The sequence below is a fragment of the Nocardia sp. NPDC003345 genome (assembly GCF_053589395.1).
The window spans coordinates 1-56470 of record NZ_JBSFRU010000006.1 but is presented as its reverse complement, the minus strand read 5'-3'; the positions used below and the strand labels follow the sequence as shown (position 1 = coordinate 56470).

Sequence of the window (56470 nt, the reverse complement as noted above, 5' to 3'; positions counted from 1 at the left end):
GCCGGATCGGCGCGGGCGCCTGGTCGGACCGGGTCGGCAGCCGGATGGGCCCGCTGCGCCAGGTCGCGATCGCCGCGGTCACCACCATGTTCCTGCTGGCGCTGACCGCATGGACCGAATGGTGGTGGGCGGCCGTCCCACTGCTGGTGATCGCGTCGGTGGTCACCGTTTCCGATAACGGCCTGGCGTTCACCGCCATCGCCGAACGCGCCGGGCCGTTCTGGAGCGGCCGCGGGCTCGGTGTCCAGAACACCGGCCAGAACCTCGCGATCGCGGCGGTACCCCCGGTATTCGGCGCCCTGATCACCGCCACCGGCTTCCCCGCCGCCTACCTCGCCGCCGCGGCCCTGGCGGCCGCGGCGATCCCCCTGGTTCCGGTCGACTCGGAGAAACCCCTGGAATAATCCGCGGCCGGGTACCGAGTGCGGGCCGCCCATTCGTAATCGGCACCCGCCCGTTCCACACGCGGGCGGGTGAGTCGATCGCCGGGTCCGGCGATGCGATCCTTCCGCCCGAGTCGCGCTCGACACCATACCGGTGGGTCGACGGCATTCAAGAGCTGCCGGTTCCGACTACTCGGAACAGATGATCGTCAGATATCGATGAGTACGGCGGGATCGAACGCCACCGAGATCGGGGTATCGGCATCGATCTCAGCGATGAACTCCCCGCCACCTGCAATCGGCCGCTCCCACTCGTACACCGAGCCGGTCAGGGCGCCCCGGTGGATCCGGATCCTCGGCCGATGCTCGACGATCCAGTACTGCGGGATGCCCAGCGCAGCGTATTCGCGCACCTTACGCACTCGGTCGGTGCGTTCGCTGCCGCTTCTCGGGGACACCACCTCGACCACCAATTGCACATCGGTACCGGGAATGAGCTTCGGCGACTCATCAACGATCGCCGCGCGTGCGATCGCCATGGGAATCACGAAGACATCGGGTTTCCGGACACCGGACGGGGTACTGACCTCCCATCCGCCGCCGTCGCAGACGAATACGTCCGCGCCCTCACCGGCCGAGCGAATCCGGTGGGCCAGCGACCGGCCGATGTAATTGTGCCGGGCTCCCGCGGCCACCTCGACCAGCCATCCGTCCTCGAGTTCGAAACCCTTGCCGTCGTCGGGCAGGTCGTACAGGTCGAGCACCGTGTAAGGGCCGAAGCCGACTTCACGGGTCGCGCGCCACGTGGCCACGCTGCCTCCGAATCCTCGAAACGTCGGGGGTGCCGGCCCCGGAACCCCCGACGTTATCGGAATCGGCCACCCGCGAACTTCGAATGACCTCCGATTCCGCCGGACTCAGACCGCGGCGGCGATCCGGTCGCCGACCTCGACGGTCGAAGCCGCGCCGGAGCGGGCGGACAGATCCTTGGCGACCGCTTCCTGGATGCGGGTGGCGGCCTCGGTTTCGCCCTTGTGCTCGAGCAGCAGGGAGACCGAGAGGATCGCGGCGGTCGGGTCGGCCTTGGACTGCCCGGCGATATCGGGGGCGCTGCCGTGCACCGGCTCGAACATGCTGGGGTTGGTGCCGGTGGCGTCGATATTTCCGGAGGCGGCCAGGCCGATACCGCCGCTGACGGCAGCGGCGAGATCGGTGATGATATCGCCGAACAGGTTGTCGGTGACGATCACGTCGAAACGGCCCGGATCGTTGACCATATGGATGGTGGCGGCGTCGATGTGCTGGTAGGCGACCTCGACGTCGGGGAATTCGGCGCCGACCGCGTCCACCGTCCGCTGCCACAGCGAACCGGCGAAGGCCAGCACATTGGTCTTGTGCACCAGGGTGAGGTGCTTGCGGCGGGTCCGCGCCTTGGCGAAGGCATAGCGGACCACGCGCTCCACCCCGAACCGGGTGTTGGTGCTGACCTCGGTGGCGACCTCATGCGGCGTATCCACCCGGATCGCCCCGCCGGTACCCGTGTAGGGGCCCTCGGTGCCCTCGCGCACCACGACGAAATCGATATCCGGCGTACCGGCCAGCGGGCTGCCGACCCCGGGATACAGCTTGGACGGGCGCAGGTTCACGTGGTGGTCCAGGGCGAACCGGGTGCGCAGCAGCAGTCCGCGTTCGAGCAGACCGCTGGGCACCGACGGATCGCCGATCGCACCGAGCAGGATGGCGTCGTGCTGCTTCAGTTCGGGCAGCACCGAATCCGGGAGCACCTCGCCGGTGGCGTGGTAGCGCTTGGCGCCGAGGTCGTACTCGGTCCGCTCGACACCGGGTAGCACCACGTCGAGCACCTTGAGGGCCTCGGCGATGACCTCGGGGCCGATACCGTCACCGGGGATCACGGCGAGCTTCATGACTACCACGCTTTCTACGTACGACGGGCCGCGAACCGGGCGGACGCGGCCATCGGGCCGGGACCACGGCACGACGACGCGATCCGGGCGGGTCCGGGCCGCACAGACCCGGACCCGCCCGTTTCCGCCTCCGCGGTGCCCCGGCCCCGGGCGGGCACCGCGCTCGGCTACATCAGAACAGGTCGACCAGCGCGACCTTGGCGGCACCCACGGTATCGGCGATCTCGGAGCGCACCGCGGCGGGCACCTCCTTGTTGACGCGGAACACCACGGTGGCGCCTTCCTTGTTGGCGTCCTGGGTGAGCTGCGCGGCGAGGATATCGATCTCGGCGTTGCCCAGCGCGGTGCCGACCTTGCCGAGCGCGCCCGGCCGGTCCTCGTAGTTGAGCACGGCCAGGTTGATGCCCTCGGCGCGCATATCGTAGTTGCGGCCGTTGATGTTGACGATCTTCTCGACCTGCTGCGGTTCGGTCAGCGCACCGGCCACGTTGATGGTCCGGCCGTCGCCGAACACCGCGCGCAGATCGACGAGGCTGCGGTGGCTCGGGCTCTCGGTGACCGTGGTGACCTCGGCGGTGATCCCGCGCTCCTGCGCCAGCGCCGGCGCGTTCACGAAGGTGACCTGATCGTCGACATGAGCGGAGAACACTCCGCGCAGCGCGGCCAGCTGCAGCACCTCGACCTGCGACGCGGCGAGTTCGCCACGCACCTGGACCTCGACGCTCACCGGCAGTTCGTCGGCGAGGGCACCGAGCAGCGCGCCCTGTTTGCGCACCAGATCCAGCCAGGGCGCCACCTCTTCGCCCACCACACCGCCGGTGACGTTCACCGCGCCGGGCACGAACTCGCCGGCCAGCGCCAGCAGTACGGATTTGGCCACATCGGTACCGGCCCGGTCCTGCGCTTCACTGGTGGAGGCGCCCAGATGCGGGGTCACCACGACCTGCGGCAGTTCGAACAGCGGGCTGTCGGTGCACGGCTCGGTCTCGTAGACGTCGATACCGGCGGCGCGCACATGCCCGGACCGGATGGCATCGGCCAGCGCGGCCTCGTCCACCAGGCCGCCGCGCGCGGCGTTGACGATGACGACGCCCGGTTTGGTCTTGGCGATGGCGTCCTTGCCGAGGATGCCCTTGGTCTCCGGGGTCTTCGGCAGGTGGATGGAGATGAGGTCGGCGCGCTCGAGCACCTCGTCCAGGGTCAGCAGTTCGATACCGAGCTGGGCGGCGCGCGCCGGGGAGACGTAGGGGTCGTAGGCGATGATCTTGGTCTCGAAGGCCGCCAGGCGGGCCGCGAACAGCTGCCCGATCCGGCCGAGGCCGATCACGCCGACGGTTTTACCGAAGATCTCCACACCGTTGAAGCTGCTGCGCTTCCAGGTGTGCTCGCGCAGGGTCGCGTCGGCGGCGGGGATCTGACGGGCCGCGCTCAGCATGAGGGTGACCGCGTGCTCGGCGGCGGTGTGGATATTGGAGGTGGGGGCGTTCACGACCATGACACCGCGTTCGGTGGCCGCGGGGACATCGACGTTGTCCAGGCCGACGCCGGCCCGGGCCACGATCTTCAGGTTCTTGCCGGCCTCGAGGACCTCGGCGTCGACGGTGGTCGCCGAACGCACCAGGATCGCGTCGGCCTCCGGCACCGCGGCCAGCAGGGCGGGCCGATCCGGTCCGTCGACCCAGCGGACCTCGACACCGTCACCGAGCGCGTCGACGGTCGACTGGGCGAGCTTGTCGGCGATCAGAACTACAGGACGGCCTGCTTGGCTCACAGTGGGTTACTCCTGGGTGACGGGGGACAGCCGGTTGACGCGGCCAAGCTTAGTTCGGCCCGATCCCGGCGTTGACCCTCCCCCTCGTGGTCGGCTGCCGTCACACGTCCCGCCACCTGCGCGGACCGGCTCCGCGGGTGGCCGGAATCACCCGGGGCGCACGGTGTATGCCCCGTCACTCGGCAGTTCGCCGCCGCAATCGCCGCTCGACCGGCAACACCCGGTGCGGCGGGCAGCGGGAACCAGGGCGTTCTCCGGGCGGCCCGGCGGGTTCCGGAAAACCACCGGCGGCCGCGCGACCGATTCGATCATTCGGGACGCCGAGCACCGCTCATGCGTTGCACCGACCGGAATCGGCGGTCATGCTTTTTCGACCCGCCGAGAAAGCGTCGACAGTTCTCGGTGAATTACGCGTCACATCACACGCGAGAGTTCAGAGAAATGCGAATCGAGCCATTTTCAGGACCCCTACCAGGGCGTACACCGTAAATTGATCCGCCGTGGCGCGCTGCCCCGATGGTAATGCGACCCTGGGCGCGTTCCGTATACCGCCCGAGGCCACCGGTGCCCGCTTCTCGAAATATCGTCTCCGGACCGTCGATGATTTATCCGGTAACCGGCCGCGCAACGGAAGAGCCCACCGGCCCCCTGGCTTCGCGGGAGGTCCCGGAAACGAGGCGGGGCCTCGTACCGCCCGGTACGAGGCCCCGCTACTTCGTCACACCACTCAGATGGCGCGGACGTCCTGAGCCTGAGGACCCTTCTGGCCCTGCCCGATCTCGAACTCCACCCGCTGACCCTCTTCGAGGGTGCGGAAACCGCTGCCGGCGACTGCCGAGTAATGCACGAAGACGTCAGGTCCGCCCCCGTCTTGCGCGATGAAGCCGAAGCCCTTCTCGCTGTTGAACCACTTCACGCTGCCTTGAGCCATGATACTTACTTCATACTTTCTGTTGCGAGCCAGGCGGATCTCGGTTCGATCTGCCTGATCTCCATGACAACGATGCCACGTTCCGCAAAGTTCCTCCACATCGGGAAGTCGTGAATGTGAGTCACGACGCCCCCGCCTACCACCGGATATGACCCCGGACGGGTGCGCGCGCCGCCCGTGCGGGCCGTCGGTTGCCCACCCGTGCGGGGGATCCCGGGGTTATCCCGTAGTACCGGGGGATGATTCCGGATGAGATTTTTCCGGGACGGTGACATTTCACACTCGTATGCGCGATGGTGAATTCCTATCGCCGACCGGCGCGGATTTCAGGCCGCGCCGGGAGCTGTACGAGAGGATTCGACGTGTTCCGCACGACATCAGTACCCGCCATCCGCCGGGCCACCGCCCGCACGGCCGTGGCGGGTGCGATCACCCTGCTGCCGCTGGCAGCGCTCGCCGCCCCGGCGGCGGCCGGCCCCGAGGCCCCGGCACCCGGCTACACCCAGACCGACCGGGACCGGCACTGGGACCACGACCGGGACAGGGACCGGCACCGCGACCGTGATCGCGACCGGCATTGGGACCGGGACCGGGACGACCACTGGAACCACGACCGCCACCGCGACCACGGCTGGGACGACCCGGCCCAGTGGTACCGCCATATGCTGCGCGGCCTCTTCGGCAGCAGCTGACGGCCGGGGCCCGCGTCGTCCGGATTTCCCGGGGGCGCGGGCCCGGCGTCCAGCGGCTGCGCGCACCGACCCCAACTCGGCCCGCGACTCGACCCGACGATGTCACCGACAGCCGACCCATCGCCGACGCCCGGAAACTGTGTCGAGCCTTTGCAGGTCGATCGGATTCAGCTTTCACGGGCCGGGCGGGTGGTGGACACGACGGTTGCTGTTGTGCTCGAACGGCCCGTCCGGGCCGGGACGGTTGTACGCTCGTAGCATAATTCGTATCCCGGGGGCGGCCCGGAATCTAGGCTCTGTCCATGACCGAGCCCCGCAGACTCCAGGCGATTCCGGGCGGCAAGATCGACGGTCCGCACCGGCAACCCGCGATGCCGCCCGAACCACTGTGGCGGGAAATGCTGGGCGAGCGGCTGCGTGCCCTGCGGGGCGAGCAACGCGAGACCCTCGCCGAGACCGCCGAGCGGGCCGGTATCTCGCCGCAGTATCTGTCGGAGGTCGAACGCGGGCGCAAGGAGCCGTCCAGCGAGATGATCGCCGCCCTGGCCGGGGCGCTCGGTACCTCGCTGGGCGAACTCACTCGGCAGGTCGCCGACGAACTCCTTTTCCGCAGGCGGTCCGCGACGGCCCCCGCGCCGCTGCCCACCGGCGTCCACTCGCCGATGCTGCGCGCGGCCTGAATCCGGTCGGCCGGTCCTTCCGGCCCGGCACTCCCGGCCGAGTGCGCTCAGGCGCGCGGCGTCAGCACCCTGTCCGCGAGCCCGTAGTCGACTGCCGCGGCCGCGGTGAACACCCGGTCGCGATCGGTGTCGTGGCGTAGCTGCTCCGGAGTGCGGCCGGTATGCCGGGACAGGATGTTCTCGATCTCCGCCCGCATCCGCACCAGCTCATCGGCCTGCAGGATCAGATCCGGAATCGCGCCCTGCCCGCGGGCCGCGGGCTGGTGCAGCACCACCCGCGCGTGCGGGAGCATCGCGCGGTGGCCGGGCGCGCCACCGGCCAGCAGCACCGCCCCCACCGCGATCGCCTGCCCCACACAGGTGGTGTGCACGGGGGCGCCGATGTGCTGGATGGTGTCGTAGACCGCGAGCATGGACGACAGGTCACCGCCCTCGCAGTTGATGTAGAAGTCGATCTCCTGGCCCGGGCTCTCCGATTCCAGATGCAGCAGCTGGGCGATGAGCGCGTTGGCCACCCCGGAGTCGATGGGGGTGCCCAGGTAGACGATCCGCTCGGCGAGCAGATGCGAGTAGATATCGGTGATGCGCTCCCCCTGCGGATGCCGGGCGATCACATTGGGAATCGTGTAGGTGCTCATGAGATCCCCACCCGCTGCCGCTGCGGGACGACCTGGCCGAATTCGCCGACGATATGGTCGATGAAGCCGTACTCCTTCGCCTGGGTGGCGCTGAACCAGCGGTCGTGCAGGGAATCCTCGTAGATCCGGTCGTAGGGTTGTCCGGTGTCCGAGGCGATCAGCCCGAGCACGGTTTCGACCGTGTAGCGCAGATCGTCGGCCTGCACTTCGACATCGACCGTGGAACCACCGATTCCCGCGGAGCCCTGATGCATGAGGATCCGGGCGTGCGGTAGCGCGAAACGCCGGCCGGGGGTGCCCGAGGAGAGCAGGAACTGCCCGGCGCTGCAGGCCAATCCGAGCGCCAGTGTGGACACCGGGCACGGCACCAGCCGCATCACATCGCGAATCGCCAGCATCGCCGGGACCGAGCCGCCGGGGGAATGGATCCACAGCGAGACGGGGGCGTCACCGTCCTCGGCGGCCAGCGTGAGCAGCTGGGTGGCCAGCAGGGTGCCGTTGTCGTCGTCGAGTGGGCCGTCGAGCACCAGTACGCGGCGGGCGAGCAGTTGTTCGCGGGCGCGCCAGCCGAACAGCGGGGATTTGTCGTCGTGAGCCATGTGCTCCACGCTGCCGGACCGGATGCGCCGGCGGGAGTGCGCGCTGCTGTGAGCGGATCTGCTCTCGGCAGCGGGCTCAGGCGCGCTCGCCGGTCGCGGACTCGTGACCGCTCGCGGTCGCGGACTCATGACCGCTCGCGGTCGAGGGCGTGAGACCGCTCCGATCGCGGACCATGCCCTCACGATCGCGGCTCTGCGGCCGTGAGGCGCTTCGATACTCGAGATTCACGCTGCGATACGTCACGGAAACACGGCGTCCCTACCGTAATTCCTCGTATACGCCGCTGTATACAACGACGAATGCAGTGAAGTCAGCGGGCTGACCTTTCCTGAGTGGAGGCCGTACGGTCATGAATGCAGCCAGATCCGAAGCACCTACAACAGCTGCGGCGAACCGCCGGCCGCGCAGGCGGGCACGTACCCTGCTCGCCCTGCCCGCCGCCCTCTGCGTGACCGCGCTGGCGGTTACCGCGTGCGGCAGTTCCGCCTCCGACCAGGCCGGCTCGAACGCCACCTCCTGCGTCGACACCGCGGGCCCCGCGATCAAGGTCGGCTCCTTGAACTCCCTGTCGGGCACCATGGCGATCTCCGAGGTCACCGTGCGCGATTCCATCAAACTCGCGGTCGACGAGATCAATGCCGCGGGCGGCGTCCTGGGCAAGCAGATCCAGCTGGTCGGCGAGGACGGCGCCTCCGAGCCCACGGTCTTCGCGGAGAAGGCGGAGAAGCTGATCAGCAGCGATTGCGTCGCCGCGGTATTCGGCGGCTGGACCTCCTCGAGCCGCAAGGCCATGCTGCCGGTGTTCGAGGACCGCAACGCGCTGCTGTACTACCCGGTCCAGTACGAGGGCCTGGAATCGTCGAAGAACATCTTCTACACCGGCGCCACCACCAACCAGCAGATCGTGCCCGCCCTCGACTACCTCAAGGGCCGCGGCGTGAAATCGCTGTACCTGGTCGGCAGCGACTACGTCTTCCCGCAGACCGCCAACCGCATCATCAAGGCCTACGCCGAGGCCAACGGGATCGAGATCAAGGGCGAGGACTACACCCCGCTCGGTTCCACCGACTTCTCCACCATCGTGAACAAGGTGCGTTCGGCCGACGCCGACGCCGTGTTCAACACCCTCAACGGCGATTCCAACGTCGCGTTCTTCCGCGAGTACAAGAATGTCGGCCTGACCCCGCAGGACATGCCGGTGGTCTCGGTGTCCATCGCCGAGGAAGAGGTCGGCGGTATCGGTGTGCAGAACATCGCCGGCCAGCTCACCGCCTGGAACTACTACCAGACCGTGAAGAACCCGGTGAACGACGCTTTCGTGAAGGCGTACAAGGCGAAGTACGGCGCGAACAAGCCGACCTCGGATCCGATGGAGGCCGCCTACGTGTCGGTCTACCTGTGGAAGAACACCGTCGAGAAGGCGCAGTCGTTCGCGGTGCCGGATGTGCAGAAGGCCGCGGGCGGGGTCACCTTCGACGGTCCCGAGGGCACCGTCGCCATCAACGGCGAGAACAACCACATCACCAAAACCGCCCGTATCGGTGAGATCCGGCCCGACGGCCTGATCTACAGCGTGTGGGATTCCGGCGAGGCCATCGAACCCGATCCGTACCTGGCGGGCTACTCGTGGGCCGAGGGACTCGGGGGCTGATTCCATGGAAGCACTGATCGGGCAGTTGTTCACCGGCCTGAGCCTGGGCTCCATCCTGCTGCTGGCGGCCCTGGGGCTGTCGCTGACCTTCGGTCAGATGGGCGTGATCAACATGGCCCACGGCGCGTTCATCATGGCCGGCTCCTACACCGCCTACACGGTGCAGGAATACCTGGTCTCCAACGCCGAGGTCTCGCTGATCGTCTCGTTGTTCATCGGTTTCCTGGTCGGCGGTCTCATGGGCGTGGCCCTCGAGGTGACGCTGATCAAGCGGATGTACGACAGACCGCTGGACACCCTGCTGGTGACCTTCGGCGTCGGCTTGATCCTGCAGCAGGCGGCCCGGGACATCTTCGGCGCACCCGCGGTCCGCGTGGTGACTCCGGAATGGCTCGGTGGCGGGGTGGAGATCCTGGGGGCCGTGGTCCCCAAGACCCGGATCTTCATCATGCTGCTCGCGGTGCTGTGCGTGACGGCCATCGCGGTGACCATGAAATACACCGCGATGGGCCGGCGTATCCGGGCCGTGGTCCAGCACCGGGATCTGGCGGAGACCAGCGGGATCTCCAGCCGCGGCACGGATATCACCACCTTCTTCATCGGTTCCGGCCTGGCCGGGGTGGCCGGGGTGGCGCTGACGCTGATCGGCTCCACCAGTTCCAATACCGGCGCCGCCTATCTGGTGGACGCCTTCCTGGTGGTGGTCATCGGCGGGCTGGGCCAGATCCGGGGCGCGGTGATCGCCGCGGTGGCGCTGGGCCTGCTGAACTCGTTCATCGAATACAGCACTACCGCCTCGGTGGCGAAGGTGATCGTATTCGTCATCATCGTGATCTTCCTGCAGGTCCGCCCGCAGGGACTGTTCATGATCCGGTCGAGGAGTCTGGTATGAGGGAATTCCTGACCACCCGCTGGAAGGTCTATTCGGGCTTCGCGATCGCCGCCGTACTGCTGTTCGCGGTGGCGCCCGCGGTGCTCTCGGACTTCCGGCTCAATCTGCTCGGCAAGTTCCTGTGCTTCGGCATCGTCGCCGTCGGAATCGGGCTGGCCTGGGGCCGGGGCGGCATGCTCACCCTGGGCCAGGGCGTGTTCTTCGGGCTGGGCGCCTACATCATGGCCATGCATCTGAAGATCGCCGACGCGGAGTTGCGCGGCGACGACGTCCCGGATTTCATGCAGATCGCCGGGATCCGTGAACTGCCCGGCTACTGGGCGCCGTTCGCCTCGCCGCTGGTGACGATCCTGGGCATCCTGATCATCCCGCCGCTGGTGGCGGTGTTGCTGGGCTTGGGCGTGTTCAAACGCAAGGTCAAGGGCGCGTATTTCGCGATCCTGTCGCAGGCGCTGGCCGCGGCGTTCGCGATCCTGCTGGTGGGTCAGCAGTCCACCGGCGGCAGTAACGGCCTCAACCGGTTCCGCAGTTTCTTCGGCCTGGCCCTCAACGACCCGGTCAACCGGCGGCTGCTGTTCTTCATCGCGGCCGCCACCCTGCTGGTGATCGTCGCGGTGACCCGGCAGCTGATGTACAGCCGCTACGGCGAACTGCTGGTCGCGGTACGCGATCAGGAGGAGCGGGTGCGGTTCCTCGGCTACGACCCGGCCAATGTGAAAGTGGTCGCCTATGCGGTGGCCGCGCTGTTCGCCGGTATCGCCGGTGCCCTGTTCGTGCCGATCGTCGGGATCATCTCCCCGGCCGATATCGGGATCGTGCCCTCGATCGCCTTCCTGACCGGTGTCGCCATCGGCGGCCGCACCACACTGCTGGGCCCCGTGTTGGGCGCGATCGCGGTCGCGTGGGCGCAGACGAGTCTTTCGGAGAACTTCCCGTCCGGCTGGGTCTACGCCCAGGGCGTGCTCTTCATCGTCGTGGTCGGTTTCTTCCCGGCGGGTCTGGCCGGTCTGTTCGCGCTGATTCGCCGGAAACGGCGGACCGACGAGGAGGACCCGGCGCCACCGGCCGGTCCGGCGAAAGAACCCGCGCCCGCTACCCCGGTAGGAGTGTCATGACCGAGCAGACGACGACCGTGGCCGGACCGGTCGCCGGCGGCAACGCCGGCATGCACAGCGATTACCTCGAGGTCCGCGGGCTGACCGTCGAATTCGACGGGTTCAAGGCGGTGTCGAATGTGGATCTGACCCTGTTCCAGGGCGATCTGCGATTCCTCATCGGCCCCAACGGTGCCGGGAAGACCACCATGATCGACGCGATCACCGGTCTGGTGCCGGCCACCGGATCGGTCACCAAATCGGGGGTGGAACTGCTCGGTAAGAAGGTGCATCAGATCGCCCGCTTGGGCGTGGGCCGCACCTTCCAGACCGCGAGCGTGTTCGAGGAACTCTCGGTACTGCAGAACCTCGATATCGCGGCGGGCGCGGGCCGGTCGGTGTGGACCATGCTGCGCCGCCGCCCGGCCGAGGTCTCCGAGTCGATCGAACAGGCACTGGAGACCATCGGGCTCACGAAGCTGCGGGACAAACCCGCCGGCACGCTGGCGCACGGTCAGAAGCAGTGGCTCGAGATCGGCATGCTGCTCGTGCAGAACGCCTCGGTGCTGCTGCTGGACGAACCGGTCGCCGGGATGAGCCAGGAGGAACGCGAGGAGACCGGGAACCTGCTGCGGCGTATCGGCGGTGAACGCACCGTGGTGGTCGTCGAACACGATATGGACTTCATGCGCAACTTCGCCACATCGGTGACGGTGCTGGCGCGCGGCGCGGTCCTGGCCGACGGGTCGGTGGCCGAGGTCCAGGCCGATCCGGCCGTGCAGGAGGCGTATCTGGGCACCGCCGCCGAACCCGGCCCCTCGGACGAGCCGGGGCCGGACGCGGCGGCACAGCGCGCGAAGACCAACGGACAGGGAGAGTAGGCGATGCTGGAACTCATCGACGTCCACGCCGGCTACGGGCGCACCGAGGTCGTACACGGGGTCGGGATCGAGGTCCCGGCCGACGGGGTCGCCGCGATCATGGGCCATAACGGGGCCGGGAAGACCACTCTGCTGCGGGCGGCGGTCGGGCTGGTGAAAACCGGCCGCGGCCGGATCCGGTTCGACGGCGCGGATATCACGGGGCTGCGGCCCAGTGCCCGGGTGAAACGTGGATTGGCCTATGTCCCGCAGGGGCAGCAGTGCTTCGGGCACCTCACCACCGCCGAGAATCTGCGGGTGGTGGCGGACGGCCGCAAACGCGGCGCGGCGCTCATCGACGAGCAGCTGGATCTGTTCCCGGCGTTGAAAGAACTGCTGAACCGCCGCGCGGGACTGCTGTCCGGCGGTCAGCGCCAGCAATTGGCCATCGCCCGCGCCCTCATCACCGAACCGCGCATGCTCATCCTCGACGAACCCACCGAGGGCATCCAGCCGTCGGTGGTGGCCGAGATCGAGAACACCATCACCGGCCTGGTGAAACGGGGCGGACTGGGAGTGCTGCTGGTGGAACAGCACATCGGTTTCGCGCTGCGGGCCGCCGGCCGGTACTACGTCCTGGAGAGCGGCCGCGTGACCTCGACGGGGGCGGGCGGCGCCGAGGCCGTCGACACCGTCCGCGCAGCCATGACTCTCTAGGCTGCGCGTCGTGACCGAACCACGAAGCAAACGCGAATCACGCAGCGACACTGTGTACAAGGCGCTGCGCGACGAACTCATGGCCGGTGCCCTGGCGCCGGACGAGCGGCTCGGCGAAGAACGGCTGGCCGAGCGCTACGGTGTCTCGCGCACCCCGGTGCGCGAGGCGCTGGCCCGGCTGCAGGCCGACGGTCTGGTCGACCGCCACGACACCGGCCTGTTCCCCTACCGCCCGCGCCTGGACACCCTGGGCGACTACTACGAGTTGCGGATCACGCTGGAGGTCCAGGGGATCGCCCGTGTCCTCGACGACCCCGAACTGGGACACGACCGCGCGATCCTGGGCCCGGAGATCGACCGCTGGCGGACCTTCCGCACCGCGCCCCCCGACCCGGACGCCGGTTTCGTCATCGCCGACGAGCAGTTCCACACCGTACTGCTGGACGCTTCCGGCAACCACGCTCTCACCGACGCCCTGAAAACCGTGAACGCCCGGATCCGCCCGGTCCGGATGTTCGACTACCTCACCCCCGACCGCATGCTCGCCACCATCGAGGAACACATCGCCATCGGCGAGGCCGTCCTCGACCGCGACCTCACCGGCGCCCGCGAACAGCTCCTCGCCCATATCGACCAATCCCGTCGTGTGGTGGCCGACCGCGCCGGTCAGGTGCTCCAGCTGACCCGTATGGCCCGCGCGACCAAGACCTGAGACTCCCGGCTACTCCGGTAGCCGCACTGTCCACGCCGAGAGGACCGACCGTGACCGAGACCGCCCCGCAGCTGTATACGCCACTGCATACACCCCTGCCCGAATGCCTGCTGATCGCCAACCGCGGTGAGATCGCCTGCCGCATCCTGCGCACCGCCCGGCGGCTGGGGATCGAAACGGTCGCGGTGTTCTCCGATGCCGACGAGGGGTCGCGGCATGTGCGGCTGGCCGATCGCGCGGTCCGGCTCGGGCCGGCACCGGCGGCCGAGTCGTATCTGCGTGCCGAGGCGGTGATCGAGGCGGCGCTGTCCACCGGGGCCACCGCCATTCACCCCGGTTACGGGTTCCTCTCCGAGAACGCCGATTTCGCGGCGGAGGTGGAGGCCGCCGGGATCGCGTTCGTCGGCCCGGCCGCCGAACATCTGCGGCTCTTCGGCGATAAGCACAGCGCCCGTGAGGCCGCGTCGGCGGCCGGGGTACCGCTGGTCGCGGGCAGCGGTATCCTCTCCGGACTCGACGAAGCGCTGGCGGAGGCCGAACGTATCGGCTATCCGGTGATGCTCAAGGCCGCCGGGGGCGGCGGCGGGATCGGGATGGCCGCCTGTGACGGACCGGCCGAACTCACCGAGGCCTATCAGCGCGTGATCCGGCTGGCGCAGAACAACTTCGGCTCCTCGGCGGTGTATCTGGAGCGTTTCGTGGCCCGTGCCCGCCATGTGGAGGTGCAGATCTTCGGCGACGGCCGGGGTCGCGCGGTCTCGCTGGGCACCCGCGACTGCAGCCTGCAGCGCCGCAACCAGAAGGTCATCGAGGAGGCGCCCGCGCCGGGCCTGCCCTATGCGGTGAGCGAACGGCTGCTCGAATCGAGCCGGAAACTGCTCGGCGAGGTCGGCTACCGGTCGGCGGGAACGGTCGAGTTCATCTACGACGTGGACCGCGGCGAGGCGTCGTTCCTGGAGGTGAACACCCGCCTGCAGGTGGAACATCCGGTCACCGAGGCCGTCACGGGCGTCGATCTGGTGGAGTGGATGCTGCGGCTGGCCGGTGGGGAAACGGCGTTCCTCGACGCGGTTCCCGACGCCGGCCCGCCCATCAGCGGTTTCGCGGTGGAGGCCCGCGTCTACGCCGAGGACCCCGGCAACGACTACCGTCCCGGCGCGGGCACGCTGACCGGGGTCGAGATCCCCGAGACCACCGCCCGGGTGGAGACCTGGGTCGAAACCGGTACCGAGATCAGCCCCTATTACGACCCGCTGATCGCCAAGATCATCACCTCCGGGGAGAGCCGCCCCGAGGCGCTGCACCGGCTGCGCGCCGCCCTCGACGAGACCCGCATGTTCGGTATCACCACGAACCTGCCCCAGCTGCGAGCCGCCGCGACCAGCTCCCCCATGCTCGATGCCCGCCACACCACCGCGACCCTCGGCAGTCTGGCCACCATCCGTCCGCGGCTGGAGGTGCTGCGCGCGGGAGTGTCCACGACCATCCAGGATTTCCCGGGCCGGCTCGGCCTGTGGAGCGTGGGTATCCCGCCGTCGGGCGCGTTCGACGATCTGTCCTTCCAGCTCGCCAACCACGCGGTGGGGAATTCGCTCGGTGAGAACGGCCTGGAGGCGACCCTGCTGGGTCCGCGGCTGCGCTGCACCGACACCACCGTCATCTGCGTGACCGGCGCCGAGGCCACGGTCACCGTGGACGACGAACCGGTTCCGATGTGGGAGCCGGTGACGGTGCCCGCCGGATCGGTCGTGGATATCGGCGCCCCCACCGATACCGGTCTGCGCACCTACCTCGCCGTCCGCGGCGGCATCCTCGCCCCCGACTACCACGGCAGCGCTTCGACCTTCACCCTCGGCGGGTTCGGCGGTATCACCGGCCGCGCCGTGGCCACCGGTGACATCCTCGGTATCAAACCCGACGCCGGCGGTCTGCTGGACCCGGCCCCGATTCCCGCCGCGGAGCGCCCCGAATTCGCCCACACCTGGTACGTCGGCGTCGGTGAGGGTCCCCAACCCGCACCCGACTACTTCACCCCAGCCGATATCGCGCAGTTCTACGAATCCACCTGGCAGGTGCAGGCCCACGCCAACCGCACCGGCCTGCGGCTGGCGGGCCCGAAACCGACCTGGGCGCGTAGCGACGGCGGCGACGCCGGACTGCATCCCTCCAACCTGCACGACTGCCCCTACAGCGTCGGCGCGCTCAACCTCTCCGGTGACACCCCCATCCTGCTCGGCCCCGACGGGCCCAGCCTGGGCGGTTTCGCCTGCCCGCTCACCGTGGTCTCCGCGCACCGCTGGAAACTGGGCCAGATGCGGCCCGGCGACCAGGTCCGCTTCGTACCGGTCGCCGACGAACGCACCGGCCCACTGCGGTCCTCCCCCGCCGCCCGCGGCCGCAACGCCGGCAGCCCGGAACTGCTCGGCGCGCGGGAAGAAGACGACGGTGTCCTGGGTCGGCGCGAGGCCGGAACCGGCACCCCCGAGGTCACATACCTGCGCGGCGCCGACGACAACGTGCTCATCGAGTACGGTCCGATGGAACTGGACCTGGGCCTGCGGATGCGGGTGCACGCGCTGAGCGAACGCCTCGAGCAGGCGTCCATCCCCGGCCTGATCGATATCACTCCCGGGGTGCGCTCCCTGCACCTGCATTTCGATCCCGATGTCATCGACCAGCGTTCGGTGGTGCGACTGCTCGGCGAACTCGAGGACGATATCCCCGATACCGCCGACCTGCGGGTGCCCAGCCGCCGGATCGAACTCCCGCTCTCCTTCGACGACCCCACCATCGTGGCGGCCATCGAGCGATACGGCCACGGCGTCCGCGCGAAGGCGCCCTGGCTGCCGTCGAATATCGAGTTCATCCGGCGGATCAACGGCCTCGACAGTATCGAGGACGTGCGCCGGATCGTCTTCGACGCCACGTATATGGTGCTCGGTCTGGGCGACGTCTATCTCGGCGCGCCGCTGGCCGTACCGCTCGACCCCCGACACCGCCTGGCGACCACCAAATACAACCCCGCCCGCACGTGGACGCCCTCCGACGCGGTCGGTATCGGTGGCAAATACCTGTGCGTGTACGGCATGGAATCCCCCGGCGGGTACCAGCTGGTGGGCCGTACCGTCCCGATCTGGTCCGGTTACCGTCAGCGCGCCCCGTTCGAATCCGGCAAACCGTGGCTGTTCCGGTTCTTCGACCAGATCAGCTGGTATCCGGTCTCGGCCGAGGGACTGCTCGACCTGCGCGCCGATATGTCGGCGGGACGTTTCGAGATGCGGAGCACCACCACCGAGTTCGCCTTCGCCGAACATCTCGATTTCCTGGCCCGGAACGCGACCGATATCGCCGCCACCGACGAACACCGGCAGGCCGCGTTCACCGCCGAACGGCAGCGCTGGGAGGCCGACGGCGAATTCGACGCCCAGGACGATCACATCGTCGAACCCGAGGCCGACGAACTCGATCTGCCCGCGGGCGCCCATCTCGCCGCCGCCCCCATGATGGCCAATGTCTGGCGGGTGGAGGTCGCCGAGGGCGACCGGGTCGAGGCCGGCGCCACCCTGCTCGTCCTCGAGGCGATGAAAATGGAGCTGCCGGTGTTCGCGGAGGTCTCGGGTACCGTCCGCGCGGTCACCGTCGCGGCAGGCGATCAAGTCACAACCGGCGCACCCCTGGTGGCCATCGAAACCGAAGGAGCGGCATGACCATGGAGCAACTTCCGCTAGCGGAACCGGCGGCGGACGCGCCGGTCGGCCCGACCGAGAAGGTCACCCGGGCCTACCGCCGCATCCGGGAGACCGGCCGGCCCGAAATCTGGATCACCCTGCGCGCCGAGGCCGATCTGCTGGCCGAGGCCGCCGCCCTGGAGGCCCGGCTCGCCCGGGGTGAGCGGTTGCCGCTGGCCGGGGTGCTGCTCGCGGTCAAGGACAATATCGATATCGCCGGTATCCCCACCACCTGCGCCTGCCCCGGTTTCGCCACCACGCCAGAGCGCACTGCCCCCGCTGTGGCACGACTGACAGAACAGGGCGCGCTGGTCCTCGGCAAAACCAATCTCGACCAGTTCGCCACCGGCCTGGTCGGCACCCGCAGCCCCTACGGTCCGGTCCGCAACGCCCTGTTCCCCGATCGCGTCTCCGGCGGCAGCAGCTCCGGTTCCGCGGTCGCGGTGGCCCTCGGTATCGCCGACGCCGCGCTCGGCACCGATACCGCCGGATCCGGGCGCGTACCCGCCGCGCTCAACGGCATCGTGGGCATCAAACCGACTCTCGGCCTGGTGCCGACCACCGGCGTGGTCCCCGCCTGCCCGGACTACGACGCGGTCACCGTATTCGCTCGCGACCTCCCCCTCGCCACCGCCGTCACCCGGGCCATGATCGGCCCCGATACCGGTGATTCCCGCTCCCGCGCCTGGCCCGCGGACACCCCGCTCGGCGCCCCCGCCCGGACTACCCTCGCGATCCCCGCCGACCACAACCTGACTTCCCTCACCCCCGCCTACCGTGCCGCGTTCGACGCCACCGTCGAGCGCTGGCGGGCGAGCGGGGGCGCGGTAGCGACCGTCGATATCACCGAACTCCTCGACGCCGCCCGGCTGCTCTACGACGGCGCCATCGTCGCCCAGCGTTATGCCGCGGTGGGCGAATTCCTCAGCGGGGCGCCCGAAGGCGCCGACCCCGTCGTCGCCGCGATCATCGGCGGCGGCGAGGTCCCCGCCGCCCACTCCTACGTCACCGACCTCGGCCGCCTCGCCCACGCGGCGGCCGCCGCCCGCGACCTGTTCGCCGACCACCCCGCCCTGCTGCTCCCCACCACCACCGAACATCCCACCCTCGACGCGGTGGCCGCGGAACCGGTGGCGATCAACAGCCGGATGGGCACCTTCACCAACTTCTGCAACCTTCTCGACCTGGCCGGGGTCGCGGTCCCGGGCGAGGCTACCGCCGACGGCGATCCGTTCGGCGTCATGCTGATCACCCCCGCGTTCGCCGATCAGGTCGGTCTCGATCTGGCCGCCCGGCTGCTGGACGAACCCGCACCGCTGCTCACCGATACGGGTACCGAACTCCTCGTCGTCGGCGCGCATCTACGCGGCCTGCCGCTGCATCACCAGCTGGAAAGCGCGCAGGCCCGTTTCCTCGGCGAGGTCACGACCGCGGCCGCATACCGGATGGTCGCCCTGCCCGCCACTCCGCCGAAGCCCGGAATGCTGCGGGTCGGCACCGGGTCCGGGGCCTCGCTACCGGGCGAGTTGTATCGGCTTTCCCCCGCCGCGCTGGGGACCTTCCTGAGCAATCTGCCCGCACCCATGACGCTGGGCAAGGTCGAATTGGATTCCGGCGAATGGGTGACGGGCTTCGCCTGCGACTACGAATCATCACGTGACGCCACCGATATCACCGAGTACGGGGGGTGGCGGAACTATCTGAACTCCGATCGGTGATACCGATCCCCGGAATCCCGATCACCGCTTCGCAGCGACGGCGTAATACCGGCCCACCGTACCGATGAGGGGCGCGATGAGCCGGCCGCCGAGGGCCACCCTCATATCCCGTCCTGCGAATCACAGCGGCCGGTGGAGCGAGTTGCCGGACTCACCCCACCGGCCGTTGCGCCCGCGATAGCCGCTGGTTCGCCCGAGCGGCCGTCACGACGACGTCGCTGGTCTTTTTATCCGAATGCCCTACAGCGCGACCAGTTCCGCAATATTCTCATCCCATGAGCAGACATGCGTCGTGGCCGGCGAAAACCTTTGCCATAGCGTGTATTACGACCCTGGGTCTCATCGCCGGGCCACCGGCCGCCCACGCCGCCCCCGAAGACACCCTGTGCGGCTTCACCTATCCGACCCCGGACGACTTCTCCGTCACCGCCGGCAGCAAGGTGACCGCAACCCCCGGCGTATCCGGATCCGTCGATCTGAGGATGTACACCGATGCCGCGTCGGAGGCCGGGTACGACCAGCGATTCGGCGTCACTTGGGCGAATCTCGACACCGGACGCAACGGTGTGGCCGAGGAGAACGCCCGCGTCCAGGGCCCGGAAACCGTGCTCACGATTGCCGGCGTCACCACCGAGCCCGGCCGGATCGCGTTCGTGCTGAGCGCGTCCAACCACGGCTCCGACCAGAACTACACCTACGGGGATTGCAGCGCCGAATACGTGGTGCCCTGACCCGCCCGTTTCATCCCTTGCCATATCCGGCGGCGTCCGAATACCGCATACTTCACACCCCGGATTGCTGGTTAGGATTGACTAACCTAATCCGATCCCGCTAGCGTTTTGCGTACCCGGGCGGTCTTCGCTGTGCGATTGCCGGCCGGGTCGCGCCGGTGGACCCGCCGAGCGGTACCCGACACCGCCCGCGTCCCCGCCGCGGCTCTTGCTCGTTGGTCGGAAGGGGCCTGCCGTCATGTCCAGATTCATCAGATTCGCCACCGTCTGTATCCTCGCCGCACTCGTGGGACTGGGTATGGCGCAACCGGCTTCGGCCGATGTCTCGATCCGGGATTCCTCCGCCTCGGACCTCTACGTCAGCGCCGCGACCCCGAGCCTGCTGCAGCTCGAGAAGCAGTTCGCGGCGTTCTGGAACCCCAATATCGGCATGGACCCGAAGGTCGAGGTCAGCTACAACGGCCCGTCCGCCCGCCCGGCCCTCGAGCGGGTGATGGCCAACAGCTCCACCATGGACTTCTTCTCCATCCAGGGTCGCGCCATCGGCCCGGTGCAGGTCAACGGCAACTCCATGTCGGTCACCATGCACGGCCTGATGGCCGGTTTCCCCGCGCAGAACAACAAGTACTTCTACATCCGCGACGCCGGCCTGTGGAAGTTCGACTGGAAGCAGACCTGCGCCGCCATGCAGTGCTCGGGTAACCCCAGCTTCGGCTACTGATCCCCGGCACCACCCGATTCCGGGGCGGCTTCCCGCCGGCGCCTGCCGCGGGAAGCCGCCCCGGCGGCCGGTGCCGCCCCGGAGCATCCGAATCAGCCGCCGTGACACCATTCGAGCGCGGCACCGCACCAGCTACCCAGGACTTCCTATGATCAGCGTTCGTGGCGTGTCCAAACGCTTCGGCGAGAAAGTCGCCGTCGACGACGTCACCTTCGAGGCCGGTGAGGGCTCGATAACCTATCTCCTCGGCCCGAACGGCGCGGGCAAGACCACCGCGATGCGCATGATCGCCGGCCTGGCCCGTCCCAGTTCCGGCACCATCTCCGTGAACGGCAAGGGTCTGCGCGATTTCCGCGACACCATCCGTGAGATCGGTTTCAGCCTGGGCGCCTTCTCGCGCAACCCCGCCCACACCGCCGAACAGCATCTGCTGTGGCAGGCGCGGCTGGGCGGCGTCCCGAAATCCGATGTCGCGCCGCTGCTCGAACGAGTCGGTCTCGACAAGGTCGCGAAACGACCCGTCGGCAAATTCTCCTACGGCATGCTGCAGCGCCTCGGTATCGCCTCGGCCCTGCTCGGCGACCCGAAGACCATGGTGCTCGACGAACCGGCCAACGGCCTGGATATCGAGGGCATCATCTGGCTGCGCGAACTCCTGGTCGGTCTGGCCGCCGAGGGCAAATGCCTGCTGGTGGCCTCCCACAACCTCACCGAGGTCGAGATCACCGGCGACCGGATAGTCGTCATGGGCAAGGGCAGCGTGCTGTCCGATACGAGTAAGGACGAACTGGTGGCGGCAGGGTCGGGACCGCGTCCGCTGGAAGCGGCGTACGTCGAACTCACCAAGGGCAGCGTCGAATACGCCGCCACCGGGGGTGCCCGCGAATGATCGCCACCTACCTCGTTCGCGCCGTCCGCAGCGAACTCGCCAAACTCTCCTGGCGCAGCTCCCTCTGGTACGCAGTCGTCCCCCTCGCTGTCGTGATCCCGCTGGGCATCAATTTCGGTATCGCCAAGGCGACCGAATCCAACGCCCTCAACGGCGCCGGCGGTATGGACACCAACAACGCCGCCTACTGGATCCTCGTCTTCTCGTCGTTCATCCTGATGGCCGGCGGCGTGACCTCGCTGTGCGCCGAATTCAAGGACCAGACCGTCGAAACCGCGTTCGGTATCCAGTCCCGCCGCTGGCTGCTGCCGGTCGCGAAACTGATCGTCTTCGGGGTGATCGCCGCCGTCACCGCGCTGATCACCACCTTCGTGGTCCTCTGGGGGTTCCCGAAGCTGTTCCCCGAGATCTGGGGACGGGTGGACGTCTTCTCCGCCGAGGGCATCCAGCTCCTGCTCGGTGTCCCGCTGTACACCCTGCTGATCGCCGCCCTCGGCCTCGGCCTCTCCGCCCTGATCCCGAAGCCCGGTTTCGTGGTGATGATCGTGCTGCTGTGGAAGTTCGGGGTGGAAGTGTTCGTCACCTTCGTCCCCGGTGACCTCGGCGTCACCCTGCAACAGCTGTCACCGTTCAAGAACGGGGAGCTCGGGGTGGGGCAGCTGGCGACCATCGAGAGCCTCTTCGGGCAGAACGGGTCGCTCGCGTATTTCGCCGCGATCTGCCTGGCGATCTTCGTCATCGGCACCCTGCGCCTGTCCGCCACCGACACCAAGGGCTACTGATCCCGGGTTCGCTCTGCCCGGGCGGCACCGGAAAGCGGGTCGCACAGAGTTGACCTGAAGTGCACTCGAGTTTCTAGGCTCCGATCGAGTCGAGAATCTCGAGGAGGCGGCGCCGATGAGCGAATCCCAACGGCCGGTACGCGGTTTCACATCCGGCGATGTGCGCGAGTGGGCGTCGATCGAGGACGGCATCCGGCTGGGTGCGGTTGTCGAGGCCGACTACGGCCGGATGAGTGCGGCCTTCGTGGAGATGGACGTCGGGGCGCGGGCCGCGCTGCCCGCCCCCTACGAAGAAGTATGGATCCTCACGGCTGGTGTGATGGTCCTGGAGGGGACGGAGGGCCCCGTATCCGCGCACGCCGGGCAGCTGATCCATCTACGCGAAGCGACCCCCGGTGCATTCCGGGTCGCCGAAGATCTGCGAATGATCGCCCTGGCCCACCCTCCGGCGTGGCGGGTGGACCGTGCGGCGTGGGAGACGGTCCGGGCCCGCTCGATAGGCAAGCCGCCCGCCTCCGTGGTCACCGACCGGGCGCTCGCCGCGCGGCAGCCGCTGGAACCGTCCGCGCACGAGGGACGGGATGAGTCGGATGAGGGCGCCCGTTTCGGCCGCATCGGCGCCGATACCGCCACGACGTTCGAACTCTCCCGCGACACCGTAGTGGTCGCGACCAGGGGGCGGTTCCAAATCCACGTCGATCGGGGCGCGGGCGCTCCGGCGGCGGCCGGCACCGACGGCATCACCATGGCAGAGGAAGATTTCGTCTACCTACCTGCGGGGTCCGCCGGCACCCTGCGGACATCACCCGAATCAGCGGCCGTGTGGGCATACTTCCCACCCTGAGGGCCCCGTCCGGCTCTGGCCGCAAACGGAAAACAGCGCGCACTCGCCCCGGCCGGATATCGCCGGGCGAATCCAGTGCGGGGCAGGGGTATCGCGCCCCGCGCGTAGGGTGGGCACCGAGGGAGGGGCCCATGTTGATCGATTTCGTGCCCGACAGGGAGTTGTATCCGTTCGAATCGCGCTGGTTCGACTCGTCCGCCGGCCGGGTGCACTACATCGACGAGGGCGCCGGACCGCCGATCCTGTTCTGTCACGGCTCGCCGGCGTGGAGTTTCCTCTACCGCCATATCGTGCGGGGTCTCCGTGACCGCTTCCGCTGTATCGCCGTCGACTATCCGGGCTTCGGATTGTCCGAACGCCCCGCGGCGTTCGGCTACACGATCGCCGAACAGACCGCGGTGCTCGGGGAACTGATCGACCATCTCGGCCTCGACGATTTCATCGTGACGGGTCACGACTGGGGCGGGCCCATCGGCCTGGGCGCGGCCATGCCGCGCGCGGACCGCGTCCGGGGCATCGTGCTCGGCAATACCGTCTTCTGGCCGATCGACACGATCGCCAACCGCGCGTTCAGCGTCGTCATGAGCACCGGTCCGATGCAGCGGCGAATACTGGAGAAGAACTTCCTCATCGACCGTGTGCTACTCGGTGAACTGGGCCGCACGCTCACCACCGCCGAAGCCGAGCACTACCGGGCGGTGCAGCCCACTGCCTCGGCCCGGCGCGGGCTCGCCGTCATGCCCCGCGAAATCCGTGCCGCGCGCCCGCTGCTGGACCGGCTCGCCCACGATGTCCCCGCCCTGCTCGGCGACAAGCCGGCCCTCGCGGTATGGGGTATGCGGGATATGGTGTTCCGCCCGAAAACCTGCCTCCCGCGCCTACGCGCCACATTCACCGATCTCGACATCGTCGAACTGCCCGACGCGCGCCACTTCGTCCAGGAACACGCCCCGGACGCGATCACCTCCGCGATCGTCGACAAATTCCACTGATCGCCGGGCCACCACGACATAGAACGGATTCGATCCGTTCCGGTGTGTCCGGTCGGGCCTCTGGGTCGCCGACGCGGCCCGGCCACCCGGGCGCCGATCCTCCAGATTGAATTCAACCAAAAGGTTGAATAACCCCCACCACGAGGCTAGAGTCTTATTCAACTCAAGAGTTGAGGAAGCCCCGTGAACGACGACACCGAACAGCTCAACCGAGTGTTCGCGGCCCTGGCGGACCCGACGCGACGCAGCCTGGTCGCCCGGCTCGCCGAGGCGGACCACACCGTAGGCGAGCTGGCAGAACCGCACGCCATGACCTTGCAGGCGATCTCCAAACACGTGAAGGTCCTGGAGGACGCCGGACTGGTTACCAGAAGCAGAGATGCCCAACGCCGGCCCGTTCACCTGGACGCGGAGGTGTTCGGCCTGATGACGAAATGGATCGAACGCTATCGGCAGAAGGCGGAGGAACGCTATCAGCGTCTCGATGCCCTCCTGAACCACCTGGCCCATACCGACGACACCCGAGAGAAGGACGCATCATGACCACCACCGAGATCATCGCGGACGAGAAGGTCCCGACCATCGAAATCCGCCGGGAATTCGACGCCACCCCGGAGCAGGTCTTCCGCACCCATGTGGACCCCGAGCTCTACGCGCAATGGATCGGCCCGCGCAGCCTGACCACCCGGATCACCACATGGGACGCCCGCACCGGCGGCGCCTACGCCTTCGCGAACGATCAGGACGGCACCGAAGTCGCCGCCTTCTTCGGCAGCTTCCACGAGATCCGGCCCAACGAGCGGATCGTGTGGACCTTCACCTACACCGGCGAACCCGACGGGGTCTCACTGGAAACGCTGCTCTTCGAAGCCCTTCCGGGCGGACGCACCCGGTTGCGGACCCTCAGCGTGGTCGAGAGTTTCGAGATCAGGGACGCCATACTGGCCAGCGGTATGAACGTCGGCGTGGAAGAGGGCTACGCGAAACTCGACGAACTGCTCGCGGAACAGGACCGAGATGCCCAGGACTGACGCCGGCATCCGGCATGCCCGTGACGCGGCCCGGTTCACCGAACTCGTGGAGTCCGCCGCACCGGGCGACTGGCTGCGACCGAGCCCGGTCGCGGAATGGACCGCTGTCGATATCGTCGCGCATCTGGTCGAGTGGTCCCGAAGCTTGTTCGCCGGCGCCGGAATCGAACTCCCGCCCCTGGACGTCGCCGCGGATCCGGTCGCCGCATGGAAGCAGCAGGTCGCCGACATCCAGGCCGTACTCGACGACCCCGCGGGCCGGGTGCTGAGCAACCCGCATTTCGGGGAGCGGCCCGTAGCCGAGGCCATCGACGAGTTCTACACCCCCGACATCTGGATGCATTCCTGGGATCTGGCCAAGGCGCTCGGCATCGAACCCGATCTGGGGCAGGATCGCTGCGCGGCCGCGCTGGCGGCCATGGAACCGGTGGAGCCGATGCTGCGTGCGAGCGGCCAGTTCGGGACCGCGGTCCCGGTCGCCGCGAACGCCTCCCCACAGGACCGGTTGATGGCCTTCATCGGCCGCGACCCGGCCTGGCCCGCCACGGATCCCCCAGTCGAGGCCGGTGGATCCTAACGATCCCACCGCTGCCGCTCCAGCAGATCGGTCACCCGCTCCTCCGGCAGCGGCCGGTGGAAGAACCAGCCCTGCGCCGTATCGCAGCGCAACGCCCGCAACTGTTCGGCCTGGAACCGGGTTTCGACGCATTCCGCGGTGACGGTGAACCCGAGAGCGTGGGTCAACCCGACAATCGTCTCCAGCACCACCACATCGGTGGCACTGGCACTGCCGCTGTCGCGGATCCGCTGGATGAACGGGCCCGCCAGCTTCACCACCTGTAACGGCAGCTGGCCGAGATAGGCCAGGTTGGAGTAGCCGGTGCCGAAATCGTCCAGCGCGATCCGCACGCCCGCCGCCGCCAGGGCGCGCAGCGCGGCCAGTGGTCCGGCGTCGTCGGCCATGAATACCCGCTCGGTCAGCTCCAGTTGCAGGCGCTGCGGTGGAATCCCGGTGTCGGCGAGTGTTTTCTCCACCCGCGCCAGCCATCCCGGGTCGGCCACTTCCACCGCGGAGACGTTCACGCTGATCACCGGCGCGCCTTCGGGGTCGAGGTCGTACCAGCGGCGGGCGGCACGGCAGGCCTGGTCGAGGACGTAGGCGCCGAGGGCGGAGATGTGACCGTTGTCCTCGGCCAGGTCGATGAATTCGCCGGGTGAGAGCACGCCCAGGTCGGGGTGACGCCAGCGCACCAGCGCCTCCACCGCGTCGATCCGATCCCCGGCCAGGGGCACGATCGGCTGATAGTCGAGGAAGAACTCTCCGGCCGCCAACGCCTCGGGGATCGCCGCCGACAGTTCGGCACGCGCGTGCTCGCGCCGGCCGCGGTCGGGATCGAACACCGCATAGCAGCCGCGCCCGGCCGATTTCGCCCAATACATGGACGTATCGGCGGCCTGCAGGAATTCGTCCACATCGGCCCGGTCCCAGCGTTGCTCCATCACTCCGACACTGGCCCCCACCCGCAGCAGCTGACCGTTGATCTCGAAGGGTTCGGCGAAGGCCGCCAGCACGGTCTCGGCGAGCGCCGCCACCGCACCGGGACAGGCCGGGTCGGGCACCAGGATCACGAATTCGTCGCCACCCATCCGCGCGACCAGCTGCCCGGGCTCGGTGAGGCAGTCACCGAGCCGGGCACCGGCGGCCACCAGCAGCTCGTCGCCGACCGCGTGACCGTAGGTGTCGTTGATGGTTTTGAAATGGTCCAGGTCCACATAGCACAGTCCGACACCGGCATCCGGCGCGGCGAACGCGTCGGCGAGCGCGTCGAAGAAGCGGGACCGGTTCGCCAACCCGGTCAGTTGATCGTGGTGGGCCCGGTAGCGCAGGCTCGCCTGTAGTGCCCGCTGTTCGGAGATGTCCTCCACCAATACCAGCGTGTATTGCGGGGCGCCTCGGGAGTCCCGGATCAGGGAGACATTCAGATTGGTCCACACCGCGTGGCCGTCCCGGTGCGGGTAGGCCTTCTCCAGCCGGACGCTGTCGCATTCGCCGGCCATCAGCGCCCCGTACAGCTCCCACATCCCGTTCTCGTCGTCCCGGTGCGCGAGGTCGGTCACCAGCATCCCGCACATCTCCTCGGGCCGGTACCCGAGCATCTGCGCGAACGCCGTATTGACCTCGGTGATCCGCCCCGTCATATCGGAAAGCCCCGTGCCGACTCCGGCCTGCGCGAAAACCCCGCGCATCCGCGCTTCACTGGCCCGCAACTGCTCCTCGGCGGCGCGCCGGGCGACGATATCGGCGGTGCGCACACTCTCCTGTTCGGCGAGCAGCCAGCTACGGAACTCGCGCAGGTATCCGTTGGCGAAGGCGCCCAGCGTCGCGACCACCCGCGACGCCGGAATACCGGTGGCAGCGAGATGCGCGCCGAGAACATCGATACTGCGCCCCAGGACCTCATCGCCCACGAAGTGCGCGCGGGCCAGTTCGGCGCCGACGCCGACGGCCCGCTCCGGTTCCGGCTCGGGCGCGGCGGCGGCACAGATTTCGGCTGCCAGCAGCGTCAGCAATCCGGCCGTTTCGGCGGCGCTCATGGGCACGACGTGATCACGCGCTCCCTCCCGCAGCGCTGCCATCCATCGGCCGGCCAGGTCGGCATGAGAGCCCTGGGGTAACGCACCGGGCCCGGCATCCCAACCCATGAGGGCCGACTCTAGCCGCAACCGGCCTCCGATGTGGAACGTACACACTTCCGACCGATTTCGGATACCATCGCAGCCATTCGGCTCGCCGCCCGCGGTGAACGCCGAAATCGTTGGTGCGAAAGGATTTACCCGGCCGATGAGCAGACCGAGTTGGGCCCCCGAGGGTATCGACCTGGATCGCCCCAGCGCATCCCGCGTCTACGACTATTTCGTCGGCGGTATGCACAATTTCGAGATCGACCGGCAGCTCGCCCAGCAGATCGAGACATTCACGCCGAATGTCGCCGAAACCATGCGCTCGAACCGGGATCTGCTGCGCCGCTGCGTCCGTTTCCTCACCGACGAGGGCATCGACCAGTTCCTCGATATCGGCTCCGGTATCCCGACTGTCGGCAATGTGCACGAGGTCGCCCAGGCCGCCGACCCGTCGGCCCGCGTCGTCTACGTCGATATCGACCCCGTCGCGGTCGCCCACAGCGAAGCCATCCTGGCCGGTAACCCGAATGCCGCGGTAATCCGGGCCGACGCCGCCCACCCCGAGACGATCCTCGCCGACCCGAAGGTCGAGAGCCTCATCGACTTCGGAAAACCGGTCGCGGTGCTGCTGCTGGGAGTCCTGCATTTCGTCACCGACGACGCCGACCCCGCCGGCTGTGTCGCCCGCCTCGCCGCCGCCGTCCCCGCGGGCAGCTATCTGGCGATCACCCACGCCACCGCCGACGGCCAGCCGGCCGAGGTCCTCGAAGCCCAGAAACTGTCCGGCCGCACCAACACCGAGATCGTGCTCCGCACCCGCGACGAGATCGAGGCCTATTTCACTGGCTGGACCATGCTCGAGCCCGGCCTCGTCCACCTCCCCCTGTGGCGGCCGGAGAGTCCCGGCGATATCGGCGAGCACCCGGAACAGTCCGGAGCCTTCGGCGCGGTCGCCCGCAAGGACTGATCCGCCGACGGTTACGGCACCGATCGGCCGACGCTCACCCCAGCACGAAGTCGGCCGGCAGGCTGGAGTATTGGATATTCGAGCTGGTGATGCCGACCAGTACCGCGGTGCCGTCACCGACCGGCCGGTACACGGGCCCGCCCGAGTCACCGAGGGAGATGCCGGTGTATCCGTCGCATCGGGTCCCGCTGGTCAGGCCGTACCGGCAGCGCGGGTCACCCTCCGAATCGGTCGCGACCAGTCGGTTGCCATCGGGCAGCGTGTTGTGTGTCCGTGTGCCGGGCATCAGGGGGATCATGGCCCAGTCCACGTCGGGAAGCCGGGCCTCCCCGAACAACCAGAGTGTGCAGTGTCCCGCGGTGAGCGCGACCGGCTGTCCGTCCGCATAGCCGGTCGCGGTTATCGAACACAGCCCGATCGACGATCCCGGCCCCACGGCGATTCCCTCGGCGCTGCCGGGAGCGAACAGCGCCGAACCCGTAGCAGCGGAGCCCGTGGCCGAAGAGCCGAAAGAGGCCGAGCCGAAATCGAGCAGCGCGGATCCCGTATCGGCACCAGCCCCCGGTGCGAGTACGGTTCCGGCGACAGCAGCGGCAAGGCCGAATAGTGCAACAGCACGTTTGTTCACCGGTGTGGATCGAACCCACGTCCTGGTCATGCGCGATAGCGTACGGTTCCACCGCCGAGGCTCGGTGGAACTCGCGGCCGAGAGTCCCCCGGTGCGCCGTTCTCGATCCAGAACCCACCGGCGCTCGGCACTGCGCGAACCGAACGATGCCACTAGCCTGGCACCGGCTCCTACGACCGGCCGTTTCGGACGCAGGCGGCGTGCCATGCGGCGACCGGCCCGGTCACGGGGCCGACCGTGCACGAACGTCGAGTGGAGACGCGTATATGAAAAAGGCCTGCATGATCGCGGCGATGTCCTTGACCGTCCTGGGGTTCTCGGGAGCGACCGCCGCCGCCCTCCCTTCCGGTAGCGCCGATCTGCCCGGGTTGCCCGGCGCACAGCAGCCGGGCCCGCCCCCGCCGCCGGACGGCAAGAAGGTCGGTGACCCGTGCACCGCCGGTGGCGGCGTGCCGGGACACTACGAGTGGGTGCACTTGGAAAAGAGCGCCGCCGAGCACTACGGGACCGAATGGATGTTCGTCTGCCAACCGAACTGACCGGGTGGACACGGCGGTGCGGGACCAACCGCACCGCCCCCGCACTCGGCGCGGTCGCACATACTTCGCACCGAACCCCGGTCAGCGCCGATCGCGTACGAGCAGATAGTGCAGCCGAAGCGCCGTGGCCCGGCCGATCGCCAAACTGTGATCGGTACGCACCAGCCCCGCGCCGTCCGGGAAGACATCGAACCGTTCGTGAATCGGCACCCGAGCCGCCCAGGCCCGCGCCCCCTCTACGACCGTGACATACGCGCCATCGGCGCCGAAAGCACCCGGCGGGGACACCAGCCGCAACGCCCCGCTCTCCCCCACCTCGGGCCGCAGGAACACCTGCACATTCCCCAGAGGCAGCGGAAACGACACATGCACACTCGGCTGCTCGGACCCCGGCAGCCGCGTCACCCGATAGAACCCGCTGTAGATGTACTCCCCCGTAGCCCGCGAAGTCCGCAACCACGCCGCCCCGCGATACTCGCCCCGATCGTCGAACAACGTCTCGACCCGGCTGTCGATCCCACGAGCCGTATCCAGCGACCGGATCGGCAGTGCCAGCTGCCCCACCCGGCGCCCGAAGAACCGCGTGATGAACCGGCCTCCGAGCGCGAACACCGGCGACCACTGCACCCACGCCTCCATCCGCCACGCGGCGGTGTGCTCATAGAAATCCCGCACGTCGGCGTGCAGGTGGGCCGGATCGAACCCCGCCCCCGCGAGCGCGCCGATATCGGGAAGCAATCCGGCGGTGGGGTTGTCGTCGATCCGGCCACCCACCCGCTCGGCCTCGACCTTCAACCAGTTGTTCGCGACCGGTCCGGAGGGGTCGGTCAGGACCGACCCCTGCAACCAGCCGTGCTCACCCTCCAGATCGACCCGCCGCCCGAACGTCTTCCAGTACCTCCGGGTCGCGCGATCCACCATCGGCCACATATCCACGCGGTAATCATTGCCGTTATGTGGCATTCTGGTCGAGTCGAATCGAGAGTTCAGCCTCGACGCAGGCCAGCGACCGATCCGACAGCGTTTAGGACGATCGCTTACTGCCTGACCCCCACCAAGCAGCGGTAAACCGCCTCTACTACACCCTCCGCCGGAACTGCCCCCTACAACCGCTGGCTCACCGGAGTTTCAACAGGGTCAAAGAGAGTTTGGGCCGCGCGCTCACCAGATGCACCGTTGCAGTGCTGCAGGAGTGGGCATTCACTGCACATTGTGCTCGGCGCCTTACAGAGTGTGCTGCCAAGCAGCCGGAGCGCAGCGGAGCGGAGCGGCGCATCCGGGCCCGCGCCGACCAGTCTGGCCAGATCAACGCGGCCGTCGCTCAACCTGTTAGTTTTGTCCGAGTGACTACCGGCCACACGTGCTGCAACCCTGAGAGTCGCCTGCGAGGCGAGAAGCACATCCTCGCCGGCTAGCAGTCGGAAGATTCGCTCTTGCGAGGCCTTCATCGTCAAGTGCTCGACCAGTGCCTCCGGAGCCATCCAGAGTTTACGCTTCGGCAACAAGGGCCGGAACCGCTCAAGCACTTGGCGTCCCGCCTCGGTCTGGAGCTCCTGCTGCATCCTGTCGAGCTCTTCTTTCGTCAGTCGCGCTTTGCCCCTAATCAAGACAAGCGCTCGGTCCGCGCCCTTTGGAGCGCTGGTGCGCCCCGTCAGAAGCGCTGAGACTGCGGCCACAATCGGCGTGACGTCTTCACCGGGCAATGCATGCCAGTTGGCGCCGCGTTGCTGCTGCTTCGCCCAAGTGGTGAGTGCCTGCCTAGCCTGTACCCAGCGCGACACTCCCCCGAGCCGCTCGCCGGAAGGTTCGTTCATCGAGATCGGGCGGAGCGCAGTTGCGGCGGCGCACCCCAGCAGTGGAGGAACAGCGTTGCCGATTTGACGAAACGCGTCACTGCGAGTACCGGCGAAACGGAAGCGGTCGGGGAAGGTCTGAACTCGCGCAGCCTCGCGGACTGTGAGGGTCCTCAGCTCCTGGGGATGGATATACCAGTAACCGTCCTTAGCGATGTGGGCGGTGATGGACCGGCTTACTGAGTCCCAGTCGAGCTTCTTGTACTTGTCGTCGAACGTCTCGGCCGAGTATCGCCTCAAGTCTTGGGGCAGGTCAGCATACAAAGTCGAGGCGTCCATCATTCCGAAGATCTCGCGGTCGTCGTCACGCACTGGCCTGGTCATGTGATCCCACACGATACCGCTCCGGGCACCTACTCTCATTGCCTCGGCATAGGCAGACAGACGTCGTGGCTTTCTATAGGACTGTTCGCGACCGCCGGTGGTATCGCCGAGTCCAGGGAGGTCGCCGATCGCGTCGCGCAGGGTCGGCTGCTTGCTCTGCTCGGCGGGCCACATGAAGTCCTCGACGTCTCGGCGCGCAAGGACTATGAGCCGTTTACGATGCTGGGGAACACCGTAGCGCCACGCATCGACAAGCCTGAACTCGGTGTAGTAGCCTCCACGTTCCAGTGCGTCGACCATTGTCCGAACCACTGCAAAGTCGTCACCGAGCGCCATGTCCGGAACGTTCTCCATCAGGACGGCCCGAGGCTGAACGGTCAGCGCGACATCCAGAAAGGCTTGCCACAACTCACGTCGATGGTCATGCTCCTCGCGGTGCCCAGAGACCACCAAGCTCCGGATCTTGCTGCGACCGGCACGGCTGAACGGCTGACAGGGTGGCCCACCCGCGAGGAGATCGATCTCGGTCTTATTGAGCAGTTCGACAAGATCCTTACGTTGGGATGGCTCGCTGAGGTCCAAGTCCAGGGCCAACCCAGGAAAGTTATGGCTGTGCGTTTGCACAGCTTTCCGGTCGTGATCCACGGAAACCGCGACTGTCCAACCAGCTTCTTCAAGCCCGAGACTCAGCCCACCAGCGCCGGAAAACAGATCCACAGCAAGCCGTTGTCCCGCAGCCAGCCTCTGCGCACACCACTGCTCGAAGACGTCTTTAGTGCAGCTGTCAGCATGGCGGACAAGCTTCAGATCGTCGCTGCGTTGCAGCTTGACCCCATAGATGGACACCGCCCGTACCCTTCCCTGAACACCTGCACCAACGACCACCAAGACAACACAGAGGCCGTCCTGGATCAACAATATCCGTGGCCTCCGGTGCCAAATTGGGATCTGGCACCCAGGGGCCGAAGGATAAGCGTAACGATAGTGGCGGGGGCCGACGAATATACCTGGGGCAACACGCAGGCGGTGTCACCATGGGGTCCGACCAAAGTTGGTCGATCGGTGCGCGCCAACGAAGCTGCAGGGCTCCTCCGTTAGTAATCTTGGCCTAGGAGGATTCGGAATGCGTCGACGGTCGTCGGACCGACTCGCCGCGGAGAGACATGTGTTGTCAGATGGCGAGTTGAGATGAATAACGTCAGCTACGAGAACGTCGACCCGGATCCAGCCGGCAGAACAGCCTTACCGAGGCCGCCGGACATGCCTACCGAGCTTGACGATGAGCCGAATGCCGCTGCCGCGGTTCGTAGTTACCCCTCAGGATCAGAATCGACGCTTGAGGCCTCGGGGAAGGTGCACTCCGGCAAAGCCATAAGCGAAGCCCTCAGTGGGGCGCGGCGTTTGTGGCCGATCGAGCATACTCTGCGAGCGGAAACGTGACCGACTACGAGGTAGTCGAACCTCGCGCGGAGTCGTTGGTGGAGTCGCTTCGCGCGTTCGGGTACGCCACCGAGACTGCAGTGGCGGACCTAGTCGACAACAGCATCACAGCCGAAGCCACCACGGTTGACGTCCGCCTGCGCTGGGCCGGGAAAGAGTCGTGGATCACGATCGTCGACGACGGTCTCGGGATGGACGCCGAAAGGCTCCGGGAGGCGATGCGGCCAGGCACGACAAGTCCTTTAGCGCCCAGAAATGCAAGCGATCTCGGGCGGTTCGGGCTCGGCCTAAAGACTGCGTCATTCTCGCAGTGCCGACGGTTGGTTGTCATGTCGGCGACCGCGACATCGTCTTTGGTAGCCCGGACGTGGGACCTTGACCATGTCGTCCGGGTGGGTGGCTGGCAGCTGCTGACGAACCTGATGCCCGAGGACCGGGCGCTATGGGACGAGCTGCGCGGTGACCAGACAGGAACGGTGGTGCTGTGGCGACAGCTGGACCGCCTTTTTGGTTCGCCAGATCCGCAAAACGAGCAGGCAGAGAGGCACTTCTACGCCATCGCTGACCGAGTTGCCAGGCACCTCGGGATGATCTTCCATCGATACGTCACGGGTCCCGGGAAGGTCACCATACGGGTGAACGGCAGGAACATCGCGCCGTGGGACCCATTCCTTGACTCTCATGAAGCAACCCAGGTGGTCACGGACGAGTCACTGATGTACCGGGGCGTGCTGCTCAGCGTCAAGTCGTTCGTCCTCCCGCATGTGAGCAGATTAACTCCTGAGGAACACGTCGCCGCCGGTGGCCATCATGGCTGGGCTTCCCACCAGGGGTACTACGTCTACCGAAACCGACGACTGATCGTGTCCGGAAGCTGGCTCGGGCTCGGGTTCCGGCGGGAGGAGCTGACCTCACTGGCCCGGATCCGGCTCGACCTACCCAACCACATGGACACCGACTGGCAGATCGACGTCCGCAAGTCGGTGGCACGCGCGCCGGGCGCCTTGGTGTCTGAGTTGCGACGGATTGCAGAGGTCGTTCGAATGCGGTCGGCGAACGTCTACCGGCAGCGCGGCAGAGTACTTCAGCGCGCGGGTCAAGGTGAGGTGGTCCAGGCATGGCTGCAGGTCGTGCGCGGCAAAAAGATTGCCTATCAGATCAACCGCCAGCACCCGCTTGTAGCCGCGCTACTACGGACCGAGGGCGGCGGCGAGGTAGAGGCAATGGTCAGGCTATTGGAGGAGACGGTTCCAGTTCCTCTGATCATCCTCAACCACGCGGACAGGCCGGGTCGGCAAGCGGCACCGTTCGAGGAGGCCGCTCCGGACACAGTCCGGTCGGTGCTGACCGATGTCATCCAGGCAATGATCCGCGCAGGAACATCCGGCAAGGAAATTCTCGGTCGGCTGTTGACAATGGAACCGTTCTCTGACTTCCCCGACCTCGTTCGGGAGGTCTGTACACGCGAACTCGGTCAGGAGATGGCATGAACCCCGACCACCGCAAGGCGATGGAGATCGCCTTGACGTTGCTCGATTACACGGACGATGTCACAGCGAGCGATGTCGGACAGGCGGTCGACAAGGCTTTGCTTGTCGTGGGGCAGGCAGAAATCGACGTCGGCAAGTTACGAAGGGACGTGGAGAGCCGGTGTAACATCTGGCTTCCGCCCGAGCAGGTTCTCAACGGTAAAGAAGACCACGTGCCCTGGCTCGACGACGCCAGGGATGAGATCGAGTGGAACTTCTGGGAACGATACCGGCGGTATCTAAGCCGGAAGGGCAGGGCACCAGCGCAGATTCGCAGTATCAATCAGGTCACTGATCGGATCCTGGACTCGTTCGAGAAGCCGGACCGGCCCGGCAGATGGGACCGTCGTGGGATGGTTGTCGGCCAAGTGCAGTCCGGCAAGACCGCCAACTACACAGGCGTCATCTGTAAGGCCGCGGACGCCGGCTATCGACTGATCGTCGTGTTGGCTGGGCTGCACAACAGCCTGCGCAGCCAGACCCAGCACCGCTTGGACATGGAATTCCTCGGGTTCGACACCAGAAGTAACCGCAGCTACGACCAGAGCAACGCCAAAGTTGGTGTCGGGACGATGAAGGGGAAGTTCCTCCACGTCCATTCCTTGACCAGCAGCGACGAGAAGGGCGACTTCCAGGTCAAGGTGGCCAAGCAGGTCTGGCTCAACGCGGGCGGCAGCGACCCGGTCATTCTGGTGGTCAAGAAGAACGCTTCTGTCTTGCGAAACTTGCACTCGTGGGCGACCCGGCTGAATCAGGAACTCGACCCGGAGACCGGCCAGCAGATTGTCCGTAATGTTCCATTGCTGGTTATCGACGATGAGGCCGACAACGCCTCAGTGAATACCAAGGCTCGGCCGACCGACGAGAATGGGCAGCCGATCGACGACTACGACCCGACCAAGATCAATGGGCTGATCCGGAAGCTGCTGCGGACGTTTGAGAAGTCCGCGTACCTCGCCTACACCGCAACCCCGTTTGCAAACATCTTCATCGATGCCGACGAGAAGACCGATACGTACGGCGAGGACCTGTTCCCACGCAGCTTCATCATCAACCTCCGGCCCCCGAGCAACTATATCGGCGTGAACGCGGTTTTCGGGCTAGACAGCGACGTGAACTCGGGCATCGAAGGCCAGTCCGGCCTGCCCATCATAAGGACCTTCGACGACCATGAAATGTGGCTCCCGAACAAGCATAAGAAGGACGCCATACCGGGCAAACTGCCGGCATCGTTGCTGAACGCGATCAACGCGTTCCTGCTCGCCACGGCTGCACGTCGGGTTCGCGGTCACGAAGACCACAATTCGATGCTGGTGCACGTCACCCGCTTCACTGAGGTTCAGGCGTTGGTCCGCCGTGCGCTGCTTGATCATGTCGACCTGATGCGCCAGCGTGTGTGGCATGGCGATCCGAATAGCCCTGATTCCCCTTGGCACGCGCTGGAGTCCATGTGGCGAGCCGACTTTGTACTGACTACCGAAGCGCTGCTGCGGAACCCGGACCTGACATCGGAAGTCGGCGCGGGGATCGATTGGGCGCAGATCCGTGCTGCGCTTCCGAGTGTGCTCGACGACGTCGAATTGCGCGTGCTCAACGGAAAGTCCGAGGACGCCCTGACGTACAGCGAGGCCGACCGGCCACTCACCCTGATCGCGATCGGTGGAGACAAGCTCTCCCGCGGTCTGACCCTCGAAGGGCTGACGGTTAGCTACTACCTGCGGGCTTCGAAGATGTACGACACGCTGATGCAGATGGGCCGATGGTTCGGCTATCGACCCGATTACCTCGACCTGTGCCGACTGTATACAACCAACGAACTCGCCCGCTGGTACCGTGACATCGGTCTGGCCAACGAGGAGCTACTACGCGAGTTTGAGTACATGGCCGCGCTCAGGAAGACGCCGCAGGAGTATGGGCTTCGCGTCCGGGCACATCCGGACGGGCTGATGATCACTGCCAGAACTAAGATGCGAAACGGCACCGACGTCGACATCACCTTCTCTCAAACCATCAGCGAGTCGATCACATTCGAGACGGACGCCGACGTGCTCCGCAACAATTGGGCCGTAACCGAGCGTCTGGTCGGCGCCATAGGCGCTCCGGCAGCCCGCCGAGGCGCTCTCGGCACTATCCGGTGGGACAACGTGCCTGCGTCTGCCGTGCTGGACTTTCTGGACGGATACCAAGCGTCCGACGTCGCAACCAAGGCGCAGCCGCGAGCTTTGGCCGAGTACATCCGGACGTTGTTGGCTACGAGCCAACCGGAGCTCACCACCTGGACAGTGGGGCTCGTGTCGGTCGCCGGCGACGACAGGAAGACTGACAAGATTGGCGATCACGAGGTCGGCTTGGTCCAGCGGGCCCTCCACCTGCCAAAAGAACGTGTGGATGACGGCGCCGAGTACAAGGCTGGTCTGCGAGCAGGGAACGACCGTTACGTAATTCGTCGCTTGGTCTCGCCCAGCGACGAGCAGATGGACCTCTCCGACGAAGAGGTCGAACAAGCCTTGGAGATGACCCGGCAGGCCTGGCAGTTGGACCCGAAGACTAGAACGATGGAGCCCAGTGTGCCCGGAGGGCTCTCCATCCGTGATGTCCGCTCGCCGACTCGCGGACTGCTCTTGCTGTATCCGCTTGAACCCGACTCCTGGATGGATACCAGCCTCCCGCCCGTTGGGTTCGCCCTCAGCTTCCCAAGGAGCCGAACCGCGAAGACCATCAAATACCGGGTGACCAACCTGTGGTGGGACCAAGAGTTCGGTATCCAGGGCTCCGACGGGGAGCAGCCATGAGCGCGGTGCCATCCAGCACGGATCTCGAAGAGCTCTGGGCAGAACTGGACAACCCGCCGGGCGACCCGGTATTGGCAGGTCGGCGGGTTCGGCGGGTACTGGCAGACAGTCCGCACCACTGCTTCATCGGCGTGCAGTATCCAGCCGCACGACGGGTTTTCTTGGTGGTCACCAATAACGTTCCGGCCAACGCGGCGAACGGGTTGGTGGTCACTTCTGGTGTCGTGGTCGAGCCAGGCAGCCTTCCGGACTATGGGATAACTCTGGATCTCGTACTACGGGCAGGTACGTACGCGGACATCTTCACGGCGTTAGTGGCCGACCTGCTCGCTAGCCTCTCGCAGGTTACTGCCGAAACGGGCAGCGCGGTGTTGGAGCGGTTGGGTGAGTGGCAGAGGATGCTGGCCGGTATTAGTCCAGACGGGCTGTCACGGGAGCAGCAACGTGGGCTGTTCGGCGAGCTGCACACCCTGTCTGATCTGTTCCTTCCGACATTAGGTCCGGATGCGGTGTACGCATGGACCGGCCCCGACCAGCAATTACAGGACTTCCAGTTCGAGCAGGGTAGTGTAGAGGTCAAGACCGTATCCGGAAACGACGCCAACCGGGTACGGATCAGCAACGAACGACAGCTGGATAACACCGGCCTCGGATCGCTGTTCCTTGTTACGCTGGCGCTCGACGCCCGCCAGGGTGGGCGTGGGATGTCTCTTCCTGAACTTATTCGCCAAGTGCGCAGTCAGACAACCAACTTCGGCGTCGCAGGCGAGCTGGAGCGGCGGCTGGTACGCGCCGGTTACTTGGATACCCAGAGCCGGCTTTACGAGGACCGACGATACGCGCTGCGCCGCCGGACAGTCCACCGGGTGACCGACGGCTTTCCCCGGATCACCGAAGAGACTAAACCTCTCGGGGTGTCCGATGTCGTATACACCGTCGACCTGCTCTCTGCTTCACAATTTCTTGTGGGCAATGACGATATGATCTCCGCCCTGGAGAAGAAATCATGACTGACACCGACATCGGCCAGTTCGCTGAAACACTTCAGCAGGACCTCCTCACAGAGGCCAGTGTGCCCGGCGCGGAGCGGAGCCTACGCGACGTTTTCCTTGAGCGGATGGTCGGTGAACTTGCAGACGTCGCCGAGTTGGAGGGCGGGGAGGCCTGTTTCCACCAAGCCCGCGGTGAGGAAGTCTCCGGCTACGACATCAGTAGTGATGGCGAAACGCTCGACCTGTTCGGCGTCGTGCTCAGGCAAGTAGCACCGCCCGCACCCGTCGGCAAATCAGACATCGAGACCTGTCTCCGTCGGTTGCGGGGCTTCCTCGAGAAGGTGGCGCGCAACGGTGCCGCCGGACTTGAGGTCGCTTCGCCCGTGTTCGACATGGCACAGAGCATCAACCAAGCGATGCCGGAACTTACCCGCGTGCGGCTCTGGGTCTTCACCGATGGTGCAGTCACCACCAGGAAGGACGTGACTACGCCGGAGTTCGGTGATGTGCCAACGTCGGTCCAGGTCTGGGACGTGGTGCGGCTGCACCGACTGGTGACCTCGGGACGGCAGCAAGAGCCCGTCCACATTGATTTCGTCGAACGGTTCGGTGCGCCAGTCCCATGCTTGCCCACCGATCTCGACGAGCAGGGATGTCACACGCTACTGGCCATCGTTCCCGGCGCCGTGCTGAAGGAGATTTACGCCACGTACTCTGCCCGCCTCCTCGAACTCAACGTGCGGTCATTCCTGCAGGCAAGGGGTAAGGTCAACCAAGGCATCCGAGATACCATCCTGAACGAGCCCCGCCGATTCCTTGCCTATAACAACGGCATCTCCGCAACCGCCTCCGACGCGGAAATCGTGAGGACGCACGAGGGCGGCAGTGCGATCACTAGCCTGAAGAACCTGCAGATAGTCAATGGCGGCCAGACCACCGCGTCGCTGTATCACGCGGCAACCAAACACAAGGTGACGCTGGACGGGATACATGTCCAAATGAAACTCACCGTAGTCCCCCAGGATCAGCTCACCGAGATAGTCCCACTGATCTCCCGCTACGCCAACAGCCAGAACACGGTACAAGAGGCAGACTTCAGCACCAATCACCCCTTCCACGTCGAAATCGAACGCCTTTCTCGTTCGGTTTGGGCACCGGCCACGAACGGCAGCCAGAAACAGACCCGATGGTTCTACGAACGTGCCCGCGGCCAGTACCAGAACGATGTGGCCAGGGCAGGCACGCCGGCCAGACAGAAAGCATTCAAGGAGACCCATCCACCAGCACAGAAGTTCGTCAAGACAGATCTAGCGAAGTTCGAATTAGCCTGGGACGAGGCTCCACACGCCGTCAGTCTCGGTGGTCAAAAATGCTTCGCCGAGTTCGCGCTACGTCTCGCTCAGCATCCGGAGCAAGACCAGAAACCGGATCGACGGTACTTCGAACACCTTGTTGCGAAGGCAATCCTATTTCGGCACACCGACAAGATCGTCGCCAAGACATTCCGGGAAAACTGCGTAGAGGGATACAAGGCGCAGGTCGTCGCCTACGCGGTGGCGCTGATAAGCAACCGTACCGGCCGACGCCTCGATCTTGACTTGATCTGGCGTACACAACAGGTACCGGAAAAGCTTCTCAGCGAAATACCGACCCTAGCCCGAATTCTCAGATCCTTCTTCAACAAGGCACCCGGCAACATCAGTGAATGGGCCAAGAAGCCAGAGTGCTGGGAGAAGGCCCGTGCCCTACCATGGAAGCTTAGCGATGTAGTTGTCGCCCAGCTCACCACGAAGGACCCGCCCCTGGGCGTCAATTCCGATATCAGGCCCGAAAGCCGATCCGGCTGAGCTGCCCGCGTGTTCAGTTGGCCAAGCGGGGAGCCTGCATCGTACGCCCCGAGCCGATACTTACTGTCTCCTGACCCATCGGTAACGGGTGATCGCCGGAACCGCAAAAGGCGGGACTTCTGGCTGCTCACACGGCACAGCGCTGGCGACAATTCCCCACCTCGGACAGCGACTGCCTCGTATTTCTTGACTGGGAGCAGCCTGCCATTGACCTGATCACTTGAGCGAAGGGTTCGCATCATTCGAGGTCGCGGAGCCAACCCAGGGGATTCAGCCAACATTTCCATCAGTAGGTGACGATGCAATATCCGAAATGGTCAGAAGAAGAGCTCATCCTTGTCTGCGATGCAATGATGCATCTTGACTGGAAACAGATTCGCGCAAGCAACCCGCTCGCAACCGAACTGTCGAATCTGCTGCGTCGCCGTGCGAGCCGAATACACGGCGACGTCGGCCCACAGTTTCGGAGCGTCGGGAGCATCTCACGGAAGTCGGAGGACATCCGGACGGCTTGCGACGATTACACCGGCACGAAGACTCGGGGAGGCAGGTTGGATGCCGAGATATGGCGCAGGTTTGTCGATTCACCGGAGAAGATGCATTGGCTGGCAGTCGAGATCTGGGAAAGGTATGCCTCAGCCGAGCAAATTCCGGCGCCCCAAAGCGCGCCGAACCGCCGTCTGGATACCGCCTTCCCTACACCGAACCTTCCGTGGGGAGGAAAGGTCGACAGTTCGCGGTGGTCGGAAATCGGCCTTGCCGGCGAACTGGCCCTCGTGAATCTTCTGGCAGCTGCTGCACCTGAGCTATCCGTAAACCATGTCGCTGCTACCTGCGACGGCCTCGGGTATGACATTGCGGTTTCCGGCAGAGCCCAAGGACACCTGGAGGTCAAGTCGACCACTCGGCAAACCGGCCTCACCCTCTATCTCAGCCGTAATGAGTACCACGCCCTGCACCGTGTCCCCGACTGGGAACTGGTCGCTGTGCGAATGAATTCGAACCATGAGCCGACAGCGGTCGCGACCGTGCCGAACGACTGGATATCCGATCAGGTTCCCGCCGACCGAGGTCCCTACGGGCGTTGGGAGTCCTGCCGTTTGATCGTTCCCCCGCATATACCGGTCCCGGGAATCTCGAGGCTCGGGATCGCGTCGAGCGCCGACACCGCGGGCAGGCTGCTGAGTGGCGCGAGCGAGTGGGTCGGTTGAAACTACGTGCATAACTGAATGCCTGCGGCAGTCCGTACATTAGAAGTTCCGGTCGACGCCGGTCAGAGGTTCAGGTACAGCCGTTCACAAGGGAGACGCTGGAGGTCGATCGGGCTCTCGGACAGGATTGCAGCTGTGTGGCTGCCGTAGCGCGCCGTCCACTCGTCTAGAAACAGTCGCGCGGCACTGGGGTGAGCTCGATATTCGAAGCGTAGACCGTGCAGAAAAACTGTGAGACAGACATCGACGCGATCGCGATCATCTCGACTGCCGGTCATCAGCGCACTTGGCTGAGGCCGGTAAGCAACCGTTCGAGGATTGCAAGGGATGGCATCGTTCCCGACTTGCCCCGTTCGGCGGGTGGAAACGCAATGCCACGTGCGGCGGCACGTTCGCGAGGGCTACGGGTGGCGGGGATGACCTTGCCCGCTTCGACCAAGCGTGCGAAGGCGGCCGCCTTGCGGGGACAGTCCAATGGGTTGCACGTCCGATGTGCCTGCATGGTGCTGTGCGCGTCGCTGATTCGCAGGCGGGTGCAGGGTTCGCCGTGCCAGATCTCCGGCAACCAGTGGGGAGCTTGTGACGTACTCCTGGCGCCTGAACCGGCCTTCATCCAAAGCTGTCCCGGGCACACCGTCATGAGGTCGCAGCTGTCGCAAACGCGACCGGGGTGATTTTCGAGATGAGAGAGGTCGGGGACGATCAAGGTCGCCGTGTTCGTAGCGCGGATGATGTCGAGGACATGGCCGATCGGATCCGGAATGGAGTCGGGGTCGATTCGCACGATATAGATCAGCGTGTGGCCCTGGCGCCGAGCCAGTAGCCGCATCGCTTCAGTGTGGTGAACCTGATTCGACGAGAGCTCCGTTCGGAGGTAGCCGATCGCGCGGGGTCGGTCGGGATGCATGCTTCCTGTCGAATGAGTCATATCTGCGGCGCCTCGGTTCGGTCGGATATGTGGAATACGTTCGGGCACTGTCTGTTCGACTCCGGCGTGGCGGAGCAGTGTTCATGACACACTTCGAACGGCCCGATGTCCCACCGAATCGGTGCCCCCGAACAAGGTTCTGCATAGAACCAGGAAGCCAACCGTGCGAGGTGGGAGGCTTTCGTCGCATCGGTGAATCCCGAATCCCCGAAACGGAGGATGAAATGCCCGAAGACCCCGGCGGTACCGGATCGACGCTGCCTCGGCGCCAACTCGGAAGGCACCTGCTGGAGTGGCGGACCCGTGCCGGTTACACGCAAGCCAAGGCCGCCCAGCTCTTGGAAATGGGGGCAACCAGCCTCGGTCGACTCGAGAAGGGAGAGAACTCACGCATCAAGACCCGAGATATCCAGGCCGCCTGCGACCTTTACGGGGTCCCGGAAGATCTGACCTCAGCCCTGGTGGGGCTCGCGAAACAGGCGAACGTGAAGAACTGGTGGCACCAGTACGGAGATCTGATCCCGAAGGACTTCGATGTCTACGTAGGCCTGGAAGCGGCTGCCACGAAAATCCTCTCTTATCAACCAGACTTGGTGCCCGGGCTGCTTCAGACCGCTGACTACGATCGCGCTTTGGCGCAGGAGCAGCGTCCAGATGACGATTCCGTACAACAGGACGGCCGTGTCCAACTCAAGATGCAGCGCCAGAGGATCATCACCCGCCGTACTCAGCCGGTCGCACTGGACGTGGTGGTCGGAGAGGCTGCACTTCGGAGGACAGCAGGAAGTCCTGGTGTAATGGCTATGCAACTTCGGCATCTGGCCGATATGTCCACCCGAGACAACGTCGATCTGGCCATTCTCCCCTTCACTGCGGGCTTCCCCGGAGGGCTTTCCATGCCTCCGTTCGTAGTCCTCCTCTTCGGTGAGTCGGCTCCCGGTGAACCAGTGGAGCCGCCGGTCGTTTTTCTGGAGGGGGTCGTCGGCAACATGTACATCGAGGATCGAGACGATGTAGCGAAGTTTCTCCGGACGTACGATCTCATCAGAGGTAGGGCGATTGCCGGGCTGGATAGCCGACAAGCGCTCAGAGAGTTGGCAAGGGAGCGGTAAAGGTGCGCACTGACCTATCGGATGCGAGCTGGTTTAAAAGCAGCTACAGCCAGCACGGCGGCGAGTGTGTGGAGGTCGCACACACCTCCGACGCGGTCGGTGTTCGAGATTCGAAGAACCTCAACGGTTCCGTGCTTGTTTTCGCGCCGAGCACGTGGGAGGCGTTCCTCCGGGCAGTCTCGGCCGCTGGTTGACCCGACGACCGGGGCCCAGACCGGTCTCCAGGAAAGGCCTCACGGGTTCGGGAGTTTCTCCACGATCCGCAGCGTGACCTCTTCGAGCGCGGCGGCATCGGTGCCGTGGACGGAGACCATCGGTTCCAAGCCGCCCGAGGATGAGTCGGAGTCGGAGTTCAGCTCCGGCCCGACTACCGCGTTGTATGTCCTTTGGCCGTCGCCGCCGTCGTAGAGGTAGACGGGGTCTCCGGCGACGGTGAACACGGCCTGCCTGGATACGAAGGAGAGGACCGGCTGATACTTGTATTCCACCAGGATCTCGTCACCGTGGAACGTGAAGCCGCAGGTCCACAGGGTTTGGTTCACGGCGAGGACGGCACCGTCCGTTGCCCTGGGCACAGCGCACGGGTCCTGGCCGGTGAGCGCGGTGACCACCGTGTCGGGTGAGGTGCCGGTAGCGGGTTCGGCGGCCCACTGGCGGAGTGCGGTGGGTAGCAGCTGTTCGATGATCGGGCACGGATCGGTGCCGGGCTGCGTATCGGCCTGTAGGAAGAAGTGCGCGGTCGATGGGTATCGGACCGTGGCCGAGCAGCTGCGGCTGGTGAGTTGTGCCGGATCGACGCCGGGCCGGGTATCGGCATCGGATACCGTCCACACCGTGGCGTCGCCGACCTTTTTCGTTGTGCCATAGGGCATTTCGGATTCGGGAGCGGGTTCCACGGCCACGCTCCATTTCACTGTGGTCTCTTCGGACGGTGTCGCGGCCGCCGTGGCCTCGCAGGCACCCGGACCCGATGTGCGCACCGAGAACTCACCCACCTGCGCCAGGTCCTCGGCCGGCAGCAGGGCGCAGACGTCGAGAGCGCGGGCCCGGGTCCGGACCTGCTGCGACTGGATATCGTCCTGCGGGACGGTCAGCCACAATGCGTCCGTTCCGGCAGTCGGCGATTGCGGTTCGGAGCTGCATCCGGCCGCGGCCATCAGGACGACGGCCAGTGCGGACCACCGCATGCCCCGCCGGGTCCGGCGGGGTAGTGAGAGCGACGACATGTTTCCCCCTGAACTCTGGGCAGCCGGATCAACACTGTGCTCGACGGGCACAGTCGGCGGCTGTCCCGACCCGGCGGCCCATCGGACTGCGGCGGGTCCCCCCGTGGCGGTCTCCGCGGAGGTTATCAGTGCCGGCAGCGGCCGGCTGGGGGCGATGTGGTCGGCCGATGCATCGGTGATCGAGATCGGGCGGGCGTCGGCCGGGCAGCCGGTAGAGTTCGGCTCGGTTCACAGACGGGGAGGTTCGATGCTCGAGGTTGCGCATCTGGTGCGCCGGTTCGGCGAGAAGACAGCGGTCGACGATGTGACTTTCGGTGTCGAGCCGGGGGTGCTCACCGGGTTCGTGGGGGGCAATGGCGCGGGTAAGACCACGACCATGCGGATGATCATGGGTGTGCTGGCCACGCACGGCGGCGAAGTGCGCTGGAATGGCCGGCCGGTCACCGTGGCCGATCGGCGCGGCTTCGGGTACATGCCCGAGGAGCGCGGGTTGTATCCGAAGCAGCCGGTGCAGGATCAGCTGGTGTATCTGGGTCGGCTGCGCGGACTTTCGGCCGCCGAGGGGCGGCGGCGGACCGCGGAACTACTCGAACGGTTCGGGCTCGGAGACCGGGCGAAGGACAAGCTGGAATCGCTGTCGCTCGGCAATCAGCAGCGGGTGCAGATCGCGGCGGCGGTGGTGGCTCAACCGGGCGCACTGATACTGGACGAGCCGTTCTCCGGACTGGATCCGGCGGCGGTCGATTCGATGGCGGAACTGCTGGCCGAATACGCCGCGCGGGGGGTGCCGGTGCTGTTCTCCTCACACCAGCTGGATCTGGTTGAGCGGCTGTGCGATCGGCTGGTGATCCTCGCGCAGGGCCGGGTGGTCGCCCAGGGTTCGGCGGCGCAACTGCGGGAGACCGGCGCGCTGCGGTATCGGCTGCGGGCGAGCGCCGACACCGGCTGGTTGAACGAGTTCACGGGGGTGAGTGTGATCGAGCGGGACGAGTCGGGGGTGCTGCTCGAGCTGACCGGCGCGACCACCGACCAGGTGCTCACCGAAGCGCTGGCGCGCGGGTCGGTGCGGGAATTCGCCGAGGTGCGGCCGTCGGTCGCCGAGATCTTCCGGGAGGTGACGGCATGACCGGGACGACTGCGGGCCGGGCACGGCCGGGCGGCCGGGCGGACGCCGCCCAGCGGGGCGTGTGGCGGATCGTCACGGAACGGGAGGTCATGGTCAAGCTGCGTGACCGCAACTTCCTGATCTCGACGGTCGTCACCATCGTGGCCATCGTCGCATCGCTGGCCATCAGCGGTTTCCTCAGCGGGCGCACCGAAACGATCGAGATCGCCGTGACCGGGCCGGACGCGGGCCGGGTGGTGCAGGCGGCCGACGCCCTCGCCGATACGGCCGGCGGTGATGTCACCTTCACCGGCCGTCCGGTGGCCGACCTCGCCGCCGTCGAACAGCAGGTGCGTGACGGGGAGGTCGACGCGGGCCTGGTCGCGGAACCCGGCGGCTGGTGGCTCCTCGGCAAGGATTCCGAGAACGAGGACGTCGCCACCTACGTGACCACCGCCGCGCAGCAGCTCGCGCTGCAGCGCAATGCCGAGGCCGCGGGCACCTCACTCGACGAGCTCGGTCGTGGCGGTGGGGTGCATTACGACGTGCTCGACGAATCCGCGGTCGACCCCGGCTTCGCCCGCATCATGACGGTGGTCTTCGCGTTCCTGTTCTATGTCGCCTCGCTGCTGTTCGGCATGTCCATCGCGCAGAGTGTGATCGAGGAGAAGCAGAACCGGATCGTCGAGATCCTGGCCAGCGCGATTCCCCTGCGGCAGCTGCTGATCGGCAAGATCGCCGGGAACACTCTGATGGCGTTCGGGCAGCTGGTGCTGTTCGCGGGTGCGGGTCTGGCCGGGTTGGCGGTGCTGGGTAATACCGATCGCATCGCCGGGATCGCCGGTGCGGCAGGATGGTTCATCGTGTTCTTCGTCGTCGGGTTCCTGGCCCTGGCCAGCCTGTGGGCCGTCGCCGGTTCCCTGGCGACCCGCAACGAAGACCTGCAGTCGACGTCCACCCCGCTGAGCATGGTGATCATGCTCGTCCTGTTCCTCGGCATATTCGCCACCGGTACCGCGCAAACCGTGACGTCCTACATCCCGATCGTCTCCATCGTCACCATGCCGGCCCGCCTCGCCGCGGGCACGGCCGCGGTATGGGAGCCGTTCGTCTCCCTCGCCGTCATGGCCGCGGCGGCCTACGCGATCGTGGTGGTCGCGGAACGGATCTACCGCCGCTCACTGATGCAGACGCAAGGGCGCCTGACCTACCGGCAGGCGCTCAGCGTCGAGGACTGACGGTTACGGGGCTACTTGTCGATGACCTGCGTCCCACCCGCCGCATTGTCATGCCACCCCTGCTTCGTCGGACTGGAACTGATCGTGAACGCGATCGCGATCGCCGCGATGAACCACAGCAACCCGCCCACCCACGGGATCAGGTTGAGCAGCATGTAGGCGTTGCGGACCGCGGTGTCCCTGAGGCTGGGTTTCGGGGCGCCGCCCGATCCGTTGACGTGCAGTCCGAGGAGCATCTTGCCGGGGGTCGCACCGGAGGACATCTCGAACACGACGAAGTACAGCCAGCCGAATCCGGCGCCGGGCAGCACCGAGACCCAGTCGGGCAGATCCCAGACCACTCCCAGGAGCCAGAAGAAGATACCGCCGATGATGCCGGCGATGATCCAGTCGACGAACCTGGCCACCGCGCGTTTACCGAGACCGGCGGGCCTCACACTGGCCGCCGCCGTCTGGCCGTAGGCCGGGTCGAATCCACCTGTGGTCATCACGCCTCCTAGCGAACGCTGTGCGGCTCATTTGCCGAGCAGGTGCTGATCACGGCATCTCGATCTTCGAGCATGGCACGCGGGCGAGGCGCGCGCAGGGGCCGAAACCGATTCGTATCCATCCTGAGCTGCATGTTCAACATGGATCCGCCGTACGGACCCGATTGGCGCCCTGGTTGTCGACCAGGAATCAGACTGTTTGCCACATGGTGACGGCGACGGCCGCGAGCCCGTCCAACCGGTCACGGGGGACGCCGTCGCGGGCCTGCTGGGCGATACCGCCGAGTACCGCCATCACGTAGCGGGCGAGACCGTCGGGGGTGGGGGCCGCGACGGGTGGGTCGTCGGCGCGGATCTTGGCGGCGACGAGTGCGATCTTCTGCTCGCGGACCTCGTGCACGACCTCGCGGACGCGGGGGTCGTCGGTGCCGGCGTCGCCGCTCACGATCAAGCAACCGGCGGGGAGGCCGCGACGGGTGTAGCGCTCGGGGGCCTCGGTGAAGAGGCGGGTGACGGCGCGGCGGGCGTCGGGCTCTTCGGTGAGGGCGGCTTCGATGAAACCGCCGTAGGCGCGGTCGTAGACGGTGACGGCCTCGGCGAACAGGCGCTGCTTGTCGCCGAACGCGTTGTAGAGGCTGGGTGCGGCGATACCGAGGGCCTCGGTCAGATCACGGACCGAGGTCGCCTCGTAGCCGCGCGTCCAGAACAGGCGGATCGCGCCGTCGAGCGCGGCATCACGGTCGAAGGAACGTGGCCGGCCTCGTGTCGTCGCTGCCATGAGCACATTTTATAGCGATCGTTCAAGAATGTGCTACCTTCCTTTCTGTAACGATCGATAAAGAAAGATGAGTCATGACAGCTCTGGCAGGCAGGACAGCATTGGTGACCGGCGCGGGGCGCGGAATCGGGGCGGCGATCGCGCTCCGGCTCGCGGCCGACGGAGCCCGGGTCGGGGTGCACTACGGGCGCAGTGCGGAGGCGGCGGAGAAGGTTGTCGCGCGAATCCACGAGGCGGGTGGGGAGGCGTTCGCGTTCGCCGTGCCGCTCGGTGCGGACGGCGATGCCGAGGCGCTGTGGGAGGCCTTCGACGCGCATGCCGAAGGCCTGGACATCCTGGTCAACAATGCGGGCATCCTCGGTGCGCCGGTTCCGTTCGCCGACCTCACCCGCGAGGCCTACGACGAGGTGTTCGCCGTCAACACCACCGCGCCGGTGTTCCTCGTGCAGCGGGGGCTCGGGCGGCTGCGTGACGGGGGCCGGATCGTCAACGTGTCCACCAGCCTCACCCATGGCCTGCGTCTCCCCGATCTGCTGTCGTACACGATGTCGAAGGCCGCTGTCGACGCCTTCACCGCCCTGATGGCCAAGGAACTCGCGCCGCGCGGGATCACGGTCAACGCGGTGGGTCCGGGCGGAGTCGACACCGATATGAACGCCGCGCGTCTGGCGACCGCGGAGGGACGGGCGCAGCTGGCGGCGCAGTCACCGTTCGACCGAGTGGCCCGCCCGGACGATATCGCCGATATCGTGGCCTTCCTCGCTTCCGGTGACGCCCGCTGGGTGACCGGGCAGTGGATCGACGCCAGCGGCGGGGCGCTGGTCTGATGCCCGCCGCCGTCTGGATCATCGGCTTCGCCATCTTCGCCCAGGGCACCAGTGAGCTGGTGCTCGCCGGGATCCTGCCGGAGCTCGCGGCCGATCTCTCGATCACCATTCCGCAGGCCGGGCTGCTCATCTCGGGTTTCGCGCTCGGCATGCTGGTCGGTGCGCCGGTACTGGCCGCGGCGACCCTGCGCGCGCCGCGGCGGCGCACGATGCTCGCGTTCCTCGCGGTGTTCGTGGCGGCTCACGCGGTGGGCGCGCTGACCGACGATTACGCGGTCCTGTTCGCGACCCGATTCGTCGCGGCCTTCGTGTACGCGGGGTTCTGGGCGGTTGGCGGGGCGACGGCGATCTCGCTGGTCGCGCCCGACCGGCGCGGGCGGGCGATGAGCATCGTGGCCGGTGGTCTCACCGTCGCCACGATTCTCGGACTGCCCGCCGGGACCTGGATCGGCCAGCACCTCGGCTGGCGCGGGACCTTCTGGGCCATCGTCGTGCTCACCACGCTCGCCGGGCTGGTCGTCGCGGCGCGGGTGCCGGACCTGACGCCGGACGACCCGCCCCGCGTCCGGACCGAGCTGCGAGGTATGGCGAACAGCAGGCTCTGGCTCTCCTATTCGCTGACCGCCGTGTCCACCGCGGCGCTGCTGGGCACCTTCTCCTACCTCGCCGCCATGCTCACCGAGACCACCGGACTGGCGCCGGGGTGGGTGCCGCTGGTGCTGCTGACCTATGGGGTGGGGGCACTGCTCGGCGTCGGTTTCGGCGGTTCGCTCGCCGACCGGTACCCGCTGGGGGTGCTCTTCTTCGGGTTCACCGGGCTGCTGGGGAGCTCGGTGCTGATCGCGGTGACCGCCACCCACCTGGTCCCGCTGGTTGTGGGGGTTTTCCTGCTGGGGCTGACCGGGTTCGGTACGAATCCGGCGCTGAACTCCCGCGTCGTCGGCATCGCCCCGGCGGCGCCGACGCTGGCGGTCGCGGGCAACACCTCGGCCTTCAATGTCGGTATCAGCGCCGGGCCGTGGCTCGCCGGTATCGCCCTGACCGCCGGTCTCGGCTACCCCGCCGTGCCCTGGATCGGCGCCGGCCTGGCAGCGGCCGCCCTCGCCCTGGTCGGTGTCGAGGTCGCCGCTGCGCGGGCCGGGCGGGATCGGGCGCGGTCACGCCTGCCGGGCCGCCAGGCTCTTCTTCGAACGGCGGACCGCCCACAGCATCACCAGCACGGCCAGTCCCGTCAGCGGGTAGCCCATGGCGATCCGGGCGAAGGCCAGCCAGCCGGTGTGGTCACCGTCGTAGAGCCACTGCTGCACCACGAACCGGGCCGCGAAGACGGCCACCAGGGTCAGGGTGGCGATATCGTAGGCGCGCAGCGACACCCGGTCCGCACGCCATGCGTTACCGGCACTGTTGAGCGCGTTCCAGACCAGCCCGACCAGCGGGCGGCGCACCACCACCGTGAATAGCACCAGCACCGCGCAGATCAGGCTCTGCCAGATGTTCAGCAGGAAGAAGTCCTTGGCCGAACCGGTCCAGTAGGCCACGCCCGCCGCCACGGCCACACCGAACAGGCCGGACACGGCGGGCTGGACCGGTTCCCGGCGCAGCAGCCGGAACACGGCGAGCGCGGCGGCGAAGGCGACGGCGCTCCAGACGCCCGCCGAAAGGCCCCCGACGGCATTGGCGATCACGAAGACCACCACCGGAAGCCCCGAGTAGATCACCCCGGAGGGGCCGCCCATCTGGTCGAGCATGGTCGGTTTCGGTTGTTGTTCAACGGTTTCCGCCGGAGTTTCGGTGTCCGCGTGGTGGTCGGTGGGTCGGCTGGTGTCGGTCATCATCGTGCGTCCTCCCGGGGCGCGGCGGGTCGGTCCCGCCACGCGCTTCCTGTCGTTCGCTGTCCTGATCCAGCAGACACTGTGCCGTTACGGCACAGTCAAGGGAACCGGATGAGCCGCAGCCCTTTTCGCGCCCCGCGATACGAATACACACGTTTCGACCTGCGCATTTCGGGATATTGCGAGGAGCCCGGCTATCCGCGCAGGTTGCGGTCGAACAGGGCCAGCAGTTCGCGATAGTGCCGTTCGGCGGAGTCGGCGTCGTAGGCGGCGGTATCGGCCTGGGTGTAACCGTGTCGCGCGCCGTCGTAGATCTCGGTGCGGTGGCGGATACCGGACACCTCGAGGGCCTTGTCGAACCGTTCGAACTGCTCCGGGGCCTTGCGTACGTCCTCCTCGGCGTGGGCGAAATAGAGTTCCGCCGTGAGGTTTCCGACGAGCAGGTGCGGGCTGTCCGGGTCGTCGGTGACCAGCGGTCCGCCGTGGAAACCGGCCACCGCCGCCACCCGGTCGGGGAAGCCCGCCGCGACCAGCACCGCCAGCCGCGCGCCCATGCAGTAGCCGGTGACCCCGACCTTGCCGTCGGCCACCAGCGGCGCCGTGGCCAGCCACTCCAGGTACGCGCCGGCGTCGGAACGCATAAGGTCCGGTGTCAGGGCGCGGATCATCGGAAAGACCTGCTCGAAGATCTCCGGACGCGCTGCCGGGTCGATATGGCCGGGCAGCTCGAGCACGGGTGCGGGGCCGTGCCGGTAGAAGGCATTGGGCAGCAGCACGGTGTAACCGTGCGCGGCGATCCGGTCGGCCATCGCCCGCAGGCTCGGCCGCAGCCCGAAACCGTCCTGGATCAGCAGCACGCCGGGGTGCGCGGCGCCGTCGCCGGGGTGGGCGAGGTAGGAGTCGGCGACACCGTCGGGGGTTCGGATATCGACCGAGCTACCCTGGACTTCCGTCATCGAGATCCTCCTGTGGTGCCGACTGTTCTCGAACATAGTTCCTATCGTGATTCGCCCGGGATACCGGGGGTACAGCGCCACCAGCGTGTAGTTCGTGTGTAACCGTCGCCGGACGAAGGAGCACCCATGGCCACCCTCCACTTCACCGAGACCACGACCGCGACGCCCGAACAGTTCGTCGCCGCACTCACCGACTTCGGGCCCGGGCGTGCGGAGCTGTTCGGCAACAGCACCGATGAATACCTCGAGGTGCACAACCGCGGCGCCACCGATGCCGACGTCACGGAAGGGTCACGCGGGATCTGGGAGCGCCTGCACTACGACTGGTCGGACCCGGGCCGGGTCGTCATGACCACCACCGATTCCAATCTGTGGGGTGGGCGCTCGGGCCACACCTACACCTTCGCACCCCGGCCTGACGGTAAGACCGATATCGACATCGTCGTGGTGCGTGAGGGCAAGAACCTCAAGGGCCGGGTGCTGGGCGCGGTGGTCGGCAGCGTCGGCCAGGGGGTCCTGAAGAACATGTTCCGGAAAACGGTCGACGCCGTGGAAGCCCGCAACCGCGGCACGAACCGGCCCTGAGAGGCCCCTCGGGCCCGGCATGGCCACGGGGAGAACCGGGGCCGCCCTGCTCATTGCAGGAGGGTGAGGATCACCGCCAGCACAACCGCGGCGATCGCCAGCGTCCCGCCGACCAGCCCCACGACCCGCACCACGGTGTTCGCGGTTCTGCCCTGGCGCTCCTGTGGGGTGAATCCCGCGGCACCCCGGTGATAGAGGGTGTAGGGGACGGCGTAGTGGAACAGAACCGGCCCGTTCGTGGTGTCGATATCCAGCGTCGCCTTGCCCACCCGCCAGAACGCGTACTGCGACCACAACTCGGCTCGATAACGGCCGGGCGGCAGCGAGAAATCGTTGCGGCCGGTGGTCAGCACATAGCGGTGCCCGGGAGCGAACTCGACCAGCGTCGGCAGGACGGCCGGACGGGCAGCGGCGCGTGTTTCGCTGAGCTCGACACCCACCGTCACCGACTCCGATTGCGGCAAAGGCTCATTCATCGAATCTGGATACTAAGGCCGAATCCGCGGACTGTCATGACAGTGGGTGCGCTGGATGGAACTCCGCGGCCCGCCGCCGGATCGAACGGGTGCTATGCCTTCCGGAGCGCCGGGGGATGCCAGCGGCCGTCCAGTACCTCCCGATGCGGGGCGTACAGGCGCATCGTCACCCCGAGCGGCCCCCGGGGAGCCGGTAGCCAGTTGGCTTCGCGGCCGGGGCCGGGATGGGTGTGCTGGAGATACAGGTCCAGTGAGCCGTCGGAATCGAAGGACAGCGGATCGCGGTCACCGATGGCGAAGCGATCCAGAGCGTTGGCGACCTGGAAACCCTGCTCGTCGTACATGGTCACCGACCAGAACGCCGCCACCGGCGGTAGTTCGTCCTTCTCGAAGTGCAGGACGTAGTCGTGTTCGCCGGTGACGGGGTCGCCGTCGGCGTCGGCGAGCAGCAACGGGTACACCGCGTCTTCGGGGGGATTGGCGCCGAGCCCGACCATCGTGACCAGTGCGCGTTTGAGGTAGAAGTTCCCGTACACGCCCATCGTCTCGGTATGCGTGGTCCAGCCGTTGGCCTTGCTACCCAGCGTGGCCACCGCGGTCTGCATGGCCTCGAAGGCGTCGGCGCGGCCGGATTCGATCTCGGCGCGCTGATCGGCGGTGAAGCGGTCGCGGTCGAAAGGCCGGCCCGCGACGATACCGAGCCGGACGAGGCGGGCGAGAATCGACTGGTCGGTGACGTGCGGCGGGATCGTGACGAGGAGGTCGGCCGCGTACGCGAAGTAGTCCAGCGCACTCATGTCGTGGACGAGGGTGAGCGGTTCGGTGGTGGTGTCGAAGCCGGGGTCCGGGGCGCGTCGGGCCGGTTGCCCGAGGGCGGTGACGGTGTAGCCGTCCTGGATCGCGTTGACCGCGGGGTAGTCGGCGGGCCCGTTGGTCTGGGTACGGCCGATCACCCAGACGTAGGGGGTCGGCGCCGGGATGACCGTGGCACCGCTGGGCAGCGGACCGGAATGGCCCGGGGCGGTGACCACGAAATCGGCGGCATCGGTCCCGGTAGTACGTTTGCCGGGGTTGGCGAAGACATCGGTCCACATATCCAGCATCGGCAGCATGTAGTAGCGGTCGCCGGTATCGGGGGCGTGTACGACGACCGGGCCCGCGGTCAGATCCAGCCAGGCCGACGAGTACAGCGTGTCGAAGTTGGGCCGCACCACCGCACGGAAATCCGCGGGCGGGAACTCGCGCATATGGTGGAACTCGTTCGGCGGGCCGAACAAGGGACGGACACCGGCCGGGGTGCCGGTCTGCTGGCGGCGGCTGATATCCATCGTGACCAGTGGATAGAAGTACAGGGTCGCCTCGTAGCTCAGCGTCCGCAGATCATCGGACAGGATGCTCACGGCCTCGCGCCTCCCACCGGTTCGGGCTTACCCCTGGGCCCGGGTTCCGCCGTTCCACGGACAGGCCCGCGGCTGACGGCGCAATCCTCCCGGAGACCCCTCCGGCTCCGCCTCACACGTTCCGGGTGAGGCGGAGCCGGCCGGTCGAGCTCGACCACGCGGGCCGGGCTCGGTCAGACGGTCACGCCGACGAGCTGCTGATAGTTCGTGTTCCGGGCGGCCAGCTCATGGTGCGGACCACTGTCGACGATCCGGCCGCCGTCCAGGTACACGACGGTCTCCGCTTCGCGAATCGTCGAGAGCCGATGGGCGACCACCAAAAGGGCGCATTCCTTGCGCACGATTCGAATGGTTTCGTTCAACGCCCGTTCCGTCCCGGCATCGAGCATCGCCGTGGGCTCGTCCAGCATCAGCAGTACGGGTCGACGGATCATGGCGCGAGCCAGAGCCACCCGCTGGCGTTCACCCCCTGACAGGAACACACCGTGCTCCCCCACCGGAGTCTCGAGACCACGGGGCAGTCGTGCGACGACATCCGTCAGCCCGGCGAGTTCGATCGCGCGCCGGAGATCGTCCTCGGCGATGCCGGGGTGGCGATAGGTCAGATTGTCTCGAAGGCTGCCGAACAGCAGCGGCGAATTCTGTTCGAGCAAACTGATCTCCGAACGCCACTCCCGGCGAGACCGGTCCGCATAGGAGCGGCCCGCCAGCAGAATATCGCCCTCGTCCGGATCGAGGAACCTGCTGATCAGCGAGAACAAGGTCGACTTGCCGGCACCCGAATGCCCGACCAGCGCGATATGACCGCACGCCGGAACCGAGAACGTGACGCCGCCGAGGATTTGTCTCTCGTCATAGGAGAAGCGCACATCGCGGAATTCGAGCGCCGGGTGAGCGTTTCCCATCGCGGGTTCGGCCGTAGCGCGGGCCGGTCCGCCGACCTGCGGATCGGCGGAAGGCGAGGTTTCGGTGACATCCTCGACCGGCAGTCCGAGTGTCGACTGGATCCGGCTCAGCGCACCCAGCGCCTGCTGGAGCCCGACGGACCCGTTGAACAGATCCCCGACCGGCATCAGCAAGTTCATCGCCAGCAGCATCATCGACACCAGGCTGCTCAGCTCCATCCGGCCGTCCGCGACCCGCACACCACCGACCAGCAGGGAGACGACGAAGGAACCGGTGACCGCCAGATGCATCGCCGGATTGCCCAATGCCTTCAACCGGGCGGCACGGACCCCGGCCGTATACGCCTCGCGCGCCAGCCGGGTCAGATGGGCGTGCTCACGCTCCTCGGCGTTGTTCACCTTCACCGTGCGCACCCCGGTGAGGGCACGCTCCACATCCGCGGAGAGCGCACCGACGCTCTCCTGCAAATCGGTCGAGGTTCTTTCGATCCTCGTCATCACCAACAGCATCGCGAACGCGGCGATACCCACAGTGGCGAAAACGATGCCGAACAGCAGCCAATCGATGTAGATCATGACCGCGACGGTGCCCACCAACGTCACCGATCCGGTCATGATCTGGACGAGGCTGCTTCCCACCGCATTTCGAATCACCGTCGGATCGACGGTGATTCGCGAGATCAGATCACCGATCCGGAGCGAGTCGAGAGTCGGGATACTCAATCTCAGCAGATGCCGGGACAGTCGGTTCCGCACAGCGAGCAGCACGGATTCGCCGGACCGCTCGAGCACGTACAGTCCGCAGGTATCGGTGACGGCGTGCAAGAG

General features: G+C 66.7%; 52 protein-coding genes and 1 pseudogene. 34 read left to right on the top strand and 19 right to left on the bottom strand.

The features are described from left to right. Positions 1-404 (top strand): MFS transporter (locus ACWDU1_RS01785; RefSeq protein WP_449994989.1); only part of this gene is annotated, 404 nt, incomplete at its 5' end. A gap of 188 nt (positions 405-592) precedes the next feature. Here the strand turns inward: ACWDU1_RS01785 and ACWDU1_RS01780 are convergent. The 4 genes from ACWDU1_RS01780 to ACWDU1_RS01765 all read right to left on the bottom strand — a co-directional run bounded on the left by ACWDU1_RS01780 (position 593) and on the right by ACWDU1_RS01765 (position 5010). Further along, positions 593-1195, bottom strand: coding sequence for a Uma2 family endonuclease (locus ACWDU1_RS01780; RefSeq protein ID WP_449994987.1), 603 nt, complete (start codon positions 1193-1195; stop codon positions 593-595). Between the two features lie 105 nt (positions 1196-1300). Further along, positions 1301-2308, bottom strand: coding sequence for a 3-isopropylmalate dehydrogenase (locus ACWDU1_RS01775; RefSeq protein WP_449994985.1), 1008 nt, complete (start codon positions 2306-2308; stop codon positions 1301-1303). 172 nt (positions 2309-2480) lie between these two features. Further along, a complete protein-coding gene (gene serA / locus ACWDU1_RS01770; protein ID WP_449994983.1) occupies positions 2481-4079 on the bottom strand; it encodes a phosphoglycerate dehydrogenase in 1599 nt (532 codons plus the stop codon). Between the two features lie 727 nt (positions 4080-4806). After that, positions 4807-5010 (bottom strand): cold-shock protein, encoded by a 204-nt coding sequence (locus tag ACWDU1_RS01765; RefSeq protein ID WP_063059615.1) that lies wholly within the window; start codon positions 5008-5010, stop codon positions 4807-4809. 362 nt (positions 5011-5372) lie between these two features. Here ACWDU1_RS01765 and ACWDU1_RS01760 point away from each other — a divergent pair, with 362 nt between their 5' ends. Together ACWDU1_RS01760 and ACWDU1_RS01755 are read left to right on the top strand one after the other, a co-directional pair. Next, entirely contained in the window at positions 5373-5702 is a 330-nt protein-coding gene (locus tag ACWDU1_RS01760; protein ID WP_449994980.1) for a hypothetical protein, read from the top strand. 302 nt (positions 5703-6004) lie between these two features. Next, complete coding sequence (locus tag ACWDU1_RS01755; RefSeq protein ID WP_449994978.1) at positions 6005-6382, top strand: helix-turn-helix domain-containing protein; 378 nt, start codon at positions 6005-6007, stop codon at positions 6380-6382. 47 nt (positions 6383-6429) lie between these two features. Here the strand turns inward: ACWDU1_RS01755 and ACWDU1_RS01750 are convergent, their stop codons facing one another. Together ACWDU1_RS01750 and ACWDU1_RS01745 are read right to left on the bottom strand one after the other, a co-directional pair. Further along, positions 6430-7020, bottom strand: coding sequence for a ClpP family protease (locus ACWDU1_RS01750; RefSeq protein WP_449994976.1), 591 nt, complete (start codon positions 7018-7020; stop codon positions 6430-6432). Next, positions 7017-7619, bottom strand: coding sequence for a ClpP family protease (locus tag ACWDU1_RS01745; RefSeq protein ID WP_449994974.1), 603 nt, complete (start codon positions 7617-7619; stop codon positions 7017-7019). The genes ACWDU1_RS01750 and ACWDU1_RS01745 overlap by 4 nt, the downstream gene beginning before the upstream one ends. 350 nt (positions 7620-7969) lie before the next feature. Between ACWDU1_RS01745 and urtA the strand changes: the two genes are divergently transcribed. The 17 genes from urtA to ACWDU1_RS01660 all read left to right on the top strand — a co-directional run bounded on the left by urtA (position 7970) and on the right by ACWDU1_RS01660 (position 25559). Next, a complete protein-coding gene (urtA, locus tag ACWDU1_RS01740; RefSeq protein ID WP_449994972.1) occupies positions 7970-9271 on the top strand; it encodes an urea ABC transporter substrate-binding protein in 1302 nt (433 codons plus the stop codon). A 4-nt stretch (positions 9272-9275) separates the two neighbouring features. Next, the gene (urtB, locus tag ACWDU1_RS01735; RefSeq protein WP_449994970.1) at positions 9276-10163 is read left to right on the top strand and encodes an urea ABC transporter permease subunit UrtB; all 888 of its coding nucleotides are present in this window, start codon (positions 9276-9278) and stop codon (positions 10161-10163) included. Further along, a complete protein-coding gene (gene urtC / locus ACWDU1_RS01730; protein WP_449994968.1) occupies positions 10160-11278 on the top strand; it encodes an urea ABC transporter permease subunit UrtC in 1119 nt (372 codons plus the stop codon). Before urtB ends, urtC begins: the two co-directional genes overlap by 4 nt. Then, positions 11275-12138, top strand: coding sequence for an urea ABC transporter ATP-binding protein UrtD (urtD, locus tag ACWDU1_RS01725; protein ID WP_449994966.1), 864 nt, complete (start codon positions 11275-11277; stop codon positions 12136-12138). The genes urtC and urtD overlap by 4 nt, the downstream gene beginning before the upstream one ends. A 3-nt stretch (positions 12139-12141) precedes the next feature. After that, complete coding sequence (urtE, locus tag ACWDU1_RS01720) at positions 12142-12834, top strand: urea ABC transporter ATP-binding subunit UrtE (protein ID WP_449994964.1); 693 nt, start codon at positions 12142-12144, stop codon at positions 12832-12834. 10 nt (positions 12835-12844) lie between these two features. Beyond that, positions 12845-13546: a GntR family transcriptional regulator gene (locus ACWDU1_RS01715; protein WP_449994962.1), complete on the top strand. Its 702-nt coding sequence runs from the start codon at positions 12845-12847 to the stop codon at positions 13544-13546. 50 nt (positions 13547-13596) lie between these two features. Continuing rightward, on the top strand, positions 13597-17253 hold the full coding sequence (gene uca / locus ACWDU1_RS01710; protein WP_449994960.1) for an urea carboxylase: 3657 nt from the start codon (positions 13597-13599) through the stop codon (positions 17251-17253). Continuing rightward, entirely contained in the window at positions 17250-18992 is a 1743-nt protein-coding gene (atzF, locus tag ACWDU1_RS01705; RefSeq protein ID WP_449994958.1) for an allophanate hydrolase, read from the top strand. The genes uca and atzF overlap by 4 nt, the downstream gene beginning before the upstream one ends. A 275-nt stretch (positions 18993-19267) precedes the next feature. Then, complete coding sequence (locus ACWDU1_RS01700; protein WP_449994956.1) at positions 19268-19723, top strand: hypothetical protein; 456 nt, start codon at positions 19268-19270, stop codon at positions 19721-19723. Positions 19724-19961: 238 nt separating this feature from the next. Beyond that, positions 19962-20444, top strand: a complete 483-nt coding sequence (locus ACWDU1_RS01695) for a hypothetical protein (protein ID WP_449994954.1) — start codon at positions 19962-19964, stop codon at positions 20442-20444. Between the two features lie 148 nt (positions 20445-20592). After that, positions 20593-21333 (top strand): ABC transporter ATP-binding protein, encoded by a 741-nt coding sequence (locus ACWDU1_RS01690; RefSeq protein WP_449994952.1) that lies wholly within the window; start codon positions 20593-20595, stop codon positions 21331-21333. Continuing rightward, positions 21330-22115 (top strand): ABC transporter permease, encoded by a 786-nt coding sequence (locus ACWDU1_RS01685; protein ID WP_449994950.1) that lies wholly within the window; start codon positions 21330-21332, stop codon positions 22113-22115. Before ACWDU1_RS01690 ends, ACWDU1_RS01685 begins: the two co-directional genes overlap by 4 nt. A gap of 115 nt (positions 22116-22230) precedes the next feature. Beyond that, complete coding sequence (locus tag ACWDU1_RS01680; RefSeq protein WP_449994948.1) at positions 22231-22959, top strand: hypothetical protein; 729 nt, start codon at positions 22231-22233, stop codon at positions 22957-22959. A gap of 131 nt (positions 22960-23090) precedes the next feature. Continuing rightward, positions 23091-23951: a haloalkane dehalogenase gene (locus ACWDU1_RS01675; RefSeq protein WP_449994946.1), complete on the top strand. Its 861-nt coding sequence runs from the start codon at positions 23091-23093 to the stop codon at positions 23949-23951. A 183-nt stretch (positions 23952-24134) separates the two neighbouring features. Next, positions 24135-24494, top strand: a complete 360-nt coding sequence (locus ACWDU1_RS01670; RefSeq protein WP_449994944.1) for an ArsR/SmtB family transcription factor — start codon at positions 24135-24137, stop codon at positions 24492-24494. After that, positions 24491-24982, top strand: a complete 492-nt coding sequence (locus ACWDU1_RS01665) for an SRPBCC family protein (RefSeq protein WP_449994942.1) — start codon at positions 24491-24493, stop codon at positions 24980-24982. Before ACWDU1_RS01670 ends, ACWDU1_RS01665 begins: the two co-directional genes overlap by 4 nt. Continuing rightward, positions 24969-25559 carry a maleylpyruvate isomerase family mycothiol-dependent enzyme gene (locus ACWDU1_RS01660; RefSeq protein WP_449994940.1) on the top strand — a complete coding sequence of 197 codons (591 nt, stop codon included), beginning with the start codon at positions 24969-24971 and terminating at the stop codon, positions 25557-25559. The genes ACWDU1_RS01665 and ACWDU1_RS01660 overlap by 14 nt, the downstream gene beginning before the upstream one ends. Here the strand turns inward: ACWDU1_RS01660 and ACWDU1_RS01655 are convergent. Then, positions 25556-27685 carry a putative bifunctional diguanylate cyclase/phosphodiesterase gene (locus ACWDU1_RS01655; RefSeq protein WP_449994938.1) on the bottom strand — a complete coding sequence of 710 codons (2130 nt, stop codon included), beginning with the start codon at positions 27683-27685 and terminating at the stop codon, positions 25556-25558. The two genes, ACWDU1_RS01660 and ACWDU1_RS01655, sit on opposite strands and share 4 nt — an antisense overlap. 139 nt (positions 27686-27824) lie before the next feature. Here ACWDU1_RS01655 and ACWDU1_RS01650 point away from each other — a divergent pair, with 139 nt between their 5' ends. Continuing rightward, complete coding sequence (locus ACWDU1_RS01650) at positions 27825-28631, top strand: SAM-dependent methyltransferase (RefSeq protein WP_449994936.1); 807 nt, start codon at positions 27825-27827, stop codon at positions 28629-28631. A 34-nt stretch (positions 28632-28665) separates the two neighbouring features. On the opposite strand, the gene ACWDU1_RS01645 is transcribed toward ACWDU1_RS01650, so the two are convergent. Further along, the gene (locus tag ACWDU1_RS01645; protein WP_449994934.1) at positions 28666-29289 is read right to left on the bottom strand and encodes a hypothetical protein; all 624 of its coding nucleotides are present in this window, start codon (positions 29287-29289) and stop codon (positions 28666-28668) included. Positions 29290-29552: 263 nt separating this feature from the next. Between ACWDU1_RS01645 and ACWDU1_RS01640 the strand changes: the two genes are divergently transcribed. Then, a complete protein-coding gene (locus ACWDU1_RS01640; protein ID WP_449994932.1) occupies positions 29553-29798 on the top strand; it encodes a hypothetical protein in 246 nt (81 codons plus the stop codon). Between the two features lie 81 nt (positions 29799-29879). Here ACWDU1_RS01640 and ACWDU1_RS01635 read toward each other — a convergent pair whose 3' ends face one another. Beyond that, positions 29880-30728, bottom strand: coding sequence for a hypothetical protein (locus ACWDU1_RS01635; RefSeq protein ID WP_449994990.1), 849 nt, complete (start codon positions 30726-30728; stop codon positions 29880-29882). Positions 30729-30901: 173 nt separating this feature from the next. Beyond that, positions 30902-32821, bottom strand: a complete 1920-nt coding sequence (locus tag ACWDU1_RS01630) for a DNA cytosine methyltransferase (protein WP_449994930.1) — start codon at positions 32819-32821, stop codon at positions 30902-30904. Positions 32822-33411: 590 nt separating this feature from the next. On the opposite strand from ACWDU1_RS01630, the gene ACWDU1_RS01625 reads away from it, so the two are divergent. From ACWDU1_RS01625 to ACWDU1_RS01605, 5 genes are all read left to right on the top strand, one after another. After that, on the top strand, positions 33412-34905 hold the full coding sequence (locus ACWDU1_RS01625) for an ATP-binding protein (protein WP_449994928.1): 1494 nt from the start codon (positions 33412-33414) through the stop codon (positions 34903-34905). After that, positions 34902-37736, top strand: coding sequence for a Z1 domain-containing protein (locus ACWDU1_RS01620; RefSeq protein ID WP_449994926.1), 2835 nt, complete (start codon positions 34902-34904; stop codon positions 37734-37736). The genes ACWDU1_RS01625 and ACWDU1_RS01620 overlap by 4 nt, the downstream gene beginning before the upstream one ends. Continuing rightward, positions 37733-38746, top strand: a complete 1014-nt coding sequence (locus ACWDU1_RS01615; protein WP_449994925.1) for a PD-(D/E)XK motif protein — start codon at positions 37733-37735, stop codon at positions 38744-38746. The genes ACWDU1_RS01620 and ACWDU1_RS01615 overlap by 4 nt, the downstream gene beginning before the upstream one ends. After that, a complete protein-coding gene (locus ACWDU1_RS01610) occupies positions 38743-40575 on the top strand; it encodes an AIPR family protein (RefSeq protein WP_449994923.1) in 1833 nt (610 codons plus the stop codon). Before ACWDU1_RS01615 ends, ACWDU1_RS01610 begins: the two co-directional genes overlap by 4 nt. Before the next feature lie 293 nt (positions 40576-40868). Next, a complete protein-coding gene (locus ACWDU1_RS01605) occupies positions 40869-41786 on the top strand; it encodes a hypothetical protein (protein WP_449994921.1) in 918 nt (305 codons plus the stop codon). 277 nt (positions 41787-42063) lie between these two features. Here ACWDU1_RS01605 and ACWDU1_RS01600 read toward each other — a convergent pair whose 3' ends face one another. Next, entirely contained in the window at positions 42064-42615 is a 552-nt protein-coding gene (locus tag ACWDU1_RS01600; RefSeq protein WP_449994919.1) for a hypothetical protein, read from the bottom strand. Positions 42616-42938: 323 nt separating this feature from the next. On the opposite strand from ACWDU1_RS01600, the gene ACWDU1_RS01595 reads away from it, so the two are divergent. Next, positions 42939-43826 carry a helix-turn-helix domain-containing protein gene (locus tag ACWDU1_RS01595; RefSeq protein ID WP_449994917.1) on the top strand — a complete coding sequence of 296 codons (888 nt, stop codon included), beginning with the start codon at positions 42939-42941 and terminating at the stop codon, positions 43824-43826. Positions 43827-43828: 2 nt separating this feature from the next. Then, a complete protein-coding gene (locus ACWDU1_RS01590) occupies positions 43829-44020 on the top strand; it encodes a DUF397 domain-containing protein (RefSeq protein WP_449994915.1) in 192 nt (63 codons plus the stop codon). A 39-nt stretch (positions 44021-44059) separates the two neighbouring features. Here the strand turns inward: ACWDU1_RS01590 and ACWDU1_RS01585 are convergent, their stop codons facing one another. Further along, positions 44060-45013 (bottom strand): hypothetical protein, encoded by a 954-nt coding sequence (locus tag ACWDU1_RS01585; protein WP_449994913.1) that lies wholly within the window; start codon positions 45011-45013, stop codon positions 44060-44062. Positions 45014-45299: 286 nt separating this feature from the next. On the opposite strand from ACWDU1_RS01585, the gene ACWDU1_RS01580 reads away from it, so the two are divergent. Next, complete coding sequence (locus tag ACWDU1_RS01580; RefSeq protein WP_449994912.1) at positions 45300-46178, top strand: ABC transporter ATP-binding protein; 879 nt, start codon at positions 45300-45302, stop codon at positions 46176-46178. Further along, positions 46175-47395, top strand: a complete 1221-nt coding sequence (locus tag ACWDU1_RS01575) for an ABC transporter permease (protein ID WP_449994910.1) — start codon at positions 46175-46177, stop codon at positions 47393-47395. The genes ACWDU1_RS01580 and ACWDU1_RS01575 overlap by 4 nt, the downstream gene beginning before the upstream one ends. Positions 47396-47406: 11 nt before the next feature. On the opposite strand, the gene ACWDU1_RS01570 is transcribed toward ACWDU1_RS01575, so the two are convergent. Both ACWDU1_RS01570 and ACWDU1_RS01565 read right to left on the bottom strand, forming a co-directional pair. Further along, positions 47407-47883 carry an RDD family protein gene (locus ACWDU1_RS01570; protein WP_449994908.1) on the bottom strand — a complete coding sequence of 159 codons (477 nt, stop codon included), beginning with the start codon at positions 47881-47883 and terminating at the stop codon, positions 47407-47409. A gap of 190 nt (positions 47884-48073) precedes the next feature. Beyond that, a complete protein-coding gene (locus ACWDU1_RS01565; RefSeq protein WP_449994906.1) occupies positions 48074-48661 on the bottom strand; it encodes a TetR/AcrR family transcriptional regulator in 588 nt (195 codons plus the stop codon). A gap of 74 nt (positions 48662-48735) precedes the next feature. Between ACWDU1_RS01565 and ACWDU1_RS01560 the strand changes: the two genes are divergently transcribed. Both ACWDU1_RS01560 and ACWDU1_RS01555 read left to right on the top strand, forming a co-directional pair. Then, on the top strand, positions 48736-49488 hold the full coding sequence (locus ACWDU1_RS01560) for an SDR family oxidoreductase (protein WP_449994904.1): 753 nt from the start codon (positions 48736-48738) through the stop codon (positions 49486-49488). Further along, positions 49488-50549: pseudogene (locus ACWDU1_RS01555) on the top strand (Cmx/CmrA family chloramphenicol efflux MFS transporter); the annotation flags it as partial. The gene ACWDU1_RS01560 and the pseudogene ACWDU1_RS01555, both read left to right, overlap by 1 nt. Positions 50550-50645: 96 nt before the next feature. On the opposite strand, the gene ACWDU1_RS01550 reads toward ACWDU1_RS01555, so the two are convergent. Both ACWDU1_RS01550 and ACWDU1_RS01545 read right to left on the bottom strand, forming a co-directional pair. After that, positions 50646-51323 carry a DUF3159 domain-containing protein gene (locus ACWDU1_RS01550; protein WP_449994902.1) on the bottom strand — a complete coding sequence of 226 codons (678 nt, stop codon included), beginning with the start codon at positions 51321-51323 and terminating at the stop codon, positions 50646-50648. 191 nt (positions 51324-51514) lie between these two features. Then, on the bottom strand, positions 51515-52276 hold the full coding sequence (locus tag ACWDU1_RS01545) for a dienelactone hydrolase family protein (RefSeq protein WP_449994900.1): 762 nt from the start codon (positions 52274-52276) through the stop codon (positions 51515-51517). A 126-nt stretch (positions 52277-52402) separates the two neighbouring features. Here ACWDU1_RS01545 and ACWDU1_RS01540 point away from each other — a divergent pair, with 126 nt between their 5' ends. Beyond that, positions 52403-52861, top strand: a complete 459-nt coding sequence (locus ACWDU1_RS01540) for a hypothetical protein (RefSeq protein ID WP_449994899.1) — start codon at positions 52403-52405, stop codon at positions 52859-52861. Between the two features lie 50 nt (positions 52862-52911). On the opposite strand, the gene ACWDU1_RS01535 is transcribed toward ACWDU1_RS01540, so the two are convergent. The 3 genes from ACWDU1_RS01535 to ACWDU1_RS01525 form a co-directional block, all read right to left on the bottom strand. Further along, positions 52912-53337: a hypothetical protein gene (locus ACWDU1_RS01535; RefSeq protein WP_449994897.1), complete on the bottom strand. Its 426-nt coding sequence runs from the start codon at positions 53335-53337 to the stop codon at positions 52912-52914. A 92-nt stretch (positions 53338-53429) separates the two neighbouring features. After that, entirely contained in the window at positions 53430-54737 is a 1308-nt protein-coding gene (locus tag ACWDU1_RS01530; RefSeq protein WP_449994895.1) for a DUF1254 domain-containing protein, read from the bottom strand. A 173-nt stretch (positions 54738-54910) separates the two neighbouring features. Continuing rightward, positions 54911-56470: ABC transporter ATP-binding protein (locus tag ACWDU1_RS01525; RefSeq protein ID WP_449994893.1), on the bottom strand; the 1560-nt coding region annotated here is incomplete at its 5' end.

What these genes read in the sequence shown, in the direction of transcription:
- ACWDU1_RS01550 (WP_449994902.1), bottom strand. Translation starts at nt 51,323, where the DNA reads ATGATGACCGACACCAGCCGACCCACCGACCACCACGCGGACACCGAA.
- ACWDU1_RS01665 (WP_449994942.1), top strand. Translation starts at nt 24,491, where the DNA reads ATGACCACCACCGAGATCATCGCGGACGAGAAGGTCCCGACCATCGAA.
- urtC (WP_449994968.1), top strand. Translation starts at nt 10,160, where the DNA reads ATGAGGGAATTCCTGACCACCCGCTGGAAGGTCTATTCGGGCTTCGCG.
- ACWDU1_RS01620 (WP_449994926.1), top strand. Translation starts at nt 34,902, where the DNA reads ATGAACCCCGACCACCGCAAGGCGATGGAGATCGCCTTGACGTTGCTC.
- urtA (WP_449994972.1), top strand. Translation starts at nt 7,970, where the DNA reads ATGAATGCAGCCAGATCCGAAGCACCTACAACAGCTGCGGCGAACCGC.
- ACWDU1_RS01675 (WP_449994946.1), top strand. Translation starts at nt 23,091, where the DNA reads ATGTTGATCGATTTCGTGCCCGACAGGGAGTTGTATCCGTTCGAATCG.
- ACWDU1_RS01750 (WP_449994976.1), bottom strand. Translation starts at nt 7,020, where the DNA reads ATGAGCACCTACACGATTCCCAATGTGATCGCCCGGCATCCGCAGGGG.
- ACWDU1_RS01765 (WP_063059615.1), bottom strand. Translation starts at nt 5,010, where the DNA reads ATGGCTCAAGGCAGCGTGAAGTGGTTCAACAGCGAGAAGGGCTTCGGC.
- ACWDU1_RS01535 (WP_449994897.1), bottom strand. Translation starts at nt 53,337, where the DNA reads ATGAATGAGCCTTTGCCGCAATCGGAGTCGGTGACGGTGGGTGTCGAG.
- ACWDU1_RS01645 (WP_449994934.1), bottom strand. Translation starts at nt 29,289, where the DNA reads ATGACCAGGACGTGGGTTCGATCCACACCGGTGAACAAACGTGCTGTT.
- ACWDU1_RS01595 (WP_449994917.1), top strand. Translation starts at nt 42,939, where the DNA reads ATGCCCGAAGACCCCGGCGGTACCGGATCGACGCTGCCTCGGCGCCAA.
- ACWDU1_RS01695 (WP_449994954.1), top strand. Translation starts at nt 19,962, where the DNA reads ATGTCCAGATTCATCAGATTCGCCACCGTCTGTATCCTCGCCGCACTC.
- ACWDU1_RS01655 (WP_449994938.1), bottom strand. Translation starts at nt 27,685, where the DNA reads ATGGGTTGGGATGCCGGGCCCGGTGCGTTACCCCAGGGCTCTCATGCC.
- ACWDU1_RS01585 (WP_449994913.1), bottom strand. Translation starts at nt 45,013, where the DNA reads ATGCGGTGGTCCGCACTGGCCGTCGTCCTGATGGCCGCGGCCGGATGC.
- ACWDU1_RS01615 (WP_449994925.1), top strand. Translation starts at nt 37,733, where the DNA reads ATGAGCGCGGTGCCATCCAGCACGGATCTCGAAGAGCTCTGGGCAGAA.
- ACWDU1_RS01650 (WP_449994936.1), top strand. Translation starts at nt 27,825, where the DNA reads ATGAGCAGACCGAGTTGGGCCCCCGAGGGTATCGACCTGGATCGCCCC.
- ACWDU1_RS01610 (WP_449994923.1), top strand. Translation starts at nt 38,743, where the DNA reads ATGACTGACACCGACATCGGCCAGTTCGCTGAAACACTTCAGCAGGAC.
- atzF (WP_449994958.1), top strand. Translation starts at nt 17,250, where the DNA reads ATGACCATGGAGCAACTTCCGCTAGCGGAACCGGCGGCGGACGCGCCG.
- ACWDU1_RS01540 (WP_449994899.1), top strand. Translation starts at nt 52,403, where the DNA reads ATGGCCACCCTCCACTTCACCGAGACCACGACCGCGACGCCCGAACAG.
- urtE (WP_449994964.1), top strand. Translation starts at nt 12,142, where the DNA reads ATGCTGGAACTCATCGACGTCCACGCCGGCTACGGGCGCACCGAGGTC.
- ACWDU1_RS01660 (WP_449994940.1), top strand. Translation starts at nt 24,969, where the DNA reads ATGCCCAGGACTGACGCCGGCATCCGGCATGCCCGTGACGCGGCCCGG.
- ACWDU1_RS01560 (WP_449994904.1), top strand. Translation starts at nt 48,736, where the DNA reads ATGACAGCTCTGGCAGGCAGGACAGCATTGGTGACCGGCGCGGGGCGC.
- ACWDU1_RS01580 (WP_449994912.1), top strand. Translation starts at nt 45,300, where the DNA reads ATGCTCGAGGTTGCGCATCTGGTGCGCCGGTTCGGCGAGAAGACAGCG.
- ACWDU1_RS01575 (WP_449994910.1), top strand. Translation starts at nt 46,175, where the DNA reads ATGACCGGGACGACTGCGGGCCGGGCACGGCCGGGCGGCCGGGCGGAC.
- ACWDU1_RS01680 (WP_449994948.1), top strand. Translation starts at nt 22,231, where the DNA reads ATGAGCGAATCCCAACGGCCGGTACGCGGTTTCACATCCGGCGATGTG.
- ACWDU1_RS01565 (WP_449994906.1), bottom strand. Translation starts at nt 48,661, where the DNA reads ATGGCAGCGACGACACGAGGCCGGCCACGTTCCTTCGACCGTGATGCC.
- ACWDU1_RS01685 (WP_449994950.1), top strand. Translation starts at nt 21,330, where the DNA reads ATGATCGCCACCTACCTCGTTCGCGCCGTCCGCAGCGAACTCGCCAAA.
- ACWDU1_RS01635 (WP_449994990.1), bottom strand. Translation starts at nt 30,728, where the DNA reads ATGTGGCCGATGGTGGATCGCGCGACCCGGAGGTACTGGAAGACGTTC.
- ACWDU1_RS01745 (WP_449994974.1), bottom strand. Translation starts at nt 7,619, where the DNA reads ATGGCTCACGACGACAAATCCCCGCTGTTCGGCTGGCGCGCCCGCGAA.
- ACWDU1_RS01755 (WP_449994978.1), top strand. Translation starts at nt 6,005, where the DNA reads ATGACCGAGCCCCGCAGACTCCAGGCGATTCCGGGCGGCAAGATCGAC.
- ACWDU1_RS01640 (WP_449994932.1), top strand. Translation starts at nt 29,553, where the DNA reads ATGTCCTTGACCGTCCTGGGGTTCTCGGGAGCGACCGCCGCCGCCCTC.
- ACWDU1_RS01570 (WP_449994908.1), bottom strand. Translation starts at nt 47,883, where the DNA reads ATGACCACAGGTGGATTCGACCCGGCCTACGGCCAGACGGCGGCGGCC.
- ACWDU1_RS01775 (WP_449994985.1), bottom strand. Translation starts at nt 2,308, where the DNA reads ATGAAGCTCGCCGTGATCCCCGGTGACGGTATCGGCCCCGAGGTCATC.
- urtD (WP_449994966.1), top strand. Translation starts at nt 11,275, where the DNA reads ATGACCGAGCAGACGACGACCGTGGCCGGACCGGTCGCCGGCGGCAAC.
- ACWDU1_RS01690 (WP_449994952.1), top strand. Translation starts at nt 20,593, where the DNA reads ATGATCAGCGTTCGTGGCGTGTCCAAACGCTTCGGCGAGAAAGTCGCC.
- urtB (WP_449994970.1), top strand. Translation starts at nt 9,276, where the DNA reads ATGGAAGCACTGATCGGGCAGTTGTTCACCGGCCTGAGCCTGGGCTCC.
- ACWDU1_RS01700 (WP_449994956.1), top strand. Translation starts at nt 19,268, where the DNA reads ATGAGCAGACATGCGTCGTGGCCGGCGAAAACCTTTGCCATAGCGTGT.
- ACWDU1_RS01600 (WP_449994919.1), bottom strand. Translation starts at nt 42,615, where the DNA reads ATGCGGCTACTGGCTCGGCGCCAGGGCCACACGCTGATCTATATCGTG.
- ACWDU1_RS01545 (WP_449994900.1), bottom strand. Translation starts at nt 52,276, where the DNA reads ATGACGGAAGTCCAGGGTAGCTCGGTCGATATCCGAACCCCCGACGGT.